The sequence below is a fragment of the Staphylococcus sp. OJ82 genome (assembly GCF_000294465.1).
GTDB lineage: Bacteria > Bacillota > Bacilli > Staphylococcales > Staphylococcaceae > Staphylococcus > Staphylococcus equorum.
In genome coordinates this window covers 519,045-576,715 of sequence record NZ_ALPU01000010.1, presented here as the reverse complement: position 1 = coordinate 576,715, position 57,671 = coordinate 519,045, and the positions used below count along the sequence as shown (strand labels likewise).

Sequence of the window (57,671 nt, the reverse complement as noted above, 5' to 3'; positions counted from 1 at the left end):
ATTCAGCTTGCTCCACATTGAAGTGATCTGATTGTTTTTCATATTCTAAATGTGCGCCCTCTAATTTAGTAATAAATTCAATGTTAAAATTACGATCTTTTAAATATCTTCTTACTTGTTCTTCTGTTTGTCCTTCAACGTAAATTGTTTGTGTGTGTTCACGTACAATTACTTCTTCTTTGGTTTTTTGAAAAAACACTTTAAATACTGCCATTTTATATATTTCCTCCTAAAATCATGTTTGATTTTTAATTTTTTATATTAAAACCCTAGTAATATAAAAGTTTGAAGTACCCAATGGTTATTTGAAATTAACTGCACTTCTAATTATGCATGGACACTAATACTGTATATAAATAGAACATACTAGTTTTTTGCTTAGTATGTTTCTAGGGAGATCTTCAGTTCGTTCGTTTAGAAAACTACAAACACTATGATTCATATGTTTTCAGTTATTTCTCATTTTACATGATGTAGTAGAATAAATAAAGCGGTTTTATCTTTAGTACCTCTTTTAATAAGTACAAATAATTTCATTTTTATTATAATTAATATTTAATCTGCAAAATCAAATCTTTAGTTATGTAAAAAAGCTGCAAAAAATCATCATAAAACTTGAGTGCACGTTGAAAGTTAATTATGATGAAAGGGAGTTATTATTAATTATAGAAATGATAGATGGGTAAGGGTGATAGAAATGGATCGAGTAAAAAGAATTATAGAAGATGTTAAAAGAGAAAAAAATCGACACGATAAAATATTTCAAGATATCACTTTTGAAATCCGTACAGAACAAGTAATCATGTTTTTTAATTATAATGAAATAATTGATACTGTAAATGGTGATCAAAATTACGTCAAACATAATCATGATCCAGAATTTATAGACATTAAAGAATTAAACGACTTAAAGACAGAACTTAAAAAATTAGATATACCATTTACTGAACGTAGAGATGACTTTATGTAAAAAATGCCGTTAGCTAATGAGAAATTCTCAATGTGCTAACGGCATTATATTTTTAATAGATTAAACTTCTACTGCATCTTCATGTGGTGTAAGTAGATTATTTGGATCAATATGATCATAAAACATTACACCATTAATATGGTCTATCTCATGTTGAACGACAACAGCGGGATAACCTTTTAAACGTAATTTTACGTCATTACCATCTAAATCTGTTGCTTTTACTGTGATTCGATATTTACGGTGAACGAGTCCTGGAATGTTTTCATCTACACTTAGACAACCTTCGCCAGTTGGTAAATATGCTTCTTGAACACTGTGGCTCATGATTTTAGGGTTAACTAATGCTAAATCATAACTTTTGCCATCACCGTCATCTGGTAAATAAACTGCTATCATTTTTTTTGCAATATTAATTTGTGGAGCAGCAAGACCCACTCCTGAGCGAAGTCCATACTTATTAGCTGTTTCTTCATCTTGGCTATTAATTAGAAATTCGCGCATAGATTTTAAAGTTTCACGATCTTCGTCAGAAAGCGGTATTGTTACATCTTTTGCTTTTTCACGAAGTGTTGGGTGACCATCTCGGATAATATCTTTCATTGTTATCATTTTGTTCATACACCTTCCTTAATATAAAATATACCAAAGTTTAACGCTTAAAATACAGTGATACATTTGATTTCTTATAAAATATTATATAATATAACACACAAATAAAGGAGGATTTCTCAAAAAATGAAATTAAAGTATAGCATCGGTGCGATACTCGCTTCTACAATGTTAGTAGCGGGGTGTACAACAGACAAAGGTGAAATAGAAGATTATAACGAAAAAGTACAAAAAGCATTTGATGAAGAGAAACCTGTGTCTTCAGTAGGGAAGAAGTTAAATAGTCTTGAACAAGACAAGCAAAAATTAGTAGAGAAAATTAATGGTAAAGACCAAGCAGAAGTGAAGGATACTTCGAAAAAAGTCGTGGACAATGTTGAAGAAAGAGAAAAAACATTTAAAAAAGAAGAAGAAGCTATAGATAACTCAGAAAAAGAATTTGAAAAAGCTGAAAAGCATGTCGATAATATAAGTGATGATGATAAGAAAAAAGAAGTGACACAATTGAATCAAGCGCTTAAAGATAAATACAAAGCACATGATGAATATGCCAAAGCATATAAAAATATTTTGAATAAGGAAAAAGATATGTTTGGCTATACTTCAGGTGATCAAGTGAATCAAGAACAAATAGACAAAAAAGCAGAAGCAGTTTCGAAAGCATATAAAAACATGAATAAAGCATTTGAAAAATACTCGGATGCAATGAATAAAGTGAACAAAGAAAAAGAAGATATAGATAACCTTTCTTAAATTATAAAGCGGTAAATTTGAATTTTAAATTGCTACGTTATAGCATAAGTTATGAGGGCGCTTACAATTTTAAGGGAATAACTTTATAGCGACTTAGTTTTTAAATAGTACAGCGCCATGAAAAACAGTGGTACAGATTAAAAACTGTACTTGTCGTAAGTATTACAGAACTTTTTCAAATTATTTAACAGTGTAACAGTTTTGTGGTACAATATTGAAGGATAAAATAAGTTTCTATTATACGGGAAAGGTATGGTGAATTGAATGGCTCCGAAATTGAAAGCCCAATTCGATGCAGAGAAAGTATTGAAAGATACTGAATCTCAATTTGAAATGATCCAAATCTTGGATGAAGATGGTAACATCGTTAATGAAGATCTAGTACCAGATTTATCAGACGAGCAATTAGTTGAATTAATGGAGAGAATGGTTTGGACACGTATTCTTGATCAACGTTCTATTTCATTAAACAGACAAGGGAGATTAGGTTTCTACGCTCCGACAGCAGGACAAGAAGCTTCACAATTAGCTTCACAATATGCTTTAGAACAAGAAGATTTTATATTACCAGGTTACCGTGATGTTCCACAATTAATCTGGCAAGGTTTACCTTTAACTGAAGCCTTCTTATTCTCAAGAGGTCACTTTAAAGGAAACCAAATGCCTGAAGGCGTTAATGCATTAAGCCCACAAATTATTATCGGTGCTCAGTATGTTCAAACTGCTGGTGTAGCGCTTGGTATTAAAAAACGTGGCAAAAGTGCTGTAGCAATTACTTATACTGGTGATGGTGGTTCTTCACAAGGTGATTTCTATGAAGGTATTAACTTTGCTTCTGCATATAAAGCACCTGCAATTTTCGTTATACAAAACAACAACTATGCGATTTCAACACCACGTAGTAAGCAAACTGCTGCTATTACATTAGCTCAAAAAGCTATTGCAGTTGGTATCCCAGGTATTCAAGTTGATGGTATGGATGCTTTAGCAGTATACCAAGCAACTAAAGAAGCGCGTGATCGTGCTGTTAATGGTGAAGGTCCAACTTTAATTGAAACAATCACTTATCGTTATGGTCCACATACTATGGCTGGAGATGACCCAACGAAATACAGAACATCTGATGAAGATTCTGAATGGGAGAAAAAGGATCCATTAGTTCGTTTCAGAAAATATCTTGAAAATAAAGGTCTATGGACTGGCGATAAAGAAAATGAAGTTATCGACCGTGCAAAATCTGAAATTAAAGTTGCTATTAAAGAAGCAGACAATACTGAAAAACAAAAAGTTACTGACTTGATGGAAAATATGTATGAAGAAATGCCTCAACATTTAGCAGAGCAATATGAAATCTATAAAGAGAAGGAGTCGAAGTAACCGATGGCACAAATGACAATGGTTCAAGCGATTAACAACGCGCTTAAAACCGAATTACAAAACGATGAGAATGTTTTACTTTTCGGTGAAGACGTCGGTGTTAACGGTGGTGTTTTCCGTGTAACTGAAGGTTTACAAAAAGAATTCGGTGAAGACCGTGTATTTGATACACCTTTAGCAGAATCTGGTATTGGTGGTTTAGCTTTAGGTTTATCTACTCAAGGATACCGTCCAGTAATGGAAGTACAATTCTTTGGATTTGTATTTGAAGTATTCGACTCTATAGCAGGACAAATTGCACGTACGCGTTTCCGTTCTGGTAACTCTAAACAATCACCTGTTACTATTCGTGCACCATTTGGTGGCGGCGTTCATACACCAGAATTACATGCTGACAACTTAGAAGGTCTTTTAGCTCAATCACCAGGTTTACACGTTGTAATCCCGTCAAACCCATATGATGCTAAAGGATTATTAATCTCAGCAATCAGAAGTAATGACCCGGTTGTATATTTAGAACATATGAAATTATACCGCTCTTTCCGTGATGAAGTACCTGAAGAAGAGTACACAATTGAAATTGGTAAAGCAAGCGTGAAACAAGAAGGTAATGACATTACACTTATTGCATATGGTGCAATGGTACAAGAGTCATTAAAAGCAGCAGAAGAGTTAGAAAAAGATGGTTATTCAGTAGAAGTCATTGACTTACGTACTGTTCAACCAATCGATATCGAAACACTTGTTGCTTCAGTAGAAAAAACAGGACGTGCTGTAGTAGTACAAGAAGCGCAACGTCAAGCGGGTGTTGGAGCAACAGTTGTTTCTGAATTAGCAGAACGCTCTATCCTTTCATTAGAAGCACCAATCGCTCGTGTTGCAGCGGCAGATACAGTTTATCCGTTTACACAAGCTGAAAATGTTTGGTTACCAAACAAAAATGACATCATTGAAAAAGCGAAAGAAACTTTAGAATTTTAATATATATTTAATGAAGTAGGATGCTATCAGTTTAATTGATGCACCTACTTCATCCAAATTTATATTTATAGCATGAGATAGTGACTTAATTGTCCATCGCTCAATTTCTAATTTTTGACTTAATATGAATTTTTAGGAGGATAATAACGTGGCATTTGAATTTAAATTACCCGACATTGGTGAAGGTATCCACGAAGGTGAAATTGTAAAATGGTTTATTAAATCTGGAGATACAATTGAAGAGGACGATATTTTAGCTGAGGTACAAAACGATAAATCAGTTGTTGAAATCCCATCACCTGTTTCAGGTACTATTGAAGAAGTACTAGTAGATGAAGGTACTGTTGCAGTTGTTGGTGACACAATCGTAAAAATCGATTCACCAGATGCAGAAGATATGCAATTCAAAGGTAGTGAAAGTGACGATTCAGCAAGTGAAGAAACAGAAGCACCTGCAGAAGAAAGCACTAAAGAAGAAGCACCTGCACAAGCATCTAAAGACGAAGAAGTAGATGAAAGTAAACGCGTTAAAGCGATGCCTTCAGTTCGTAAATATGCTCGCGATAATGGTGTTAACATTAAAGCTGTTTCAGGTTCAGGTAAAAATGGCCGTACAACTAAAGAAGATGTGGACGCCTACTTAAATGGTGGCGGAGAAGCAGCTTCAAATGAAAGCGCAGCTACAGCAACTGAAGAAACTTCAAGTGCAGCACAATCAGCACCAGTTTCTACAGAAGGTGAATTCCCAGAATCAACTGAGAAAATACCTGCAATGCGTAAAGCAATTGCTAAAGCAATGGTTAATTCAAAACAAACTGCACCTCACGTAACATTAATGGATGAAATTGATGTTCAAGAATTATGGGATCACCGTAAAAAATTCAAAGAAGTTGCAGCTGAACAAGGTACTAAATTAACTTTCTTACCTTATGTTGTTAAAGCACTTGTTTCTGCACTTAAAAAATATCCAGCGCTTAACACTTCATTTAACGAAGATGCTGGCGAAATCGTACACAAACATTATTGGAACATTGGTATTGCTGCTGACACAGACAGAGGACTATTAGTGCCTGTTGTTAAACATGCAGACCGTAAATCAATGTTTAGCATCTCAGACGAAATTAACGAACTTGCTGTTAAAGCACGTGACGGAAAATTAGCGGCAGATGAAATGAAACATGCTACATGTACAATTAGTAATATCGGTTCAGCTGGTGGACAATGGTTCACTCCAGTAATCAACCACCCAGAAGTAGCTATCTTAGGTATTGGCCGTATTGCACAAAAACCAATTGTTAAAGATGGTGAAATAGTAGCTGCGCCAGTATTATCATTATCATTAAGCTTTGACCACAGACAAATTGATGGTGCTACTGGACAAAATGCTATGAATCATATCAAACGTTTATTGAATAATCCAGAATTATTATTAATGGAGGGGTAAAATATGGTAGTTGGAGATTTCCCAATTGAAACAGACACTATTGTAATCGGAGCAGGACCAGGAGGCTATGTTGCAGCAATTCGTGCAGCACAGTTAGGTCAAAAAGTAACAATCGTTGAAAAAGGAACATTAGGTGGCGTATGTCTTAATGTTGGTTGTATTCCTTCTAAAGCATTGTTACACGCTTCACACCGTTATGATGAAACTAAGAACTCAGAAAATTTAGGTGTTATTGCTGAAAGTGTTTCACTTAATTTTAATAAAGTTCAAGAATTCAAACAATCAGTAGTTGAAAAATTAACTGGTGGCGTTGAAGGATTGTTAAAAGGTAATAAAGTAGAAATCGTTAAAGGCGAAGCTTACTTTGTTGATAACAATAGCTTACGTGTTATGGATGAGAAAAGTGCTCAAACATATAACTTTAAAAACGCGATCATTGCAACTGGTTCAAGACCAATTGAAATCCCTAACTTTGAGTTTGGAAATCGTGTAATTGATTCATCTGGCGCTCTAAATTTACAAGAAGTTCCTGGTAAATTAGTAGTTGTTGGTGGCGGTTATATTGGTTCTGAACTCGGAACTGCTTTTGCAAACTTTGGTTCTGAAGTTACTATTTTAGAAGGCGCTAAAGATATCTTAGGCGGTTTTGAAAAACAAATGACTCAACCTGTTAAAAAAGGTATGAAAGAAAAAGGCGTTGATATTGTAACTGAAGCTATGGCTAAATCTGCTGAAGAAACTGAAAACGGTGTTAAAGTAACTTACGAAGTAAAAGGCGAAGAACAAACAATTGATGCTGATTACGTATTAGTTACTGTAGGTCGTCGTCCTAACACTGACGAATTAGGCTTAGAAGAATTAGGTCTTAAATTTGCAGAACGTGGATTAATCGAGGTAGACAAACAAAGCCGTACTTCAATTGAAAACATTTTTGCAATCGGTGATATTGTTCCTGGTTTACCACTTGCACATAAAGCAAGCTATGAAGCTAAAGTTGCAGCTGAAGTAATCTCTGGTGAAGCATCAGAAGTAGATTACATCGGTATGCCTGCTGTATGTTTCACTGAGCCAGAACTTGCTCAAGTAGGTTATACAGAAGCTCAAGCTAAAGAAGAAGGATTAAAAATTACTGCTTCTAAATTCCCTTATGCAGCTAATGGCCGTGCGTTATCATTAGATGACACTACTGGCTTTGTTAAACTTATTACGCTTAAAGAAGATAATACTTTAGTAGGTGCTCAAGTAGTTGGTACTGGCGCATCTGATATTATTTCTGAACTAGGTTTAGCAATCGAAGCTGGTATGAATGCTGAAGATTTAGCATTAACTGTACATGCTCACCCAACATTAGGTGAAATGTCTATGGAAGCAGCTGAAAAAGCTATAGGTTTACCAGTACACACAATGTAATTTCATTGTTGTAACAGATATAACGATAGCCTTGTGGGGCGGGAATATGAAATCAAATTTTGATTTCTGTCCCGCTCCTTTTTCATTTTAAAATGTAATATCTAAAATAAACTTTAACTATAAATATTCAATGGAAAAGTAGGAGGCATGCTTATATGGAGTATCAATATCCAATAGATTTTGATTGGTCAAATGACGAAATGATGCAAGTTGTGTCATTTTTCAATGCTGTGGAATCTTTTTATGAATCTGAAGTAGAAGGAAAATTATTAATTGATCGCTACAAGCAATTTAAAACAATCGTTCCTGGGAAAGCAGAAGAAAAACAGATTTTTAAAGAATTCGAAAAAAGTAGTGGATATAATAGTTACCAAGCTGTTAAAACAGTTCAAACTGACAACAGTCAAACGTTTTTTAGCGCAACGAAAAAATAACTATTGTCGTGTAAGCTATATTCTGATATTTTTATTAAGCATTAAACAAAATGTTTGATAAAAGTAAACAGTATATAGCTTTTTTTTCGAAATTTTATTATAGTGCACGTCATAAAAATACATAATCCTACACCAAATGAAACTCAAGTTATGATTGTTACAACCACGTCATATTTATAGGAGGAAGCACAAATGAATCCGTTATTATCTTTCAACGCAGTAAGTAAAGCTTATGATGATATACCAGTATTAAATAAAATCAATATAGATATTGAGTCAGGTCATTTCTATACATTACTTGGGCCTTCTGGTTGTGGTAAAACAACAATTTTAAAACTTATCGCAGGATTTGAACAAGCCCATGAAGGGGATATTATATATCGAAATCAGACAATTAATCATATACCATCAAACAGACGCAAAGTGAATACAGTATTTCAAGACTATGCTTTATTTCCTCATTTAAATGTCTATGATAATATTGCTTTTGGATTAAAACTAAAGAAAATGAACAAAAGCGACATAAATAAAAAAGTGCAAGAAGCATTAAAACTTGTAAAACTTACTGGTCATGAAGATAGAACAATTGAAAGTATGAGTGGGGGGCAAAAACAGCGTATTGCAATTGCACGTGCGATTGTGAATGAACCAGAAATATTATTATTAGATGAATCTTTATCAGCACTGGATTTAAAATTAAGAACCCAAATGCAATATGAATTAAGAGAAATACAGTCTAGATTAGGTATAACATTTATTTTTGTTACACATGATCAGGAAGAAGCTTTAGCGCTGAGTGATTATATATTTGTAATGAAAAATGGTGAAATTCAACAATTTGGCATACCTACTGATATATACGACGAACCTGTAAATCGCTTTGTTGCAGATTTTATTGGAGAATCAAATATTATTGTGGGTACTATGATTGAGGATTATGTGGTAAACATCTATGGTCAAGATTTAGAATGTGTAGATATGGGTATTTCACCACAAGAGCAAGTAGAAGTAGTGATTAGGCCAGAAGATATATCCTTGGTACAATCAGAGCAAGGTTTATTCGAAGTGACAGTTGTTTCTATGCTTTTCAGAGGCGTACATTATGAAATCAATTGTACTGATAGTAAAGGTTATAAATGGTTAGTTCATTCTACTAAAAAAGCAGAAGTTAATAGTAAAGTGGGTTTATACTTTGAACCAGAAACAATTCATATTATGGTGCCAGGTGAAAGTGAAGCTGAATTTGATAAGCGTATTCAAAGTTACGAGGAAATAAATCATGCGCAAGATTAATACATATCTATTTATACCCTATATACTGTGGATGGTTTTATTTATCGTTGTTCCAGTAATCCTTCTTGTTTATTTCTCATTCATTGATATACAAGGACATTTTGGATTGGAAAATTATAAAAAGTTGATTTCACTGAAATATTTCAAAATGATTTGGGACTCGGTATGTTTTGCGGCAGCGATTACGTGTATGACGCTACTTATAAGCTATCCAGCTGCGTATTTTATAAGTTCATCTAAATATCAAAATGTATGGTTACTTATACTGATTGTACCAACTTGGATTAATTTACTACTGAAGACCTATGCATTTATAGGCATATTCAGTCATGATGGTATTATCAATCAAATATTGAATGTTTTATCTTTGCCTAAAATGGAATTGTTATTTACTGTTCCTGCGTTTTTAATAGTAGCAAGTTATATTTACATTCCATTTATGATTTTACCTATTTTCAATAGTATGAAGGATATTCCTAATAATATTTTGCAAGCTTCAAGTGATTTAGGTGCGAGCAGGCTAACAACATTTAGAAAAATTATTATACCACTCACGAAGCAAGGCGTATTGACAGGAATTCAAGTCACATTTATACCAGCATTATCGCTTTTTATGATTACAAGACTAATTGCAGGAAATAAAGTGATTAATATTGGGACGGCGATAGAAGAACAATTTCTAGTGATACAAAACTATGGAATGGGTTCTACGATTGCGTTGTTTTTAATTGTATTTATGGCGCTAGTCTTAATTATTACAAATACTAAAGCTACGAATGGGAAAAGGTGAATCATATGAAATGGTATGGAAAAATATATATCGGCATATTAATCGCTGTTTTATATGCTCCAATTTTATTTTTAATGGTTTATTCATTTAATGCTGCTGGTAATATGGTTCATTTTGATGGGCTTACTTTAGAACATTATCAATCATTATTTAGTAATGACCGATTAATGTCTGTTATTTTTAATACGATAGGTGTAGCATTGTTAGCCGCTGCATTTGCTACTGTGATAGGAACACTAGGTGCGATTGGTTTATATCATTTAAAAAATAAAAAAATAAAGATTTCATTACTTACATTAAATAATGTTTTATTAGTGTCTTCTGATGTTGTTATAGGCGCTTCATTTTTGATTATGTTTACAGCAATCGGACATTTTACTGGTATGGGTCTCGGATTGATAACGGTACTTATTTCACATGTTGCTTTTTGTATTCCTATTGTGGTAATCATTGTGTTACCTAAACTGTATGAAATGAATAACCATACGTTAAATGCGGCACGTGATTTAGGTGCAACGGAGTTTCAAGTTTTGAATAAGGTCATGTTACCTCAGTTAATGCCAGCAATTATAGGTGGCTTTTTTATGGCATTGACCTATTCATTAGATGATTTCACTGTCAGTTTCTTTGTTACCGGTAATGGATTTAGTGTGCTTTCTGTGGAAGTTTATGCAATGGCAAGAAAAGGTATTAGCATGGAAATAAATGCAATATCTACACTTTTATTTGTCGGGATTATGTTCGGTATACTTGGTTATTATTTAATTAAAAATGTGCTTAAGCATAAAAAACAAGTGAAACGGGGTATATTATAATGAAACGTTTTTTACAGTTAATTATAATTTCTATCATCGTTGGTTTGATATGTTTATTTATCAGTCAAAAATTCACTTCAAAACATCATTGTGACTATACAGTGCAAAAATTAAAAAGACAACAATTGTTATTACCTCTAAATCATGAGAAACTGCCTAATATGAAAAATCTTGATTCAGATTATCTCGATATGCCATTTGATGAAGATAATACATATTCAATACCTTATTTTTTTGGTACTGTGGGTATTCTTTACAATAAAAATGTATATCCAAATGATAACTTTGAATCGTGGGATCAGCTTTATAAAGTGAAATATAAAAATGATATATTATTAGTAGATGGTGCGAGAGAAATTATAGGTGTAGCTTTAAATAAATTAGGTTATAGTTTAAATGAGACACATTCATCATATTTAGCAGAAGCTGAGAGAAATTTAACACATTTAGGTCCTAATGTAAAAGGCGTAGTAGGTGATGAAATTTCAATGATGTTAGAACAGCATGAAGCAAATGTTGCAGTAGTATGGAGCGGTGTAGCAGCTCCAATTGTACAACAAAATGAAGAATTTGATTATGTAGTTCCTAAAGAAGGTTCAAATCTCTGGTTTGATAATATGGTTATACCTAAAACAACACAAAATAAAGCAGGTGCCTATAAGTTTATGAACTTTTTATTAGATGCAGAGCATAGTAAACAAAATACAGAATGGGTGGGCTACGCGACGCCTAATAAATCAGCAAGAGCACAATTGCCTGCAAGCATAAAAAATGATGAGCGGTTTTATCCTACAAAGGAAGAACAAGTTAATTTAGAAGTTTATAAAGATTTAGGAAAAGAGACATTAAGTGAATATAATGAAAGATTTTTAAATTTTAAAATGTCACTAAAATAAGTCATAGTTAGTAGTTATTTTATCGTTAATTCGATATAATAGTTTGACAAGCAATATAAGGAGTTGTAAAGACATGTCAGGAGAGCAATATACTCAAGTTAGACGTCCGGTGAGTCGACTAGCAGAAAAAGTATTAGGTTGGTTGAGTTGGATATTCTTATTATTACTAACCATTATTACGATGTTTATTGCACTAGTATCGTTTAGTAGTGAAGCATCAATACAAAATTTGGAGACTTCATTGAATGGCAATGATTTTATTCAACAAATATTAGCGAATAATGGATTAAACACAATCCAATTTGTAATATGGCTACAAAATGGCGTGTGGGCGATTATAGTATATTTCATCGTTTGTTTGCTTTTATCATTTTTAGCCTTAATTTCAATGAATATAAGAATTTTATCAGGATTCTTATTTTTAGTCGCAACGATAGTGACGTTACCATTAGTGTTGCTATTTGTACCGCTAATTATCCCAATTCTATTTTTAATCGTGGCAATCATGATGTTTGCACGAAAAGAAAAGGTAGAAACGGTGCCTGCATATTATGCAGAAGGATACCAAGAACGTTATTCAGATTATGAGCAACAATCAGAACCGAACTCACCTCAATACATTGAAAAGCAACAAACTTCTGACGTAGAACAACAACAAAGTAATGATAACCAATTAAGAAGAGTCGGTTATAGCTCTGAAGTTGCAGAAAAAGTAAACTCTGAAAATAATGCATCTGATGAAGAACCACAAGTACTTTCTAGACAAGCAAAATATAATTATAAGCAAAGAAAACATAATAATGTTAAAGATGACAGTCAAAGTACTGAAGATGAATTCGGTCAAGTTAGCAATGTATATAATGAAGATGGTGAAGCAGTTGCTAACGAAGACCAAAATAGCAAAGATGAAGTAACGAATGAGCAAGAAGAACAACAAGATAATGAAACAGAATTAGAAAATCAACGTATGGCGGAAGAAGAAGCACGCCGTAAACAAGAAGCATACGAAGCGCAACAAAGAAAACAAGCTGAGCAAGAAGAACAACAACGCCGTAAACAAGAAAAAGCAGAAGAAAAAGCACGTATTAAACAAGAGAAAAAAGAACGCAGAAAACGTGAAAAAGAAAAACGTAAACAACAACCAAGTGCAGCCAATCAGCGTAGAAAGAATTTCGAAGAACGTAAGAAAATCACTTCGCAAGATGCCGAAGAATCACAAGATGCAAAGTCTAAAGAACAAAATGATTCTGAAACAAAAGACAAATCATAATAAAAGTTGTGTTATTTTTAAAACAATTCCATTTGTTATTCGATTAATAAACTCGATTGCTCACATGATGTGCGGCAATCGGGTTTTTATTTATATTGCTCTAACATAATATCATTTAGCGATAGGTCGTGGTAATTTTTAATTATTCATAAATTTGCTATGATATAATTAATGAATTTATAGGAGGAAGAGTATGAGTAGGAAAACAGAACGTATTCTAGCTTGGATAGCAAATAGTCTTAGTTTAATTTTCTTAATATTTTCGATAATTGTCTATGCGTTCATCAACGTGCCAGAATTTAAAGAAGTGTTTAATGAAATGAATCAACAACAAGGTGTAGAAATGTCGCCAGAAGCATTTAAAGCTTCTATCATATTCCAAGGTGTCTTTACACTTATTTCAACGATTTTAGCTTTTATTGCAGTATTTACGATTAAAGGCAATCGTATATTAGCAGGATGTTTATTTATCGTTTCTGCTATTATTGGTATGTTTGGTGGCAACTTTATTGCGATGATTTTATGGTTTATTGTTGGTATTATGCTATTTGTTAAAAAAGACGACAATAATCAAGCTAATCACATTAATCAGATGCCAAATTATAATATTTATAATAACGAAAAAGAAAAACAAAAGCCCCAGCAGCAAGATATGAATCCTGAGGCAGAAATGAAACGAAAAAAAGATGATGACCCGTATATTTACTAAATGTATCTGACAATCATTTATAAAGATAAATTGGTAAAAATAGAAAAGCACGTTACTTAAATTCATTTTAAGTAACGTGCTTTTTAGATATATCAGATGAATTATTTATAGAATTTGAGTAATTGTTCGAAGGTTTCTTCGAGGAAGTTTAAAAAGACTTTATCGCTTTGTAATTGTTCAGCATTTGGTGACAATGTACGAGCTACAAAGAACTCACCTTTTTTAACTTCTTTAACACGATTGAGCGCTTTTGTTAGGTCTTCATCTGACATTTCATGGATGTAAAATTTTTCTTGGCTCATATGATCAGGACTAATGCTATAGTCATTTGGTAAATTTTTAAGTGTTTCAAATTGGTCCTCGAAAGCTTTTATTTGTTGTGCTTTGTCTTTTGTTTCATGCATGATACCATACATGACAAATAATTGATTTTCAAACAGACCTATTTGAAAATGAGGTTGCATTTTATAACCGCGTTTATTTGTAGCGAATGCGACCCATGTATCTTTTGGTGGGTTAACTTTTCGACGCGCATGTTTAGCTACGTGTGGATAAAATTTTTCACCGGTTACTGTTTCTAAATATTGTGCAAAATAATCACCTAATTCATTAAGTTGTGGGCGGATACGTTCATTTAACGCTTCCATTCTTGCATCAAGACCATCAACTGAGAATGCTTTGAAATCTTTAGGTTTAAATATGTATTTAGTCATTGGGGCCTCCTGTAAACATTATTTACGTTTGTATTGTAGCATAATATAATTGGTTTAACATTGTCTTTGCCCATTTTGCGCACCTTAAAACATAACTTTATGGTGCACGTGTAGAAAAGACTAAATAGGGTATACATGTAAGAAATCATAAAATATACAAAAAATATTTTTATACATATTATTATTAGAAATTAGAAAAGTTAAGTATTAACTTTTTAAGTATTAATTACTGTATAATGAGAAGTCCATAAGGAGCTGATACAATGACTGTTTACGAGTTTGCTAAAGGTCTCATATTAGAGGCAGGGAATAATGTAAAAAAAATAATGAAAGAAGATATAGAGATAGAAACAAAATCAAATCCTAATGATTTAGTGACTAATGTAGATAAAGCTACAGAAAACTATATTTTTGAAAATATTTTAAAAACATATCCTAACCACCATGTCATTGGTGAAGAGGGGCATGGTCATGACCTTAACAACGTGACGGGTGTTGTGTGGGTAGTTGATCCAATTGATGGCACATTGAATTTTGTTCATCAAAAAGAAAATTTTGCAATTTCTATCGGTATTTATAATGATGGGCAGCCATATGCAGGATTTGTATATGATGTGATGAACGATGCACTATATCACGCTAAGGTTGGAGAAGGAGCATTCGAGAATGAAAATCGACTTCCTGAAATAAAATCGACAACTTTAAGTACAAGTATTATTGGCATTAATCCTAATTGGCTAACCAAGCCTCGTTTAGGAGAATTATTTAAACCTATAGTAGAAGAATCCAGGAGTGCCAGAGCTTATGGATCAGCTGCTTTAGAAATTATTTATGTCGCAACCGGAAAATTAGCTGGATATATTACACCTCGATTACAACCCTGGGATTTTGCTGGTGGTCACATCATCTTAAATGAAGTAGGTGGAAAAGGTACAGATTTAATGGGAGACGCATTATCAATTTATGAACCTAGTTCTATTATAATGGCGAATAAACAATTACACGCTGAACTCATTGAACAACATTTTCAAAAAAATAATGAAATCATTGGATTATTGCAACAACGTTTAAAAAATAAATAATAAAAGATCATTTTAGAAGAAAAAACAGCCTATGAAAAGCGCCTCAATCCTATTTTTTAGAATTGAGACGCTTTTATAGATTGTATATAAAATTTGACTCGATTATAGCCAATCGTTTTCGCGATATTTCTTTTTTAAAGTGAAACCGTAACCAAATGTTGCAATGAATAATATAAGTGTTAAAATCATCAATGGAACATTTGTTGCAGCTAAACTAAAGCTAAATAAAAGCAAGAATACTACAGCTACTACAGCAAGTACCCAGAATATTGCTTTCGATTTTTTTTGTTGCATACTACCACACCTTTATAGTTTTCTTTAACCAATTATATGATATAATAAAAAAGTTGCAAAGAAAAGTGGGAATTTACTCGAGAAAGGAATTTGTATAAATGACTAATAGAAGAGAAGACGTTCGTAATATAGCTATCATCGCTCACGTTGACCATGGTAAAACAACACTAGTAGATGAGTTATTAAAACAATCAGGAATATTCCGTGAAAATGAACAAGTAGACGAAAGAGCAATGGATTCTAATGATATTGAGAGAGAACGTGGTATCACAATCCTTGCTAAAAATACAGCAGTTAACTATAAAGACAATCGAATTAATATTTTAGATACACCAGGACATGCTGACTTCGGTGGCGAAGTTGAGCGTATCATGAAAATGGTTGATGGTGTTGTACTTGTAGTAGATGCTTATGAAGGAACGATGCCACAAACACGTTTCGTATTGAAAAAAGCATTAGAGCAAAACTTAAAACCAGTTGTAGTTGTAAATAAAATTGATAAACCAGAAGCACGTGCTGAAGGTGTAGTAGATGAAGTATTAGACCTATTTATCGAGTTAGAAGCTTCTGATGAACAATTAGATTTCCCAGTCGTTTACGCATCAGCTGTAAATGGTACTGCAAGTTTAGATGCAGAAAAACAAGATGAAAATATGCAATCTTTATACGAAACAATTATCGATTATGTACCAGCACCAGTTGATAATAGAGAAGAGCCGCTACAATTCCAAATTGCACTATTAGACTATAGTGACTATTTAGGACGTATTGGTGTAGGACGTGTGTTCCGAGGAACAATGCGTGTAGGAGACAGTGTATCTTTAATTAAATTAGATGGTACTGTTAAAAACTTCCGTGTAACAAAAATCTTTGGTTTCTTCGGATTAAAACGTGAAGAAGTTAACGAAGCATATGCTGGTGATTTAATTGCCGTATCGGGCATGGAAGATATTAACGTTGGTGAAACAGTAACGCCAAGTGATCACCAAGATGCGTTACCTGTATTAAGAATTGATGAACCAACACTTGAAATGACATTTAGAGTTAACAATTCACCATTTGCAGGTCGTGAAGGCGATTATGTAACATCTCGTCAAATTCAAGAACGTCTTGATCAACAATTAGAAACAGACGTTTCATTAAAAGTTACACCAACTGAGTCACCAGATAAATGGATTGTTGCAGGTCGTGGAGAATTACATTTATCAATCTTAATAGAAAACATGAGACGTGAAGGCTTTGAATTACAAGTGTCTAAACCTCAAGTTATTTTAAAAGAGATTGATGGTGTGAAATGTGAACCGTTTGAACGTGTACAATGTGAAGTACCACAAGAATATACAGGTCCTGTAATCGAGTCATTAGGCCAACGTAAAGGTGAAATGCTTGATATGGTTACAACAGATAATGGCTTAACTCGTATTATCTTTATGGTTCCTGCTCGTGGTTTAATTGGTTATACTACAGAATTTATGTCTCAAACTCGTGGTTACGGTATCATTAACCATACATTTGACGAATTTAGACCACGTGTTAAAGGTCGTATCGGTGGCAGAAGAAATGGTGCACTTGTATCTCTTGATCAAGGTAAAGCTAGTGCTTATGCAATTATGGGCTTAGAAGACCGTGGTACAAACTTCATGGAACCTGGTACTGAAGTATATGAAGGTATGGTTGTTGGTGAACATAACCGTGATAATGACTTAACAGTTAATGTTACGAAAGAAAAGAACCAAACAAACGTACGTTCTGCTAATAAAGACCAAACTGTAAGTATGAAACGCCCAAGAATTTTAACATTAGAAGAAGCATTACAATTTATCAATGACGATGAACTTGTAGAAGTTACACCAGAAAATATTCGTATTAGAAAAACAGTGCTAGAAAAATCAGCACGTGAAAAAGAATCTAAACGTATCAAACAATTGATGCAAGAAGATGATTAATTAAAAAAGATTTGATATGAGAACCAAACTAGTTAATATTATCTAGTTTGGTTCTTTTCTTTTAAAATTGTCATTTAAAATAATGTGGTTAATAAAATTAAAAGTATATTGCTATTAACATTATATGTACTTGATGATTTATAACATATAAAAATAGCTAAGCATTTAACAATTTGAACTGCATTTTAGTTACGGCTCGTAATTATTGAACAATTAGCTATTATAATTATAAAGTTTGTTTATTAAATTATTGTGTAATAAAATTTTGTGTTAGAGATGATTGTAAGTTGTTACTTGATTGCGCTGTTTAGGTGTATCAAGTCTACTTTTACACTCATCACACATAAATGTGTGCATCGGATCATTTCTAAGTCTTTTCGCTTCTAATGTATTTTGATCGATAAATACTTCTGTATCACAAATAATACATTGAACTTTTTTCATACTTAGATCACCTCAATATGAGTAACGTATGCAAATTGGTAAGAATAACCTTCATTTGGAATGTAAACAAAGCTATCTACACTATAGTCATCATATAATCTTTTACCATCTTTAGCGAATTGGAAAAAGAGGTAAGGTAATAAATCAATCGGAACCTCAATGGCATCATTCTCATTATATAAACGGATGATCTTTGCAGAATCATATGGTTCAGCATTCTTGAAAAAAGGTGTCATATTGATAACAAATGATTGTTCCAATACTGCACGTCTTTTATATTTAATTTCAGAATTTAATGTTGGCGGATTAGTTTGACCTTCCAAAATTGCACGATTCCATTCACGGTTATCGTCAAAATTGATTGGTTTTGTACCGTCGAATACACCTTTTTCTAAATCTTCAATTTGTACTTTTCTATCATCAAAAATCCAAGTTGTACTATCTAATGATATTGGAAATTTAACTGCGCCCTTAATTTGAATCATAGTCCCACTCCTATTTGTATATCTTATCTATCTTTATAACAAAAATATGTAAAAATGAACTTTTTGTGAATGTTTCTCACTTGTTAGTGAACACTTCTATACTCATTGTACATTAAAAACTGTGTTGAAATAAAACGTTTTCACAACGGATGTCAGTAGTCTGACGATTCTGTAAAAAATATATTTGAGATAAAGATTTCTTTAATATCAATATTATCACAAATAACACGGTTTAGTATATTAAGGAATTCACTTGCTTTTTATGAATCAGTAAGATACACTTCTACATATAAAGTTACAATTGATAGGGGGAGTATGTCTTGGTAAAAAATCAAAAAATGAACAATGCGGCATATGACCAGTTGAATAAAGATGCTGATAGGATTCTCCAACTTATAAAAGTACAAATGGATAATCTGACGTTACCTCAATGCCCGTTATATGAAGAAGTACTCGATACACAAATGTTTGGATTGCAAAAAGAAGTAGATTTTGCTGTTCAACTTGGTTTAGTCGATATAGAAGTGGGCAAAGATTTAATGCTACGATTAGAAAAAGAACTTTCTAAATTGCATGACGCATTTACTAATGTTTAATATGGTTAAATAAATAGATTTTTTGGCTGGAAAGATTTTAACCAGCTTTGAAAATACACACAACTTGAATAAGTAGTATCTTCAAAACTACATAACATATTTCAGAGTGGCTGGGACATCAATATATTGTTGATTGCATCGCAGCCATTTTCTTTTGCTCAAAATAGACAAATGATGAAATTAATGGTTAAAATAATGGTATTTAGTGTTATATTTGTTCGAAATATCATAGTGATGTTTGATATAATGTTAAAAGTGTAATTTATTTTTTATGAAACAGACCCAATATCTTAAGACGATTTACAACAATAAATATCGTTTTAATGTTACGAATTTGAGCTAGTAATGATAAATGATATTAATAATTAGAATTGGATGATATGTCAAATGAATAACATAAAACAATTTTTTCGATATATTGGTAGAAATGCCAAATATATTGATTATCCGTTAGTAATTACATATATTTTATTATGTCTTATAGGCTTAGTAATGGTATATAGTGCAAGTATGGTTGCAGCTACAAAAGGTTCATTGACAGGTGGCGTTCCAGTGACTGGGACTTACTTTTATACAAGACAATTAATGTATGTAATCATGAGTTTAATTCTTGTCTTTTTCATGGCCTTCTTTATGAATGTCAAATTCCTTGAATCCATCAGATTTCAGAAATGGATGATGATGATAATGGTTGCTTTACTTGTAGCAACTTTACTTGTAGGAAGTAATATTAATGGTTCGAAAAGTTGGCTCAATTTAGGGTTTATGAATCTACAAGCTTCGGAACTATTGAAAATTGCAATAATTGTATATATACCTTATATGATAGAAAAGAAACGACCAAAAGTTTTTAAAAATCCTAAACTATTAACATCACCAATTATTTTGGCTTCATTTTGTATAGCACTTGTGCTTTTACAAAGAGATGTAGGCCAAACACTATTAATTTTAATAATCTTCTTTTCAATCATATTTTATGCAGGCATTGGTGTTCAAAAATCACTTAAATATGGTTTGATGATTTTATTCGGTGTAGTTATTATAGGTGGGTTGTTCCTGCTGTTAGGATTAGTTCCAGATTACTTGACTGCGCGTTTTAGTACATTAACTAATCCATTTAGTAATGAAGAAGGTACTGGGTATCATATTTCTAACTCCTTGATTGCAATCGGAAATGGCGGATTGTTTGGACGAGGGTTAGGTAATAGTATTATGAAATTAGGATACTTACCAGAGCCACATACTGATTTTATATTTTCAATTATTGCTGAAGAGTTAGGCTTGATAGGCTGCGTCGTGGTTATAGGCTTATTATTCTTTATAGTTTACAGAGCATTTGAACTTGCAAATAAAACCAATTCTTACTTTTACAAGTTGGTCTGTGTAGGTATTGCAAGCTATATCGGCAGTCAAACGTTTGTTAACTTAGGCGGCATTTCAGGTACAATACCATTAACAGGTGTACCATTACCATTCATAAGCTTTGGTGGTTCTTCAATGATAAGTTTAAGTATCGCCATGGGTCTATTGCTAATTACAGCGAAACAAATTAAAATCGAAGAATTAAGAAAGAAAAAAGCAAATAAAATTAACGATAATGTAGGAATTTCTAGAAGATCATAAGTTACTTAATTATGGTAGTTATGATATAAATATGTAATTTGTAAAAGCAAACGTTACAACAGTAAAATGTTGAAAACGTTTGCTTATTTTTATAATCAGACATCTTAATTTTGAAAAACTTAGTGTTTTTAAAGTTAATGATAATAAAAAGTTATCGATTTTAATAATTTTTTATTATACTTAAGCTATGATATAATTCCATAGAAATGCGAGTATACTACAGTGTTTAGAGACTATCACATACAGATAAAATTTTATCATTCAGTGATCATAATTCAACAGTTTAAGAAGTGTTTCTAGAATAAACGAACAAACTTTTATTTGTATACATTGTTCGCATTTTGCTATAATGGTTTCTATATCAAACTTTTTAGAAAATTCAAATTTTAAGGGGGACCATGTTGTGAAAAAAATAAATAAACTTATGGTAGCCAATCGTGGAGAAATAGCAATAAGGATTTTTAGAGCAGCAACTGAGTTAAATGTACAAACAGTTGCGATTTATTCAAATGAAGATAAAGGGTCTTTACATAGATATAAAGCGGATGAATCATACTTAGTAGGCGAAGATTTAGGTCCTGCAGAATCATATTTAGATATTGAACGCATTTTAGAAGTGGCGAAACGTGCCGATGTAGATGCAATTCATCCTGGTTATGGTTTTTTAAGTGAAAATGAAACATTTGCACGCAGATGTCAGGAAGAAGGCATCAAATTTATTGGACCACGTGTAGAGCATTTAGATATGTTTGGGGACAAAGTTAAAGCAAGATCAACAGCAATTAAAGCAGATTTAAGAGTTATCCCAGGTACTGATGGACCAATTGATAATCAAGAAGATGCTATAGCTTTTGCAAATGAAGCGGGCTATCCACTTATGATTAAAGCTACAAGCGGTGGCGGTGGTAAAGGCATGCGTATCGTCTATGCAGAAGATGAATTAGAGGACGCATTCCACCGTGCTAAGTCTGAAGCTGAAAAATCATTTGGTAATAGTGAAGTATATATTGAAAAATATATCGATAATCCAAAACATATAGAAGTTCAAATTATCGGTGATGAACATGGGAATATCGTTCACTTATATGAACGTGATTGCTCAGTGCAACGACGTCATCAAAAGGTAGTAGAAGTAGCACCTTCTGTTGCTTTGTCTGATGATATAAGAGAACGTATTTCTGATGCTGCAATCCAACTCATGGAAAATATAAAATACGTTAACGCTGGTACTGTAGAATTTTTAGTATCAGGAGATGATTTCTATTTCATAGAAGTGAACCCACGTGTACAAGTTGAACATACAATTACTGAAATGATAACAGGCGTGGATATTGTAAAAACACAAATACTTGTAGCAGACGGTGAAGTATTATTTGATGATGAAATAAACATGCCAAAACAAGAAGATATTCGAACGTTAGGGTACGCTATACAATGTCGTATTACTACTGAAGATCCTACAAATGATTTCATGCCTGATTCGGGTAGAATCATAGCTTATCGTTCAAGTGGTGGCTTTGGTGTTAGATTAGACGCTGGTGATGGTTTCCAAGGTGCAGAAATTTCACCTTATTATGATTCATTACTTGTGAAACTATCTACTCATGCGATGTCATTTAAACAAGCAAATGAAAAAATGGATCGTTCGTTACAAGAAATGAGAATACGTGGTGTTAAAACCAATGTGCCATTCTTGATTAATGTGATGAGACATGAACAATTTAAAACCGGCGATTATACAACAAAATTCATCGAGAAAACGCCAGAGCTTTTTGATATAGCACCAACACTTGATCGTGGTACGAAAACACTAGAATATATAGGTAATGTTTCAATTAACGGTTTCCCGAATGTTGAAAAACGACCAAAACCGATTTATGAAGCATCTCCAATTCCAAAGATTGCTAAAAAAGAGGTTGAACAATTAGAAGGTACTAAGCAACTTTTAGACGCACAAGGCCCTAAAGCAGTTGCAGATTGGTTAAAACAACAAGAAGATGTATTAATAACAGACACAACATTTAGAGACGCACATCAATCATTACTTGCTACTCGTGTACGTACGAAAGATATGATGAACATCGCTTCTAAAACTGCAGATGTAATGAAAGATAGTTTTTCATTAGAAATGTGGGGTGGTGCAACATTTGATGTCGCATTTAACTTCTTAAAAGAAAACCCGTGGGAAAGATTAGAAAGATTAAGAAAAGCTGTTCCAAATGTACTATTCCAAATGTTACTACGTGCTTCTAATGCAGTCGGTTATAAAAATTACCCTGACAACGTAATTAAAAAGTTTGTCAAAGAGAGTGCAGATGCTGGAATTGATGTATTCCGTATATTTGATTCATTAAACTGGGTAGATCAAATGAAAGTAGCAAACGAAGCAGTACAAGAAGCAGGTAAAATTTCAGAAGGCGCAATTTGTTATACAGGCGATATTTTGAATCCGAATCGTTCTGACCTGTATACAATAGAATATTATGTGAATATGGCGAAAGAACTTGAAAGAGAAGGCTTCCATATTTTAGCTATTAAAGATATGGCGGGCTTATTGAAACCTAAAGCTGCGAACGAGTTAATTGGAGAATTAAAAGCTGCAGTAGATTTACCTATCCATCTGCATACGCATGATACAAGTGGTAATGGCATACTTGTATACAAACAAGCGATAGATGCTGGTGTAGATGTCATTGATACTGCTGTAGCGTCAATGAGTGGCCTAACAAGTCAACCAAGTTCTAATTCGTTATACTATGCATTAAACGGTTTTGGTAGAAATGTACGTGCGGATATTGATGGTATGGAAGAACTATCTCATTATTGGGGTACAGTGCGTCAGTATTACAGTGATTTTGAAAGTGATATTAAATCACCTAATACTGAAATTTACCAACACGAAATGCCAGGGGGACAATATTCAAACCTAAGTCAACAAGCTAAAAGTTTAGGTCTAGGCAATAGATTTAATGAAGTAAAAGAAATGTACAAACGTGTTAATTTCTTATTTGGCGATATTGTAAAAGTAACACCTTCTTCTAAAGTGGTAGGTGATATGGCTTTATACATGGTGCAAAATGATTTAGATGAGCAAACTATCATTGATGATGGCTATAAATTAGACTTCCCGGAATCTGTTGTATCATTCTTTAAAGGGGAAATTGGCCAACCAGTAAGTGGATTTAATAAACAATTGCAAAAAGTCATCCTAAAAGGTCAAACAGCTTTAACAGATAGACCAGGTGAATATTTAGAACCTGTAGATTTTGAAGCTGTAAGAAAAGAATTAGAAGAGAAACAAGAAAGAGAAGTTACAGAACAAGATATAATCAGTTATGTGTTATATCCTAAAGTTTATGAACAGTTTATCTCAACGCGAGAACAATTCGGTAATGTGTCATTATTAGATACGCCAACATTCTTCTTCGGTATGAGATCTAACGAGACTGTAGAAATCGAAATTGATACAGGTAAGAGACTCATTATTACACTTAAGACAATTACAGAACCTGATGAAAAAGGTATTCGCACAATTTTCTATGATATGAATGGTCAAGCACGTCGTATCTTCATTCAAGATGAAAACGTCAAGGCAAGTGAAAGTGTGAAACCTAAAGCAGATAAATTAAATCCAAATCATATCGGCGCTCAAATGCCAGGTTCAGTTACTGAAGTCAAAATTTCAGAAGGTGAATCTGTTACGAGTGGTCAAGCTTTATTAATTACAGAAGCAATGAAAATGGAAACTACAATCCAATCACCATTTGATGGTGTGGTTAAGAAGGTTACAGTTCAAAGTGGAGAAGCAATCCAAACAGGTGACTTATTAATTGAAATTGAGAAAGAGCCAGTAGATTAAATTTTTTATTCTACAATCAAACAGCCGTCAGATTTCTTAAATGGGAATTTGACGGCTGTTTTATATGTCAAAAACTTTAATAGAAAAGGGTAGTTCTAAGAGTCAACAAAGTCTCTGAATTTTTTTATGTGTTGTACACTTTCCGCGGGACACTCTCAGTCTGTAGTCTTCAACTAGTGCTTCCTCAACAACTCAGGAGTCCGCTCAAAGCATTGTCATTTTTAATAATTAATTAGTTGAATTATTAAAAATGCAACGCAAATAACTATGAATATATAACCCACTTAATGAAAATAGCTTTAATGAATATTATCAATAAAAAAACCAAATGCTTTTTTAGCATTTGGTTTATCTACGTACTTATATTGTTTATGAACCAATAAATTCTAATTTATCCGCCACTTCGAATTGTTCGAAGCATTAGTACTATAAAGTAAGCTATTAAGCCAAACAATATAGTAATAAATAGCGCATGTAACAAAGCAATGAATAGATTAACATTTGTCATCATAGATAAAGCACCTGTAATAACTTGTAAAACTACTAAGACAAAGGCAGATGTATAACCAAAACGTATTGTACGATTATGGCTATAATTTTTTACTGCATGAATAAATGTTAATAATATCCAAATGAAAGCAATTAAAGCCATACCTCTATGGGTAAAGTTTACCCAGTCTTGTACATTATGCGGTATGATATCGTCAAATGGCAGTGGCCATTTACCATATGCTAAGCTGGCTTCTTTGTGTCTTACTAGTGCTCCCGTGTATATAGTTAAATATACTACAATTGCCATAATCCATGTATAAATTCTTAATGGTTTTCTGATAAATAGTTCATCAGCTTCATATTTTCGATCAATTTCAAAAATAATTAAAGTTAAGACAAACACTGATGAGAATGAAATCAATGAAATACCAAAGTGTAAAGCTAACGTATAAGAATTTTGTTGCCACATTACTGCTGCTGCACCAACAAGCGCTTGGATGACTAAGAATCCAACACTTATAATACTTAAAGGTTTTACTTCTTTAATATAACCAATATGTTTCCAAGCAACTATCGCTAACCATAAGACAACAAGCATGGATATGCCTGAAACTGCACGGTGACTTAATTCAATCAACGTTTGAATTGGTAAATTTTGAGGTAAAAATGCACCATGACATAATGGCCAGTCAGAGCCACATCCATCTGCTGAACCAGTCTTGGTAACTAAGGCACCACCCAATTGAACAAAAGCCATAATGAGTGTTGCTAAAACAGATAACCATTTTAGGTTTTTTTTGCTAAACAAGAATTAACCCCCCACTTATATGTAAAATTCTTGAGACATTAAATTACATTCAGTTGTACCATTATTTGTTGTAATTATTGTAATTATTAATCTCGAAAAAACATACTTATAAAATTTAAATAAATCTTAACTAACATTATAACAAGAAATATAGATTAAATTGTGTCACAAAAATGACTATTTGTGAAAGTCGCTAAAGTGTCACAAATAACTTTACATAAATGTAGTCAATAACACAAATTTAATATATCATTGTATTATATGAAAAAAATAGGAGGGAAATTATGAACAAAGAACAAACTTTGTCACATAATTCTAGTCGTGTAACTTTTAAAGAGTTACAGCAAATCATCAAAACAGGACTTGTACAAGGAAACTTACTGCCTGCATTTGCTGGTTCATGGCTTGCAATTGTGTTGGCGAATCATTCCTTCCTCTCGTCAATACCACAAATCTTAATGATGTTGGTGGGCTCTACGTTAATTATGGGGGGCGCATGTGCTTTAAATAATTACTATGATCAAGATATTGACAGTATCATGCCAAGTAAACAACAGAGACCAACAGTTAATGAGAGAATCTCAGACAGAAATCTATTGATTCTCAGTTTTGGAATGATGCTTATAGGGGAGGCATTTCTATTTGCGTTAAACATACCTTCGGGAGTAATTGGCTTGATAGGAATCGTTGGGTATGTTTCGTTTTATTCTATTTGGTCTAAACGTCATACGGTTTGGAATACAGTAATTGGTAGTTTTCCAGGTGCAGTGCCACCATTAATTGGTTGGACTGCAATAGAAGGAAACATCAGTTTGGTAGCAGTAGCACTATTCTTAGTAGTATTCTGTTGGCAACCGGTTCATTTTTATGCGTTAGCAATTAAGCGTAAAGATGAATATTCATTAGCAAATATTCCAATGCTACCATCCGTTAAAGGGTTTAGTCGTACGAGAGTAAGCATGTTAATATGGCTTGTTTTCTTATTACCACTACCATTTTTACTTAGCACTTTAGGCACAACGTTTATTGTAATCGCAACATTGTTGAATTTAGGTTGGGTGTACATGTGGTTAACAAGCTTTAAGAAAGATTTAGATGAAACGAAATGGGCAACAAAAATGTTTATTTATTCATTGAATTATTTAGTAGTATTCTTTGTGCTCGTTGTCGTCGTGTCATTAATTCAAATGTTCTAATAATTAATAATGAGGATGTATTATATGAATTTACCAATTTTACCTACTTTAAGTACAAGTTTTATTATTATTAGTGCGATCTTAGTTGCAATAGGTTGGCGCAAAATTTGGAAGAGAGAAATTGAAAGTCATAAAAAAGTAATGCTAAGCGCAGCGTTTTTTGCACTCGCATTCTTTATCATTTATGCTTCAAGAACGATTTTCGTTGGTAATACTGCTTTCGGCGGTCCAGATTCAGTGAAAATTTATTACACAATATTCTTAGTATTCCATATCAATTTAGCAACAATTGGTGCAATTTTAGGTGTATCACAAATCATCACGGCCTTTAAAGAGAAATTTAAAGTGCATAGATTTGTCGGCCCGATTGCATCGATTATATGGTTCTTTACTGCAATTACTGGTGTAGCAGTTTATGCTTTACTCTATGTAATTTATCCTGGCGGAGAGACTACATCGCTAATTAAAGCAACATTTGGATTGTAACTAATATTTTTGACTTACTGTTAGTCATTTTACGGAAAGATTATCGGCATATAATAAAAATGGTAAGCAATCAAATTTTGATTGCTTACCATTTTTTAATTACAGCGATATCGTTAATAAACAACAATACCGAAGGTTCAATCTAGTTACCTAAATATCTTAGTAAATGTTTGGCAGTTACAGAAGCTTTAATGTCTAATAACCCTTTTGGTTTTCCTTCATATAGCAATTGACCACCTTGTCCACCAGCATAAGGGCCTATATCAATGATCCAGTCTGCATGAGTCATCATGGTTAAGTTATGTTCTATTACTACTACTGTGTTGTTGTCATCAATGAGTTGATTAAAACAGTCTAATAAGATAGGTATGTCATCTTCATGCAATCCTGTTGTAGGTTCATCGAAGACAAAAGTTTGGTGATTTACAGTACGTGTTAAATATTTACTTAGTTTCACACGTTGAATTTCGCCGCCTGATAATGTATTTAATGTTTGACCTAATGTCATATAATTAAGTCCCGTGGATTTTAAAGCATTTAAAGGTGTTGAAATATTATGTTTTGAATGGAAGAATTCGATTGCTTCATCTACAGTTAGCGCAAGAATATCTGCGATTGAATAACCAGCTATTTTTGCATCAAGAACTTCTGGTTTATATCTTAAGCCGTCACAAACATCACATGTTTGAGTAAAATCTGGCATAAATGCAAGCTCAGTTTTTAAAATTCCTTTACCATGACACTCTGGACAGGCGCCTTCTGAATTATAACTAAACATAGATTTTTTTAATCCAGTTTCTTCACTGAAATAGCTTCGTACTTCATCAAATATATTTATATAAGTGAGTAAGTTAGAACGACTTGATGCATGTACAGGTTTTTGATCAATAAAAATAGTGTCTTGTAACTGACCTAATCCTTCATGAATTAATGAACTTTTGCCGGAACCTGCGACACCAGTCACTACAGTCATAGCTTGTTTAGGTATTTTAGTTGAAACATTTTTTAAATTATTACGAGAAATATTAGAAAGTTTAATATAATCTTGGATTTCTCTAGGTTGTGATTTAAGATTATGCATTCTTCGTAAAGCAACGCCTGTACTCGTAGTTGATTTTAATAAAGCATTGTAAGACCCAGTAAATGTAATTTCTCCACCGTTTTTTCCAGCAAGTGGACCTAAATCTACAACGTGATCAGCAATACGTATAACATCAGGGTCATGTTCAACGACCAACACAGTATTTCCTTTGTCTTTTAAAGATTGTATGATTTCATTTATACGTTGTATATCATCAGGATGCAAACCAACACTAGGCTCATCTATAATGTAAACTAGATCGCTTAGAGGGCTATTAAGGTGTCTTATTAATTTAATACGTTGTGATTCACCACCAGAAAGCGTGGTAGTTTCTCTAGATAAAGTTAAGTAATTAAGCCCGATATAACTTAAAGATTGTAATTGTTGCTGTAGCGGTTCAATGATGACGCGGGCTTTATCTGAGTGAATGTTTTTAATGAAATCTAATGCATCATCTATGGATAATTGAGTGAAATCTGAGATGTCAAAACCATTAATTTTACATTTTAAAATATCTGGATGTAATCTTTTTCCATGACATTTCGGACATTCTTTTGAAGTTACGACACGATCTATGGCATCTCTAAATTTATTTTTTTCAAAATTATCATTGAGTAAAAAAGAACGTCTAAACCGATGAATTAAACCTTCGAATTTGGCTGTTTTAGGCCAATTATCAGGTGGGTTTTTCAGTTTAGTAGGCTTTGTATATAGCAATGTATTAAGTTCTTCTTGTGTATAATCTTTTAATTTTTTATCATTATCAAATAACCCTGTATACAAATAACGCTTTCCTCTCCAACTATCCGGTCTAAAAGAGGGGAATCGTATCGCATCTTCATTTAATGATTTATTGAAATCTAACAGCTCATTTAAGTCTATATCTTCCACATAGCCTAGACCTGAGCATGTATCGCACATCCCTTTAGGATTGTTAAATGAGAATATGTCAGAGTAACCCACAAAAGGTTCTCCGATTCGAGACCATAATAATCTCACTGAAGCATATATATCAGATATTGTACCTACTGTAGAGCGCGAATTACCACCCAATCGTTTTTGGTTGATAATCATAGCAACTGGTAGGTGTTCAATCAAATCTACTTTTGGTTTTGAATATTGAGTTAATTGATGTTGTATATATGTAGAATATGTTTCATTTAAAAGACGTTCTGACTCGGCAGCAATGGTATTAAATACTAATGAAGATTTTCCTGAACCTGAGCGACCAGTAAAAACCGTTATTTGATGCTTGGGTATATCGACAGAAACATCTTTCAAATTATTTTGTTTTGCACCGTGAATACGAATTGTTGTCATGACTTTCACCTCTCAATTATCACTATACCCAAAAAAAGGTGATGTATCACTTGTATCGCTGAATCGTAAAAATGTGTATTTTAAATGATCTGTGCTAATCTTAACAAAGAATTTACAACGTCATACCTTGCTTGTGACATAATGAAACATGTACAATAAATGAAAGTAATATATAGGTGGGTGAGCGATGAAAAAACTAATAATTAAAATTATTGGTGTATTATTATTAATTTGTTTTTTAATTTATCTATTTTACTCACCGCGTTTAAAGTTTGACGTACTCGAAAATCCTAATAAAGATTCAACAAAAACGACTCAAAATAAGGATGCTCAAAAAACTGAGACAAACGCTGAAAACCCTAAACCTGAAAAGGGCGTAAGTACGTGGGTTGGTCAAAGCTTAGATGAATTAACTGATAAATATGGTCAAGCTGATCGAGTTTATCCATATAAAAATAATTTTAAAAATTATGTATTTAAGCAAAAAGATAAATATTATTTGATTACTACTAAAAAAGGGATTGTTAAGTCTGTTTATGCGACAGGTAAAGATGCTAATGTAAATCCAATAAAGATACAGGATGATGCGTCACACGTTTTTGAAAAATATAGTATCAATCCAGAACCAATGATTTCTGTAAATGGTAAGCAATATCAATTAGAATTATCTGATTCAGATATGAAAACACAAGCATTAATTAAATTCAAAGATATCTATGCTCAAGTCTACATAGATCAGCAATCTAATGAGGTAGTCGCGGTTAGATATTTAGATAGTGAAGCTTTGGCAGCATTTAAGCCGTATCAAATGTTATCTACCAAAGAAGATAAAGAAGTTAAAAGTAAATATAGTAATATTACTTATGAGCAAAACTCAAATCAGCTGACTACACTTTATGAAATTACAAATGAAATGAGAAAGTTAAAGGATGCTGAGCCATTGAAGGTTAATAATCAATTGACGCATATTGCCTCATTTAACTTGTATGAAGCAATTGGTACTGATAGTGTTGAATTTACTGAAGATGCTTTAAAACAACAGTTAAATGAGCAAGAAGTGCCATTTGTATCTGCTAGTCAAAATGTGGGCTATGATTTTAACGAAGTTCCAACTTTAATACATAGTTGGCTCAACTCAGATATTCATAGATCTAGGATGTTAAACTCTAAATATAATGAAATGGGTGGCGAAGTAACGAATGGTTACTACACAATTATTTTTGTTGAAGATAAATAGAAAGGAGATTTGTAACGATGATTACTGAAGAAACATTAACAGTGCTTGATGAAATTGAAGCACTTAGTGATAAAATACTTGAATCAAGATTATATAAAGAATATAAAGAGGCTGAACAACAATTAGCGGATAATGATGAGGCACACTTACTATACCAAGCATTTTTGAAATCAAAAGATAAATATGATGAAATTATGCGTTTTGGTAAATACCACCCTGATTACCAAACAGTGATGTTGGACACGCGTAAACGTAAACGTGCGTATGAAATGTTGCCAGTTGTAATGGATTTTAAACAAAAAGAAGTTTTACTACAGGATTTAATAGATGAAGTGATTGTTAAAATTGCATACGCTGTTTCTGAAAATGTGAAAATTGAAACAGGCAATCCATTTTTCCAAAAAGATGCAAGTGGTTGTGCTACAGGTGGATCATGTAGCTGTTCACTTTAAGCTGAATTTTAAGGGTTATCAATAAGAAATATTGAAAAAAGCTGGGACGCCTCATTGAGGTTTCCCAGCTTTATTGTGAAGCATGCGTTGCTAGTGATAAGTATGTTTAAAGCGTTCTGCTAAATCGGGTCTATCAGTAACAAGGGTATGCGCACCATTAAAAATCAAATCATTCATTAAGTCGAGATTATTCACATCATAATAACCTGGAATGATATCACGTGTGTTTAGCCATTGAATGAATCTTGGTGAAGTTAGTTTAATACCTTTGAATGAAACAGGCATTTGGAAAGTGTGCGCACGTGGTTGAAAGCTATTGCCTAGCCCTAAATAGAACTTTAAGAAACCTTCTGCAACTTCACTTTGACCTGCGCCAATGGCTACTGTACCATTACTTATTATATTAAAACGTTCAATTTGTTTACTATGGAAACTTGTTACTAATACGCGATCTTGAGCATTATTAGCAACAATATCCTCAAATATAATTTCTGGTACAAGATGGCCATGTTCACTTTCAGGGTCATCTTTTAAATCAACATTAATCAATTGATTTGGATATAATTTAAGTAATTCATCAAAAGATAAAATATAAGCATCTTTGTGACCTCTATAAGGTTTATGACCGTTTATATCTACAAAATGATATCCTGAATCTAACTGTTTTATCTCTGCTAAAGTATGTTCGGATACTTTACCTGACCCGTTAGTCGTACGATCCACGTCTACATCATGGAAAACGATGAGTTTTCGATCTTTTGTAAGTCTCACATCTGTTTCAAATCCATCAATACCATGTGCTGCTGCATTATCAAAAGCAAGTTTAGTTTGCTCTGGTCTTACAGCCATGCCACCACGATGGGCAAATATATATGGTGCAGGTTTAGAAAAGAAAGATGGTATACTTTGATTATTCGGTTTAGCTTTATATTTAGTAAGTAAAAATACACTAACGACTAAACCAAGTGTACTTAAAAATCCGCCCTTAATTAATTTATTGATTTTTGTCACGAGCAATCCTCCTCAGTTTTGAGTATATAAAGTAATATAGCAAATGTTTGTGATACATCAAAATAATTGTTATTTCTAAAAATAAAAAGACATGATATTATATAAAGGCTAATAATTGGAGTGAAAAATATGAACACTATAGCTAGAACAAGTTTGATAATTTATTTAAAACATATGAAACACGAAAGACAAGTAAGAAAGTTTGGCCATATTGTAAGTGTAAATAGACAACAACGCTATGTTGTAATGTATATAAATGAAGAAGAAGCTGATCAAATTGTTGAAAAATTAATGAAGCTCAAATATGTAAAGGATATTGAAGGCTCACCTTATAAATATTTAAAAAAGGTTTATGAAAAAGAACAGCATGAAATATCTTGATTTTTTGTATCTGATTAAAAGAAATGTAGCTAAAGAGTTAATATGAATGAGTTAAAAAGCCACAATAGTACAGTGATTGTCTACAGTGGCTTATTTTATTCAATTATTGCAATGGTGGAATCCATCTCTGTAGTCTTAAAACACTGATTAAGTAGTTAAAATATAAATCGATGTCGTGGAAGGTTTCACTAGGTTGTACATCTACCTCTTTGATATCTATATTATATAGTTTTGCTTGCTCATTGATCATTTCAAACTTTTTATTGGAATTAGGATAGGGGTAATTTAAAGCATTAACCATGATATACATAGCTTGGAAGTGATTTTCACTTGTAGGATGCATAACGATTGCTACTGAAGAAGGTTTTTTCTCGAAAGTAGCAGCGTGAAAATAAACAATATGGTCGATACGTTTGAAATTATATTCTATTAAAGTGTTAAATTCGAATAAGTCTGTGAGGCCTTCGCCTAATTTTATAAATGATTGTTTCATTATTGTATCCTCCTTATCATGCAGTATGCATTATATAAAATTTGATTTAAGAATGGAAGTGTTAATAATATGAGAGTGATTTCAGGAATACATAAAAGTAAAGCGCTAGAGAGCATAGAAGGGCGCAATACCAGACCTACAATGGATAAAGTGAAAGAGGGCATTTTTAATAGTCTTCATGAAGTTTCAGGAATAGGCTTAGATTTATATGCAGGTAGCGGGTCTTTAGGTATCGAAGCTTTGTCTCGTGGTATTGATAAAATGATTTTTGTAGATCAAAATTTTAAAGCCGTTAAAGTGATTAAAGCAAATTTAAAGAGTTTGAATATAGAATCGCAAACTGAAGTATATAAAAACAATGCAGACCGTGCGTTGAAAGCACTTTCGAAACGAGATATTCAATTTGATGTAATCTTTTTGGACCCCCCATATGAAAAAGGACTAATAGATGAAGCGTTGAAAGAAATCGCAAAGTTTAATTTATTAAAAGAAAGTGGTATTATCGTTTGTGAGTTCAATCATCACGAAAAAATTAATACTGATCCTTTCCATGTGATAAAGCGTTATCATTATGGACTGACAGACACTTTGTTATTAGAAGAAGGAGATTAAAATGTCTACAACTAAAGCAGTTATTCCCGGAAGTTTTGATCCAATTACCTATGGGCATATAGATATTATAGATAGAAGTGCTGATCGCTTTGATGAGCTTCACATTTGTGTCTTGAAAAACAGTAGTAAAGCAGGAACATTTTCAATTGAAGAACGCATAGAATTGATTAAAGAATCAGTGAAACATTTGGATAACGTTACAGTACATCATTTTAATGGTTTACTTGTTGATTTTTGTGACGATATTGGTGCCCAGACAATAATCAGAGGTTTGAGAGCTGTAAGTGACTTTGAATATGAATTGAGACTGACTTCAATGAATAAAAAGCTAAATAGTGATGTAGAAACAATGTATATGATGACTAGTACGAATTACTCGTTTATTAGTTCAAGTGTTGTTAAAGAAGTTGCTGCATATAAGGCGAATGTTTCAGATTTTGTTCCAGTACATGTGGAAAAAGCATTGAATAAAAAATTTAGAAAATAACTATAAAGAACCAAATGCTAAATAACAAATTGAAAAATGGCTCTAGACTTTGTATGAAATCGCTGAACTGTAGCTATTCAAGTAGGCAACTGGATAATTAAAAATGGCTGACTTCATACTTTTAGGTATGCGGTCAGCCATTTTTAATTTATGATTATTACACTTTTTAAACACGTATCACAGGTGTATTGAAGTCGGTAGCGGTATTATTAGAAAGGAAATTATAAATTTGAGTGGCGTGTATTTCGTTCGTAAAATAATGCGCGTTTTGTTTGTTGACTTGTGTTATATAATTACGCTCTGGAAAAGTGTTCTTTAAATATTTTAAATACTGTTGTCCTTTTTGTGTCATGCCCAATACTCTAACTGCTTCAATTGTTGAAGGTTTATCTTGTTGTTTGAAATTCAGTAAAATGTTCATAAGTAAACGTTGGATATGCGTATATGTATAACGCTTTGACTTAATTAATTTCATTAAATGTTCAAAAGAAGTAGCTTCATTGATTAAATGCACTAAACGATGTTCTAATCCTTCACTCATTAAGTGGATTTGTTCCAAAGTTTGCACATCTTGGCTTAAAATTGCGTATTTGATATAAGTGAAGGTATCTTCAATTGAAACTTGGGGCGCTTCATAAAGTGTTTGAGCCGATTCAGGAACAACTTTTTTCCATTGGTCATCACCTGTTTGAATTGATTTACGAATCGAAGTACCACTTGCAAAAGCAAAGTTTGAAATCAAATCATCATGATGAGCGCTTTGTTCTCGGGTTATCGTCCAGGGTTGGATGGTTGGTGCCCATTTTTGAATCGCACGCACATATGATATCCCTAAAGTGTTATTAGGTGATGAAAGTAATGAATGGTCAGAGATAAGTTCACTAATGATTCGTGGATAGCTTTTACCTTCTTTAGATTTCTCTGAAAATTGTGGTGAATCTTCTACTTTATTCATTTCTTGTGCAAGTGATAAAAATGCATTTATATCACCAGATTCACTTCCGAATGATAAATGATTAACATTTAAATAATCTGCGACTTGAACTGCAGTCTCTGCAAAATATTGTCCTGCAGAAATTGCAGAGTAGGCAGGTAATTCAATAACTAGGTCGACAGCGGTTAACGCCATTTGTGTTCGCGTAAATTTATTATAAATTGCTGGTTGGCCTCTCATTACAAAGTTTCCACTCATAATTGCGACAGAAACTTCAGCTTCAGTAATTGACTTTGATTTCTGTGCATGGTATAAGTGACCATTGTGGAAAGGATTATATTCTGTGACTAGTGCAACGCTTTTCATTTGCAATTCTTCCTTTCAGAATTCATTATATATATTGTAACAGATGTAAATGTGTTAAGAAAAAATCTTGACAACTTATGTCTATAAAGTTAAAATAAATTTTGTGCTTGTTAGAGGTGAAGCCCTATGAAATGGTCAATAACACAATTAAGAAAATTCCAAGATAAACCATTTGAATTCCATCAAACGGTTAATTTTGATCATTTAGTAAAATCATTAGATTTAATAGATCTATCTGATATTGATGTTGAAGGTGAATTAACCGTCAGATCAAATGAAGTCATTGCAGATATGCATATAACTGGAACGTATACGATGCCGTGTGCACGTACTTTAGTTCCTGTAGAAACTCCTATAGATATTAAATCTCAAGAGATTTTTGATTTAGAAGGATATGATGAATATAGTAATGGCGAAGATAAAGATGAACATTACCATGATGCAACAAACGGTATGATAAATCTAAAAGATATTACTGAAGAACTAGTTATCATTGGAAAACCAATGCGTGTTTTTTCAAACGAAAGCGATCAGATGTTAAGTGAAGGCAATGGTTGGGAAGTTATTGACGAAGAAGAAGCGGTTGAGCTTGCAAAAGATAAGGAAGAATCTGAATCTAAGCAAATTGATCCTAGGCTTCAAAAACTACAACAATTATATGACGAAGAGTAATAGCGGATTTTAATAATCTATAGTATAATGGATTATTGAATCTGAAAATTTCTATTTAGTGTTTGAATATAAGGAGGATATATCATGGCAGTACCAAAAAGAAGAACGTCAAAAACAAGAAAAAATAAACGTCGTACGCATTTCAAAATTTCAGTACCTGGTATGACAGAGTGCCCAAGTTGTGGAGAATATAAATTATCTCACCGCGTGTGTAAGAACTGTGGTTCATACAATGGCGAAGACGTTGTATCAAAATAATTTCATTTAATTAAATGGCTTAATAATAGCCTATACTAATCGTTCACTAATTATTCACTTGATAATTTTTGAGCGATTTTTTATGTTAGTGATAGGTAGTATTTATATTCAGCTGATAGGTTGTGTAAAATTATGGAAACAATTAATGCACAAATAATTATAAATAAAATAGAAAATAGTGATGCCATTTGGCTTTATGAGCATTTTAGTGATTATTTTCAAGAAATTTCTTCTTATAAAGAATTTAAGAAGTTATTAAGTGCGTATAACAGTATTAGAGGAACAAACAGGTTGTATAAGCATTTACATATAAATCGTCAAGATGAGTATATTTGGTTTGATACTAATATGGAATCAGGTGCAAGTGTTATTTTAAATAAATATCAAGAAATTATTGGTATGGCACTAATACCGATTAAGCAATCACATTCAATTAAATTCTCGAAATGTAGTTATACAATCCCTTTACAAGAAGATTGGCTAGTTCATACTGGTGGCGCAAATGAGTTGTTAAATCATCACTATAGATATAAAAATCAACGTAATGCTTTTGATTTTGTAAAAGTAATAGAAGGTTTCACATATAAAGGTGACCCCACAGAGTGCGAGAATTATTTTAGTTATAATGCACCTATTTTAGCTCCGGCAAATGGTGTAGTAGAAGAAGTTGTAGACGGGATTCCTGATTGCACATCTGGAGAATATAATACAATGCATCCCGAAGGTAATTACATAGTTATTAAGCACGGTCGTAATGAATATAGTATGATAGCACATATTAAACCGTATTCGTTCAAAATTGAGAAAGGTGATACATTATTACGTGGACAACATATCGCAAATGTAGGTAATTCAGGAAACGCTTCTGAGCCACATGTACACTTTCAAGTGATGAATCATAAAGATATCCAAACTACTCAAACGTTGAAAATTAAATTTCTCAATAACGCTTCACCAGTTAAAGGTGATATAGTAACATATACAGGAGATAATATTTTAGTGGAAAGTGAAAGCCAGTTTTCTACATTTTTTAAAAATATTAGTACAAATATTAAGCATAAATTTAAGAGTTAAAAATACTAAAATAAAGAGGCTATGCTATGGAAATGATTACTTCGGCTCAAAATAGTAAAGTTAAAAATGCAATTAAATTAAAAAAGAAACGTGAAAGAGATAAGACAGGACGCGCACTTATCGAGGGTTATCATTTAATTGAAGAAGCTTATAAAAGTAATTTGAAAATTGAACAATTGTATGTCGTAGATATTGAAAGACTTGATGATGGCATGATTAATCATGCTGATGAAGTATTTGAAATTAATTTAAAAGTTGCTGAAGCATTATCAGGTACAGTTACACCCCAAGGCTTCTTTGCGGTGATTGAAAAACCTGTTCATGAAACAGCGAATGCACAACAAGTGCTACTAATAGACTGTATCCAAGATCCAGGTAACTTAGGAACATTAATTCGTACCGCAGATGCTGCCGGATTAGATTTAATTGTGCTTGAAAAAGGTACAGCAGACCCTTATCAAGATAAAGTTATGCGTGCGAGTCAAGGCAGCGTCTTTCATATTCCAATTGTGACACAAGATTTAAGTGAATTTATTGATGGATTTGAAGGGGGAGTGTATGGTACTGCATTGGACAATGCAGTACCATATAATCAAATACAAAGTGAAGAAAAGTTCGCGCTACTTTTAGGTAATGAAGGTGAAGGTGTAAACCCTGAATTATTGAGTAAAACGTCTCAAAATTTAACAATACCTATCTATGGCAAGGCAGAAAGTTTAAATGTAGCAATAGCTGGTAGTATCGTGATGTATCACTTGAAAGGTTGACCCTTTAATCAATTATCGTATATAATATAGTTAATGATATTTCAAAATAAATATTAACCTTTAAAAAGACGTAGACTATTTTCATACAGTTGCTTAAGGGAGATTATCCGAAGACTGCAAGATAATCCACTGTATTTAGTTTTTTTCACCTTTTTGGTTACTTAAAGAAATTTAAGTCGGACTTCATTTCCGTTATCAATGACAACAAGTGTATGCTTAGGCATAAATTTGGGTGGTACCACGGAAGGCTTTCGTCCCAGTTTCAAGGGATGAAAGTCTTTTTTGCGTTTTTACAAAAAATCACTACACATTAAGATTTTAAATAGGAGGACTATGTATGGCACAGACAGAAGCGATGACTGAGATTAAGCAGCAAGCATTAGTTGATATTAATGAAGCTCAAAATGAAAAAGAATTACAAGATGTAAAAGTTAAATATTTAGGTAAAAAAGGGTCAGTTACTGGTTTGATGAAACATATGAAAGATTTATCTAATGAAGAAAAACCAGCCTATGGTCAACAAGTGAATGAAGTGAGACAAGCTATTGAAGATGAAATTGAATCACGTCATGAACTTTTAGCGCATGAACAATTAGAACAACAATTAAAAGAAGAACAAATTGATGTTACATTACCTGGCCGTAAAATTTCAATAGGCTCTAAACATCCTTTAACAAGAACGATTGAAGAGATTGAAGATTTATTCTTAGGTTTAGGTTACGAAATTGTTGATGGTTTTGAAGTAGAGAAAGATTATTATAACTTTGAAGCGCTAAACTTACCTAAATCACATCCTGCAAGAGACATGCAAGATAGCTTTTATATTACAGATGAAATATTAATGCGTACACACACGTCTCCTGTTCAAGCAAGAACGATGGAGGAACGCAATGGCCAAGGTCCTGTAAAAATTTTATGTCCTGGTAAAGTTTATCGACGCGATTCTGATGATGCAACGCACAGTCATCAATTTACTCAAATTGAAGGTTTAGTTGTAGATGAAAATATTAAAATGAGTGATTTGAAAGGTACGTTAGAATTATTAGCTAAACAATTATTTGGTGAAGAGAGAGAAATTAGACTACGTCCAAGTTACTTCCCATTCACTGAACCTTCTGTAGAAGTAGACGTTTCATGTTTCAAATGTAAAGGTGAAGGCTGTAATGTTTGTAAGGAAACTGGTTGGATAGAAATTCTAGGAGCTGGTATGGTGCATCCTAATGTATTAGAGATGGCAGGTTTTGATTCAAATAAATATACTGGCTTTGCATTTGGTATGGGTCCTGATCGAATCGCAATGTTGAAATATGGTATTGAGGATATACGTCATTTCTATACAAATGATGTACGTTTCTTAGATCAATTTAAAGCTGTAGAAGATAGAGGTGAAAAGTAATGTTTATTTCAAAAGAATGGTTAGAAAGTTATGTAGATATTAATGAACCAGTTAATGTACTTGCAGAAAGAATTACACGTACTGGTATTGAAGTAGATGATATTGTAGATTATACAAAAGAAATCAAGAGCTTAGTTGTCGGATACGTACAATCTAAAGCACCTCATCCAGATGCTGACAAGTTAAATATATGTTTAGTAGACATTGGTGAAGCAGAACCGGTTCAAATCGTGTGTGGTGCTCCTAATGTTGATGCTGGTCAGACAGTCATTGTAGCAACAGTAGGAGGCAGATTACCTGGCGGCATAAAAATTAAACGTGCTAAATTACGTGGAGAACGTTCAGAGGGTATGATTTGTTCCCTTCAAGAAATTGGTGTGCCAAGCAATCTTGTACCTAAAAAATTTGAAGATGGTATTTATGTCTTTTCGTCTGAAGTGACTCCAGGTACAGACGCTATGACTGCGCTATATTTAAATGACCAAGTGATGGAATTTGATTTAACACCAAACAGAGCTGACGCATTAAGTATGATAGGTACAGCTTATGAAACAGCAGCGTTATACAATGTGTCAATGAAGAAACCAGAAACAAATAGTAATGAGATTTCTGAACAAACGTCAGATGAAATCAGCGTGAACATTCAAAATAAAGATAAGGTAGCATATTACAGTGCAAGAGTAGTGAATGGTCTAACCATCGCACCATCTCCAGAGTGGATGCAAATGCGTTTAATCAAAGCAGGGATTCGTCCAATCAATAACGTCGTAGATATATCAAACTATGTGCTTTTAGAATACGGGCAACCACTACACATGTTTGATAAAGATCAAATAGGTTCAAGTCAAATAGAAGTACGTCAAGCTCATACTGATGAAAAAATGACTACACTAGATGATCAAGAAAGAACATTGAAAGACAGTGATATTGTTATTACAAACGGCACAAATCCAATAGCAATAGCTGGTGTAATGGGTGGCGATTTCTCAGAAGTGACTGAATCAACAACGAATGTTGTGATTGAAGGCGCGATTTTTGACCCTGTTTCTATTAGACATACTTCAAGAAGATTAAACTTAAGAAGTGAAGCCTCTAGTCGTTTTGAAAAAGGTATTGCGACAGAATTTGTAGATGAAGCGGTAGATAGAGCCTGTTATTTACTACAAACTTATGCGGGCGGTTCAGTAACTCAAGGTCGCGTGGCAGAAGGCGATTTAGGTCAATTTGTTACCCCAATTGAAATTTCTATTGATAAAGTAAATACAACAGTAGGTTTTGAACTATCAGCGGAAGAAATTGAAGCGATTTTTGTACAATTAGGATTTGGAACAACTAGAAATGAAGATATCTTAACTGTTATGGTACCGTCTCGTCGTAAAGACATTACAATAAAAGAAGACTTAATTGAAGAAATTGCACGTATGTATGGTTATGATGAAATCCCATCAACACTACCTGTGTTTGAGGAAGTAACACATGGTGCTTTAACTGATAGACAAGGTAAGTCTCGTGTCGTGAAAGCAACACTAGAAGGCGCTGGTTTAAGTCAAGCAATAAATTATTCATTGGTAGACAAACAAAGAGCAAAAGATTTCGCACTACAAGAACGCGCTACAATTGATTTATTAATGCCGATGAGTGAGGCGCATGCTACTTTGCGACAAAGTTTGATACCTCATTTAATCGATGCAGTTTCTTATAACGTCGCTCGTAAAAATAATAATGTGCGCTTGTATGAACTAGGGCGTGTATTCTTTAGTAATGGCGAAAGTGAATTACCAGATGAAGTTGAATATTTAAGTGGTATCTTAACAGGCGATTACACAGTTAATGCTTGGCAAGGTAAGAAAGAAGAAGTTGATTTCTTTGTTGTCAAAGGTATCGTAGATCGCATTGCCGAAAAACTGGATATCCAATTTGACTATGAATCTGGAGAAATTGATGGCTTACATCCTGGTAGAACAGCTATGGTTAAATTAAACGATGAAATCATTGGTTTTGTTGGTGAATTACATCCTCAAGTTGAAAAAGAAAATGACTTAAAACGCACATACGTTTTTGAATTAAATTATGAGAAATTGATGGCTGTCTCAGTTGGATATATTAATTATCAACCAATCCCTAGATTTCCAGGTGTATCAAGAGATATTGCTTTAGTTATCAACCGTACAATACCTTCAGCAAAATTAGTGAAAGTCATTGAAAATCATGGTGGAGAAATTTTACAAAAAGCCGAAGTATTTGATGTTTATGAAGGCGAACACATTGCTGAAGATGAGAAATCAATTGCAATTCGTTTAGCTTATTTAGATACACAACAAACACTTACAGATGACAAAGTAAATGCAGTACATGAAGACATCTTAGCTGCTTTACAAGCAGAAGGTGCAACAATTAGATAAAATAGTGTAATTTAAAAACCTTGGTAGACCATTATTATGGGATGCCAAGGTTTTTATGCTAAAGTTATAATATTAATAGTGAATTTAGTTGCTAACGATGTTTCTTTTGTACTAATTTTTCTGCTTTTGAACGGTTAGCAAAATGCTTTTTAGTAATAGAGTCTAGATAGTCAATGCCTTTACGATCAATGATTTTAGCTGCTGCAAGGTCGACTTTATTGCTAGCTCCTTTAGGAATCTCTGTTTTAGCAGAACGCGAGAGACTATCCATATTTTTAACAAAGGCATAACGTGAAATAATACTGGCTGCCGCAATTGCTATAGATTTAGATTCACCTTTTGTTTCGAATTTTGTTTTAGTACTGAAGGGTAAATCGGTTAGAGCATAGCGTTTATATACACCAGCCTCAGCAAATTGATCAATGACAATATAGTCTAATGCATCAGTATCTATCTTTTGTGTTACATTTTTGATTGCTTCGTTATGTAACACTGCTTTCATTTTAACTTGTGACCAGCCAGATTTTTGTTTTTCGTTATATTTTTCATTGTGCATAGTTAACAAAGAATGAGGGATAAAAGTTACAAGTTGTTCAGCTAATTCAACGATTTTTGCATCAGTCAATTTCTTAGAATCATCAACGCCGAGCGTTTTTAATACTTGTACATTCTTTTTGGAAACATAAGCAGCACATACAGTAAGTGGACCGAAATAATCGCCACTGCCTGCTTCATCACTACCAATACATTGATAATTGTTATATCGAATAGTCTTATTAGTGCTAGAAGTTTTTTTAACTGAATTCGTTTTAGATTGTGCAGGTTTAGCTGTATTAGGTAAGAGTTGAGATGCTATATTATCTGCATCTTTACCTTGAAACATGACTTTATTTGAATTGTAAATTGAAATTGAAGTGCTTTTATATTTGGTTTTGCCTTTCATTCCTTGAGAAACATTCGATGTATCAAATTGAATTTTAGACATTAATTGCTGGATTTCTTGATTTGTTAATTTAAGTACAACATTTGTCATGTTTTTTGGCCTCACTTTATATGGATTACTAATATTTATATTTCAACAATGAATATCATATCACAAGTATAAATAACCGAGCTACTAGTGAAAGCACCATCTATTAAAAGTTTATGTAGAGGCGTTTTCATTTACATTGTCAAAAATGTTATAAATAACAAATATTTCAAATATTACAAATCACACCTCTTACAAAATAATATTTTGTCGTGTATAATGGTTCGTAATAAATAGTATAAATTACTAAATTAAACACTTAAAAGAATCAATTAGAGAATGAATTCGGAAATATAAACAAAAGTCAGGAGTTATTATATGGGAGAGTTTAAAAATCGGATTAACGTCACTATAAATGATCAGCGTTATACAATTGTCGGAGAGGACAACCCTGAACATATCCGTTATGTAGCACATCTCGTCGATGAAAGGATTAAAGAACTGGGTAGTAAGAGTGCAGGCTTAGACACGACAAGAAAAGCAATATTAACAGCAGTAAACATTATGCATGAAAAAGTACAATTAGAAGAGGAAAATCATCGTCTGCAACAAGAAATAAAACAACTGAAAAACAGTGATGAATAATGATTTTTGATATATTAATTGTAATTGTTTTTATTTACATAGGAATGATTGGATTTAGAAGAGGTGTATGGTTTAGTGCATTACATCTAGGTGCTACGTTGTTTTCATTATGGGTAGCGCAACGATTTTATTTGCAAATATCTCAACGATTGGAATTATTTATACCTTTTCCTAAAACACAAGCTTACGATTTGAATTATGCTTTTCAATTTGATAACCTACAACAGCGATTCGACCACATTATTGCATTTTTAATCGTAGCGACAATTACCAAGATAATTTGTTATGGGGTTATTGTTGTCTTTGATAAGGTTATTCAATACCGAGGGCTCAATTTAATAAGTCGATTTATTGGTATGTTAATGGGAATAATATCTTCAATTATTATCTGCACAACATTATTGTATAGTGCAGCACTTTATCCATTAGAATTCATACAACAGCAACTTTCAAGCTCGATTATTGCAGAATATATGTTATTACATACACCTTATGTATCGACGTTTGTATTAAACATATAGCTAGCATAATTTTCGTAAAATATATAGATTTTTAAAATACAGGAGGTCAGGGCATAACCAATTTACTGATGAACGCATAACAGTAATCTGTCTTGACCTTTTTTTATGGAGTGAAAGTAATGACAAAAAAAGATATTATTCAATTATTAGAAAAAATAGCTACTTATATGGAATTAAAAGGTGAAAACACATTTAAAGTTTCAGCTTATAGAAAAGCAGCTCAAAGTCTTGAAATAGATGAACGTCCACTTGATCAAATAGAGGATGTCACAGAGTTAAAGGGCATTGGTAAAGGTGTAGGAGACGTAATTAAAGAATATCAACAAGAAGGAAATTCTTCGACATTAGAGTCACTACAAGAAGAAGTACCAGAAGGGCTAATCCCTTTACTGAAAATACAAGGATTAGGTAGCAAGAAAATAGCGAAACTTTATAAAGAATTAAATATAGACGGTAAAGAAGCATTACAAAAAGCTTGTGAAGCTGGTGAAGTGAGTGAATTAAGCGGCTTTGCTAAAAAAACGGAACAAAATATCTTAGAGGCAGTTAAAGCGCTTGGTGCGAAAAAAGATAAATACCCTATTGATCAAATGCGAGGCTTAAACATTGAAATTAATGAACATTTATCCTCAATTGAAGGTATCGAACAATACGAAGTTGCTGGTAGTTATAGAAGATTTAAAGAAATGAGTAAAGATTTAGACTATATTATAAGTACAAATGAACCAACTAAAGTACAACAGTCATTACTTGATATACCTAATAAAGTTAAAGAAGTAGCTGTTGGACAAACAAAAGTATCATTAGAAGTAACTTATGATGATGAAACAATAAGTGTAGATTTCAGGTTAATCGAACCTTCAGCTTTCTATCACACACTACAGCATTTCACTGGTTCTAAAGATCATAATATTCGTATTCGTCAGTTAGCTAAAGAAAAAGATGAAAAAGTGAGTGAATATGGCATTGAACAAGCAAATGGCGAATTGCTGCAATATCAAAGTGAAAAAGAAATTTATGATCATTTCGGTGTGAAATGGATTGACCCAGCAATGCGTGAAGATGGAAGCGAGTTTGATAAAGACCTGTCAGAAATTATAAAATTAGATGACATTAATGGTGATATTCATATGCATACGACGTATAGTGATGGTGCATTCAGTATAGAAGAGATGATAGAAGCAAATATTGCTAAAGGCCATCAATTCATGGTGATTACAGATCACTCTCAAAGCTTAAAAGTTGCCAATGGTTTGTCAGTTGAGCGCCTATTACGCCAAAATGAAGAGATCAAAGCCTTGAATAATAAATATGAAGAAATTGATATTTACTCAGGTATTGAAATGGACATACTTCCTGATGGCCGTTTAGACTATGACGATGAAGTATTGGCGCAATTAGATTATGTTATTGCAGCAATACATCAAAGTTTTAACCAATCGCAGGAAGACATTATGAAACGCTTAGAAAACGCATGTCGCAATCCATATGTTAGACATATTGCACATCCAACTGGTCGTATTATTGGTAAACGCCCAGGTTATGAACCAGATATTGATAGATTATGTGAGATTGCCGAAGAGACAAACACGATTTTAGAAATTAATGCAAACCCTAAACGGTTAGATCTAAATGCCGAAACAGTTAAAAAACATCCGAATGTTAAATTAACTATTAATACGGATGCCCATCACGTAGATCATCTTGAATTCATGAAGTACGGTGTGGCGACTGCACAAAAAGGGTTTGTTAAAAAAGACAGAGTAATCAATACGATGTCACGAGAGGCGTTTAAATCGCTTATAGAAAATAACATTAAATTGAAGAAATAGAGGGATTATATGAGACAGAAATCATTAAATGTCCTGGAATTCGACAAAATAAAAGCACTTGTAGAGAATGAAACAATAAGTGATTTAGGTAAAGAAAAAGTTGTAGCGATGACTCCAGCAACTGATTTCAATACTGTCGAATTTCAAATGAATGAAACAGATGAAATAGCTCAAATCTATAATAAGCATCGCATGCCAAGTTTAAGTGGTTTAGCAAAAATATCTTCATTTATTCATAGAGCGACAATTGGTGGCGTACTCAATGTTAGCGAATTAAATGTAATTAAACGCTTAATACAAATACAAAATCAATATAAAACATTTTATAATAGTTTGTTGAACGAAGAAGAAGAAATTAATTACCCAATTCTAAACGATAGAATGGAACAACTCCCTGTTTTATCAAACTTGTATCAAAATATACATCAAAAATGTGATGCTTATGATTTATTTGATGATGCTAGTTACGAATTACAAGGTATTAGAAGTAAGATTTCTAAAACAACGCAACGCATAAAACAAAATTTAGATAAAATTGTAAAGCATCAAGGCAACCAGAAAAAACTTTCTGATGCAATTGTGACAGTACGTAACGATCGTAATGTTATACCAGTAAAAGCTGAGTATCGTCAAGATTTTAACGGGATTGTGCATGATCAATCAGCTTCTGGTCAAACATTGTATATAGAACCTTCCTCAATTGTAGAAATGAGTAATCAAATTAGTAGTTTCCGTAACGATGAAGCGGTAGAGCGTGAACGTATATTGACTGAACTAACTGTACAGGTTGCTGAAGAAGCAGACGCTTGTTTGATTTCAGAATCTATTATGGGTCAAATTGATTTTTTAACAGCTAAAGCACGTTATGCAAGATCAATTAAAGGTACGAAACCAGAATTTACTACGGATAGAACTGTTTATCTACCAAAAGCATTTCATCCTTTGCTAGATAGAACCTCTGTTGTGGCGAATACGATTGAATTTGCTCAAGATATAGAAACTGTGATTATAACGGGACCAAATACGGGTGGTAAAACGGTAACGCTCAAGACACTGGGATTAATTATTGCTATGGCTCAATCAGGCATGCTAATTCCTACACTTGATGGTAGTAAATTAAGTATTTTTGAAAATGTGTATTGTGACATTGGTGACGAACAATCTATTGAGCAGTCTTTATCAACGTTTTCTTCTCATATGAAAAATATTGTAGAAATACTTCAAGACGCTACTAAAAATAGTTTGATTTTATTTGATGAATTAGGTGCAGGGACAGACCCAAGTGAAGGGGCTGCATTAGCAATGAGCATATTAGATCATGTACATGAAATTGGTTCACTTGTAATGGCTACGACACACTATCCTGAATTAAAAGCATATAGCTATAATAGGGAAGGCGTAATGAATGCCAGTGTCGAATTTGATGTTAATACATTAAGTCCAACTTATAAATTATTAATGGGTGTTCCTGGACGGTCAAACGCGTTTGATATTTCTAAAAAATTAGGACTTAATATGCAAGTGATTCAAAAAGCCAAATCAATGATTGGGCAAGATGAACAAGAAATTAATGAAATGATTGCCTCATTAGAACATAATTCTAAACGTGTTGACGAACAACGTATTGAATTAGATCAGCTAGTAAGAGAAGCACAAGAAGCGCGTGATGCACTTGCTAAACAGTATGCGCAATATCAAAATTATGAAAAACAACTTTTAAGTGAAGCGAAAGAAAAAGCGAATCAACGTGTGAAATCGGCTACGAGAGAAGCAGATGACATTCTTAAAGAGTTACGTGATCTTAGAGATAAAAAAGGTGCTGATGTTAAAGAGCATGAGTTAATTGATAAGAAGAAACAGCTTGAAGACCAGTACGAAGCTAAATCATTGAAACAAAATGTTCAAAAGCAAAAATGGGACGAGATTAAAGCTGGAGATGAAGTGAAAGTACTGACGTATGGCCAAAAAGGTGAAGTGTTAGAGCTAATAGGTGATAAAGAAGCGGTAGTACAGATGGGTATCATAAAAATGAAATTACCATTAGAAGATTTAGAGAAAACGAAGAAAACCAAAGAAACACCTGCCAAGATGATTAAACGAGAAAGCCGACAAAGTATTAAAATGGAACTTGATTTACGTGGTTATCGATATGATGAAGCAATGGTAGCTGTTGATCAATATTTAGACCAAGCAGTGTTGAGTAATTATGAACAAGTTTATATTATTCATGGTAAAGGTACGGGTGCTTTGCAAAAAGGTGTGCAAAAACATTTAAAACGACATAAAAGTGTGTCATCATATAGAAACGGAATGCCAAGCGAAGGTGGATTTGGTGTTACCGTGGCAGAATTAAAATAAGCGTGAGCAAGAAATATGCAGAATGCTATAAAGTCTGTTATAATTTCTTCATCATTTGAAATTTAAGGAGGATTGGCAGTTATGGCAATCGTAAAAGCAACAGATTCAAACTTTGATGAAAACATCAAATCAGGTGTAAATTTAGTGGATTTTTGGGCAACATGGTGTGGCCCTTGTAAGATGATTGCTCCAGTATTAGAAGAATTAGCTGGTGACTATGATGGCAAAGCTAATATTTTAAAACTTGATGTAGATGAAAATCCATCAACAGCTGCTAAATTTGAAGTTATGAGTATCCCAACTTTAATCGTATTTAAAGATGGCGAACCAGTAGATAAAGTAGTAGGTTTCCAACCTAAAGAAAACTTAGCAGAAGTAATCGAGAAACATTTATAGTAAATCACTAGCAAAGCTGGGACATTAATTTATTTAATGTCCCAGTTTTCAATTTATTAGCGTTTCAATAGATTGTTTAATGCGTTGGTACTATTTATAATAGATTGTAGGTAATATTTAACAACTCAAATAATGAGATGTATATATGATTAAAAATTATTAACTAAAGCATGATGTATATTTATTTTCATGTCGTTGTATTATATAGATTTAAAGGAAATATGAAGTGAAAGGAGGAGACATTAACGTGGAGACGTATCAAGAACAAATCAAACAGAAACTAACAGTTGTACCAACTGAACCAGGTTGTTATTTGATGAAAGATCGTAATGATCAAATTATTTATGTCGGTAAAGCAAAGAAATTAAGAAACAGATTAAGGTCTTATTTTACTGGAGCTCACGATGCAAAGACAACACGTTTAGTTGGAGAGATTCGAAATTTTGAATTTATTGTCACGTCTAGTGAGACAGAATCACTGTTATTGGAGCTTAACCTTATCAAACAATATCAACCAAGATATAATATTTTATTAAAAGACGATAAAAGTTATCCTTTTATTAAAATTACTAAAGAAAAATATCCGCGGTTAATTGTTACAAGAACAGTTAAAAAGGGTACCGGCAAGTATTTTGGCCCTTATCCTAATGCCTATTCTGCGCAAGAGACAAAAAAATTACTTGATCGTATTTATCCATTTAGAAAATGTGATAAAATGCCTGACAAATTGTGTTTATATTATCATATTGGTCAATGCCTCGGTCCATGTGTCTATCCAGTTGAATTAGAAAAATATGCAGAAATGACCAAAGAGGTTTCAGATTTCTTAAATGGTGAAGATAAAACGATTTTGCATAATTTAGAACAAAATATGAAAGATGCGAGTGAAACGTTAGATTTTGAAAGAGCAAAAGAGTATAGAGATTTAATTCAGCATATTCATAATTTAACTAAAAAACAAAAAATCACAACATCAGACTATACAATAAGAGATGTTTTTGGTTATAGCGTATCTAAAGGTTGGATGTGTATTCAAGTGTTTTTCGTTCGCCAAGGTAATATGATTAAACGTGATGCAACGATGATACCGATACAACAAACAGAAGAAGAAGAATTCTATACTTTTATCGGTCAATTTTATGATTTGAATCAACACTTGTTACCTAAAGAAGTGCACATTCCGCAACATTTAGATAAAGCAATGGTTAGTTCAGTCGTAGATACAAAAATTGTCCAACCTATGAAAGGAAAAAAGAAAGAATTGGTAGATTTAGCGAATCATAATGCTGAAGTAACGCTTGAAAATAAATTCGAGTTAATCGCAAAAGACGAGTCCCGAACAGTTAAAGCAATTGAAGAGCTTGGTGACCGTATGGGCATTCAAACACCAATTAGAATTGAAGCGTTTGATAATTCTAATATACAAGGTGTCAATCCAGTTTCCGCTATGGTTTCGTTTATTGATGGTAAACCAAATAAAAAAGGATATCGAAAATATAAAATTAAAACAGTAGATGGGCCAGATGATTATAAATCAATGCGTGAAGTGGTACGTAGGCGCTATACGCGCGTCCTAAATGAAGGCGCACCATTGCCAGATTTAATTATTGTAGATGGTGGTAAAGGGCATATGAGTGGTGTAATAGATGTGCTTGAGAATGAATTAGGATTAGATATCCCTGTTTCTGGCCTTCGTAAAAATGATAAGCATCAAACGTCAGAGATATTATATGGAGAAAGTGCTGAAATCGTTCCGCTCAAAAAAAACAGCCAAGCATTTTATCTGTTACAAAGGATACAAGATGAAGTGCATAGATTTGCTATTACTTTTCATAGACAAACACGCCAAAAAACAGGTTTGCAATCAGTATTAGATACAGTAGATGGTATTGGTGCCAAGCGTAAAACGAAATTGTTGCGAACGTTTGGTTCAATTAAAAAAATGAAAGAAGCAAGTATTGATGATTTGAAAGCATCAGGTTTACCACAAAATGTAGCCCAAAATTTACATCAAGCCTTATACAATAAAAAATAAAATGTTTATGGCATGAGAATCATTCTCATGCCCAAATTGTTTTTAATTAGTGTTACAATAGCAAATAAGAGGAATTCTTTTTTTAAAAGTATGTGGAAGCGTTTTCTAATTGAGAAAAATTATCATTTGAAATCAAACCTTTTAAACATTGAGTAATATTCAATTAAGGATTCGCTTAAATGTTTAGAATCATACGGCATAATATTATATTGCAACAAACATATAATATTATAATTTAGTGTTGTACGTTTGTTTTTGAAAGAAATTATGTAATCGCTTTATATATTTCTAAGAAAGAATTTCAAAAAAATCAACTGTTTCACAGGGGGGAACTTCCTTTTGGCATACTCGAAAAATCAATTCTATTTAAGACGTTTACATTCTTTACTTGGTGTCATACCTATAGGTGGATTTTTAATTTTCCATTTACTCGTAAACCACCAAGCAACGAAAGGTGCAGAAGCATTTAACCAAGCGGCTGGATTCATTGAATCCTTACCTTTCTTAATTGTATTGGAATTTGTATTGATTTACATTCCGATTCTGTATCACGCAGTTTACGGTGTACATATTGCCTTTACGGCAAAAGAGAACGTAGGGCATTACTCAGCTTTTAGAAACTGGATGTTCCTACTACAACGTATAACAGGTGTTATCACTTTTGTGTTTGTTGCTATTCATGTATGGCAAACACGTATTCAACGTGCGTTAGGCCATGAAGTCAACTTCGATATGGTACATGACATTGTAACTAACCCATTTTGGTTGGTTTTCTATATTGTCTGTTTATTAGCTGTTACATTCCACTTTGCGAATGGTTTATGGTCATTCTTAGTAACATGGGGTGTATTACAATCACAAAAATCACAACAAATTTTCACATGGGTTTCATTAGTGGTATTTATCGTAGTTTCATACATTGGTATAAGTGCTATTCTTGCGTTTTTATAAGATAAAAAATAAGTTTCAGATTTATATTTAGGGGAGTGACAATTTATGGCAGAGAAGAAAGTTATTGTTGTCGGTGGAGGACTTGCCGGTCTAATGTCAACAATTAAAGCAGCAGAACAAGGAGCGCATGTCGACTTGTTCTCACTTGTTCCTGTTAAACGTTCACACTCTGTGTGCGCACAAGGTGGAATCAACGGAGCAGTAAATACAAAAGGTGAAGGCGACTCGCCTGCAGTTCACTTAGACGATACAATATATGGTGGAGATTTCTTAGCAAACCAACCACCAGTTCAAGCAATGACAGATGCAGCACCTAAGATCATTCATTTACTAGATCGTATGGGTGTAATGTTCAATAGAACGAATGAAGGTTTATTAGACTTTAGACGTTTTGGTGGAACAATGCATCACAGAACAGCATACGCTGGTGCAACAACTGGTCAACAGCTACTATACGCTTTAGATGAACAAGTTCGTAGTTTTGAAGTAGATGGTTTAGTTACTAAATACGAAGGCTGGGAATTCTTAGGTATAGTTAAAGATGATGACAACATGGCAAGAGGTATAGTTGCTCAAAACGTGACGACATCTGGCATTGAATCATTTGGTTCTGATGCAGTTATCATGGCTACAGGCGGTCCAGGTATTATCTTTGGTAAGACAACGAACTCAATGATTAACACAGGTTCAGCAGCATCAATTGTTTATCAACAAGGTGCAATGTATGCAAATGGTGAATTTATTCAAATCCATCCAACAGCAATTCCTGGTGATGATAAACTTAGATTAATGAGTGAATCTGCGCGTGGTGAAGGTGGACGTATTTGGACTTATAAAGATGGTAAACCTTGGTACTTCTTAGAAGAGAAATACCCAGACTACGGTAACCTTGTACCACGTGACGTTGCTACCCGTGAAATCTTTGACGTCTGCGTAAACCAAAAATTAGGTATCAACGGTGAAAACATGGTTTACCTTGATTTATCACATAAAGATCCACATGAATTAGATGTAAAATTAGGTGGTATCATTGAGATTTATGAGAAATTCACAGGTGATGATCCTCGTAAAGTACCAATGAAAATCTTCCCTGCAGTGCATTACTCAATGGGCGGGCTATATGTAGATTACGATCAAATGACAAATATCAAAGGCTTGTTCGCAGCTGGAGAATGTGATTATTCACAACATGGTGGTAACCGTTTAGGTGCCAACTCACTATTGTCAGCAATTTATGGTGGTACAGTTGCAGGTCCAAATGCTATTGAATATATTTCTAACATTGAAACTTCTTACGCTGACTTAGATGATAGTATCTTTGAAAAACGTGTAAAAGAAGAACAAGAGAAATTTGATAAATTACTCAATATGCAAGGTTCAGAAAATGCGTACAAATTGCATAGAGAGCTCGGAGAAGTTATGACAGCTAACGTAACTGTTGTTCGTGAAAATAAAACTTTATTAGAAACTGATAAAAAGATTTTAGAATTAATGGAGCGTTATAACAATATTGATATTGAAGATACTCAAACTTGGAGTAACCAAGCAGTATTCTTCACTCGTCAATTATGGAACATGCTTGTACTTGCCCGTGTAATTACAATCGGTGCATACAACCGAAATGAATCTCGTGGTGCACATTACAAACCAGAATTCCCTGATAGAAATGATGAAGAATGGTTAAAAACTACTTTAGCAACATATCAAGGAAAAACAGAAGCGCCTAAATTCACTTACGAAGATGTTGATATAAGCTTAATTCCACCTCGTAAACGAGACTACTCTACGACGTCTAAAGGAGGTAAATAATTATGGCAGATACAAAAGAAGTAAATGAAACGGCAGCGCAAGAAGAACAAAACCAACAACCAAGCCAAAAATCAATCAAATTAATTATTAAACGTCAAGATACAGAAGAATCAAAACCTTATGAGGAAGAGTTTGAAATTCCTTATAGAGAAAACTTAAACGTTATAGCATGTTTAATGGAAATCAGACGTAATCCAATTAACAGTAAAGGTGAAAAAACAACACCTGTAATCTGGGATATGAACTGTTTAGAAGAAGTATGTGGTGCTTGTTCAATGGTGATTAACGGACAAGCAAGACAATCATGTTCTGCAATTGTTGATCAATTAGAACAACCAATTAAATTAGAACCAATGAGTACTTTCCCAGTTATTCGTGACTTACAAGTTGACCGTACTAGAATGTTCGATAACTTGAAACGTATGAAAGCTTGGGTTCCAATTGATGGTACTTACGATTTAGGTCCTGGACCTCGTATGCCTGAGAAAAAACGTCAAACAGCTTATGAATTATCAAAATGTATGACATGTGGTGTATGTTTAGAAGTTTGTCCTAACGTTACAAGTAGTAATGATTTCGTTGGTGCACAAGCAATCTCACAAGTTAGATTATTTAATTTACACCCAACAGGCTCAATGACAAAAGATGAGCGTCTTGAAGCCTTAATGGGTGGCGGTGGACTACAAGCATGTGGTAACTCTCAAAACTGTGTCAATGCATGTCCTAAAGGTATTCCTTTAACAACATCCATTGCAGCATTAAATAGAGAAACATCATTCCATATGTTTAAATCATTCTTTGGTTCAGATCACCAAGTCAATTAATAGCGTATAATATAAACAAAAGACTTAACATCTATTTAAAACAGATGTTAAGTTTTTTTATTTTGAAAATCTTCAGATTTTAAAGAAACATGAGATATGGCTAGAGTCTTTTATCGCTCATTTATATTGTTTTACTAGGTGTCATAATTTGCTAATTGGTATAATTATATATGTATAGCAAAAAATAATATTGTATTTCAGTCTTGATAAATGATTTTGAAAACAAGGCTGTGCTACAATAAAGGACAAGCAAATGAATAAGGATGTAATTGAATATGGAGAAACCAATTGGTGTAATAGACTCGGGTGTCGGTGGGTTAACAGTAGCAAAAGAAATCATGCGCCAACTACCTCACGAAACAATTTATTATTTGGGTGATATTAAACGTTGCCCTTATGGCCCGAGAGAAGGCGCAGAAGTTAGGAAATTCACAACAGAATTAGCTGAAAAGCTGATGGAATTTGATATAAAAATGCTTGTTATTGCTTGTAATACTGCGACGGCAGTTGCTTTAAAATATTTACAAAAATTATTAGCTATACCAGTCATTGGTGTCATTGAGCCTGGTGCGAGAACAGCAATTATGACAACGAAAAATAATGATGTTTTAATCTTAGGTACAGAAGGTACAATTAAATCTGAGGCTTATAGATATCACATTAAAAACATTAATCCTAATGTAGAAGTTTCTGGTATCGCATGTCCTGGCTTTGTTCCTTTAGTTGAAGAAATGCGTTATAAAGATCCTACAATAACTAGTATTATCGTGCATCAAACATTGAAACATTGGAGAAATAGTAATGCAGATACTGTTATATTAGGTTGTACGCATTATCCTTTACTTTATCAGCCAATAAACGATTATTTTGGTGGCGAAAAAGTGGTGATTTCTTCTGGTTTAGAGACAGCACGTGAAGTAAGCGCATTATTAACGTTTAGTAATGAACATGCTGCTTATACAGCTCACCCAGAACATAGGTTTTTTGCTACGGGTGAAACAGAGCATATCGAACGTATAATAGAAGAATGGTTAAATATGGAAACGAAAGTAGAAAAAATAGAAGTATAGAAAGAGGGAACATAATAGTGGAGGATATTGTAATTGCATCAAATAATAAAGGTAAGATAAATGATTTTAAAGTTATTTTTCCAGATTTTAATGTCATTAGCATTTCTGAAATTATTGAAGATTTTGATGTGGAAGAAACTGGTGATACTTTTGAAGCCAATGCAAAATTAAAATCAGAAGCAGCGGCAAAAGCATTAAACAAACGTGTGATTGCAGACGATAGTGGACTCGAAGTATTTGCTTTAAATGGAGAGCCGGGTGTTTATTCAGCTCGATATGCTGGCACGGCTAAAGATGATGATGCTAATATTGAAAAAGTCCTTTCCAAATTAGGTGGGTCAACAAATCGTAGTGCGCAGTTCGTATGTGTAATTAGCATGAGTGCGCCTAATGAAGAAACAGTTCAATTTAAAGGCACAGTCCAAGGAGAAATTACATTAAATAAAATCGGTGAAAATGGGTTTGGTTACGATCCGATATTTTATATAGATGACAAAAATAAAACAATGGCTCAACTTACTGTTGAAGAAAAAAGCGAAATAAGTCATAGGGGTAGAGCAATAGAGAAGTTACAACATTATTTAGAAGGTGATGCTTAATGACAAAATGGATTATAGTCAGTGATAATCACACTGAACAAGGCGTGCTTTTTGATGTTATCAATCATCATGAAGATGCAGATGTTGCATTGCATTTAGGTGATTCTGAATTTGCTTATGATGATAGTGAACTCAGTCATTTTCATAGAGTAAAAGGAAATACAGATTTTTCTCCAGAATTTCCAAATGAAGAAAAAATAGAAAAAAATGGCATTCATGCTTTCTCCACGCATGGTCATTTATATAGCGTTAATCGTACAAGAATGAAATTAGCTGAAAAAGCTACAGCGTTAGGTTGTGAATTTGCTTTTTATGGTCATACACACGTGGCAAAATATGAAAATATTGGTGGCGTTCATGTTATTAATCCTGGTAGTATTTCACAATCACGAAGCCGAGTTGAAGAAACTTATGCAGAATTATTGATCAATGAAGAAGACCAAAGCGCAAAATTAAATTTTCGTAATCGAAATCACGATATAATTGATAGTGAAACATTTAGTATATAATTTGATTAGTGCATATTCGAGTCATTATGGGTATGCGCTTCTATATATTATTAAAATGGATAAATAATTAATATGGCAGTTTCAGCGGTTGTTTTAAATTAAATTTCAAAAATAGTATGAAAATAAGATAAAAGGTTTATTATAGTGAAAAATCATATTTATTTTTAATGCTCGGAGTATTGCTTTATTAGGCTAAGTTAGATATAATTATTCTTGTGTTCAAAAAGATTATGTCCTGGTAGCTCAGTTGGATAGAGCAATGGCCTTCTAAGCCATCGGTCGGGGGTTCGAATCCCTCCCAGGACACTAAGAGAATAAATTACATATTATTCAAAAAAGAACCCCGTTGCGACGGGGTTCTTTTTTTGAATCTTATACTTATCAACTTGAAATATTTTGATTATAACGTAGTGAAAAAAGATCATTAAAAG

55 protein-coding genes and 1 tRNA gene (1 of these 56 only partly in view) are annotated in these 57,671 nt (G+C 33.1%); 44 read left to right on the top strand and 12 right to left on the bottom strand.

Going from position 1 to position 57,671, the window contains the following annotated elements; all coding sequences use genetic code 11:
- Positions 1-214 carry the 5' portion of a DNA-dependent RNA polymerase subunit epsilon gene (locus SOJ_RS10170; protein ID WP_002508008.1) on the bottom strand. 2 nt of this gene lie to the left of the window's left edge, so only the first 214 of its 216 coding nucleotides appear in the window; its start codon is at positions 212-214; only part of the stop codon is in view: it crosses the left edge, with 1 base visible at position 1.
- 483 nt (positions 215-697) lie between these two features.
- On the opposite strand from SOJ_RS10170, the gene SOJ_RS10165 reads away from it, so the two are divergent.
- Positions 698-970: a hypothetical protein gene (locus SOJ_RS10165; protein WP_002508007.1), complete on the top strand. Its 273-nt coding sequence runs from the start codon at positions 698-700 to the stop codon at positions 968-970.
- 60 nt (positions 971-1,030) lie between these two features.
- On the opposite strand, the gene def is transcribed toward SOJ_RS10165, so the two are convergent.
- A complete protein-coding gene (gene def, locus SOJ_RS10160; RefSeq protein ID WP_002508006.1) occupies positions 1,031-1,582 on the bottom strand; it encodes a peptide deformylase in 552 nt (183 codons plus the stop codon).
- A gap of 126 nt (positions 1,583-1,708) precedes the next feature.
- On the opposite strand from def, the gene SOJ_RS10155 reads away from it, so the two are divergent.
- The 12 genes from SOJ_RS10155 (at position 1,709) to SOJ_RS10100 (ending at position 13,754) form a co-directional block, all read left to right on the top strand.
- On the top strand, positions 1,709-2,335 hold the full coding sequence (locus tag SOJ_RS10155) for a YkyA family protein (RefSeq protein ID WP_002508005.1): 627 nt from the start codon (positions 1,709-1,711) through the stop codon (positions 2,333-2,335).
- Between the two features lie 264 nt (positions 2,336-2,599).
- Positions 2,600-3,712, top strand: a complete 1,113-nt coding sequence (gene pdhA / locus SOJ_RS10150) for a pyruvate dehydrogenase (acetyl-transferring) E1 component subunit alpha (protein WP_002508004.1) — start codon at positions 2,600-2,602, stop codon at positions 3,710-3,712.
- A 3-nt stretch (positions 3,713-3,715) separates the two neighbouring features.
- Complete coding sequence (locus SOJ_RS10145) at positions 3,716-4,693, top strand: alpha-ketoacid dehydrogenase subunit beta (protein WP_002508003.1); 978 nt, start codon at positions 3,716-3,718, stop codon at positions 4,691-4,693.
- A gap of 148 nt (positions 4,694-4,841) precedes the next feature.
- Positions 4,842-6,137: a dihydrolipoamide acetyltransferase family protein gene (locus tag SOJ_RS10140; protein ID WP_002508002.1), complete on the top strand. Its 1,296-nt coding sequence runs from the start codon at positions 4,842-4,844 to the stop codon at positions 6,135-6,137.
- Between the two features lie 3 nt (positions 6,138-6,140).
- Positions 6,141-7,547, top strand: a complete 1,407-nt coding sequence (lpdA, locus tag SOJ_RS10135; protein ID WP_002508001.1) for a dihydrolipoyl dehydrogenase — start codon at positions 6,141-6,143, stop codon at positions 7,545-7,547.
- A gap of 155 nt (positions 7,548-7,702) precedes the next feature.
- Entirely contained in the window at positions 7,703-7,981 is a 279-nt protein-coding gene (locus tag SOJ_RS10130) for a UPF0223 family protein (RefSeq protein ID WP_002508000.1), read from the top strand.
- A gap of 192 nt (positions 7,982-8,173) precedes the next feature.
- A complete protein-coding gene (locus SOJ_RS10125; RefSeq protein ID WP_002507999.1) occupies positions 8,174-9,274 on the top strand; it encodes an ABC transporter ATP-binding protein in 1,101 nt (366 codons plus the stop codon).
- Complete coding sequence (locus SOJ_RS10120; protein WP_037539559.1) at positions 9,261-10,064, top strand: ABC transporter permease; 804 nt, start codon at positions 9,261-9,263, stop codon at positions 10,062-10,064. The genes SOJ_RS10125 and SOJ_RS10120 overlap by 14 nt, the downstream gene beginning before the upstream one ends.
- A 5-nt stretch (positions 10,065-10,069) precedes the next feature.
- Positions 10,070-10,879, top strand: coding sequence for an ABC transporter permease (locus tag SOJ_RS10115; RefSeq protein ID WP_002507997.1), 810 nt, complete (start codon positions 10,070-10,072; stop codon positions 10,877-10,879).
- The gene (locus tag SOJ_RS10110) at positions 10,879-11,775 is read left to right on the top strand and encodes an ABC transporter substrate-binding protein (protein ID WP_002507996.1); all 897 of its coding nucleotides are present in this window, start codon (positions 10,879-10,881) and stop codon (positions 11,773-11,775) included. The genes SOJ_RS10115 and SOJ_RS10110 overlap by 1 nt, the downstream gene beginning before the upstream one ends.
- A gap of 73 nt (positions 11,776-11,848) precedes the next feature.
- A complete protein-coding gene (auxB, locus tag SOJ_RS10105) occupies positions 11,849-13,045 on the top strand; it encodes a lipoteichoic acid stability factor AuxB (RefSeq protein WP_002507995.1) in 1,197 nt (398 codons plus the stop codon).
- A gap of 193 nt (positions 13,046-13,238) precedes the next feature.
- On the top strand, positions 13,239-13,754 hold the full coding sequence (locus SOJ_RS10100; RefSeq protein WP_002507994.1) for a DUF4064 domain-containing protein: 516 nt from the start codon (positions 13,239-13,241) through the stop codon (positions 13,752-13,754).
- Positions 13,755-13,855: 101 nt separating this feature from the next.
- On the opposite strand, the gene SOJ_RS10095 is transcribed toward SOJ_RS10100, so the two are convergent.
- On the bottom strand, positions 13,856-14,467 hold the full coding sequence (locus SOJ_RS10095) for a YktB family protein (protein WP_002507993.1): 612 nt from the start codon (positions 14,465-14,467) through the stop codon (positions 13,856-13,858).
- 263 nt (positions 14,468-14,730) lie between these two features.
- Here SOJ_RS10095 and SOJ_RS10090 point away from each other — a divergent pair, with 263 nt between their 5' ends.
- The gene (locus tag SOJ_RS10090) at positions 14,731-15,549 is read left to right on the top strand and encodes an inositol monophosphatase family protein (RefSeq protein WP_002507992.1); all 819 of its coding nucleotides are present in this window, start codon (positions 14,731-14,733) and stop codon (positions 15,547-15,549) included.
- A gap of 102 nt (positions 15,550-15,651) precedes the next feature.
- Here SOJ_RS10090 and SOJ_RS10085 read toward each other — a convergent pair whose 3' ends face one another.
- The gene (locus tag SOJ_RS10085) at positions 15,652-15,843 is read right to left on the bottom strand and encodes a DUF5325 family protein (RefSeq protein ID WP_002507991.1); all 192 of its coding nucleotides are present in this window, start codon (positions 15,841-15,843) and stop codon (positions 15,652-15,654) included.
- A 98-nt stretch (positions 15,844-15,941) separates the two neighbouring features.
- Here SOJ_RS10085 and typA point away from each other — a divergent pair, with 98 nt between their 5' ends.
- The gene (gene typA, locus SOJ_RS10080; protein WP_002507990.1) at positions 15,942-17,789 is read left to right on the top strand and encodes a translational GTPase TypA; all 1,848 of its coding nucleotides are present in this window, start codon (positions 15,942-15,944) and stop codon (positions 17,787-17,789) included.
- Positions 17,790-18,059: 270 nt separating this feature from the next.
- Here the strand turns inward: typA and SOJ_RS14220 are convergent, their stop codons facing one another.
- The gene (locus tag SOJ_RS14220; protein WP_002507989.1) at positions 18,060-18,233 is read right to left on the bottom strand and encodes a DUF2197 domain-containing protein; all 174 of its coding nucleotides are present in this window, start codon (positions 18,231-18,233) and stop codon (positions 18,060-18,062) included.
- A gap of 2 nt (positions 18,234-18,235) precedes the next feature.
- Positions 18,236-18,718 carry a hypothetical protein gene (locus tag SOJ_RS10075; protein WP_002507988.1) on the bottom strand — a complete coding sequence of 161 codons (483 nt, stop codon included), beginning with the start codon at positions 18,716-18,718 and terminating at the stop codon, positions 18,236-18,238.
- 338 nt (positions 18,719-19,056) lie between these two features.
- Between SOJ_RS10075 and SOJ_RS10070 the strand changes: the two genes are divergently transcribed.
- From SOJ_RS10070 to SOJ_RS10060, 3 genes are all read left to right on the top strand, one after another.
- Positions 19,057-19,314 (top strand): YlaN family protein, encoded by a 258-nt coding sequence (locus SOJ_RS10070; RefSeq protein WP_031265880.1) that lies wholly within the window; start codon positions 19,057-19,059, stop codon positions 19,312-19,314.
- A gap of 387 nt (positions 19,315-19,701) precedes the next feature.
- Complete coding sequence (ftsW, locus tag SOJ_RS10065; protein ID WP_002507986.1) at positions 19,702-20,937, top strand: cell division peptidoglycan polymerase FtsW; 1,236 nt, start codon at positions 19,702-19,704, stop codon at positions 20,935-20,937.
- Positions 20,938-21,340: 403 nt separating this feature from the next.
- Positions 21,341-24,796, top strand: coding sequence for a pyruvate carboxylase (locus SOJ_RS10060; RefSeq protein ID WP_002507985.1), 3,456 nt, complete (start codon positions 21,341-21,343; stop codon positions 24,794-24,796).
- Between the two features lie 391 nt (positions 24,797-25,187).
- Here SOJ_RS10060 and SOJ_RS10055 read toward each other — a convergent pair whose 3' ends face one another.
- Positions 25,188-26,096: a COX15/CtaA family protein gene (locus tag SOJ_RS10055; protein ID WP_002507984.1), complete on the bottom strand. Its 909-nt coding sequence runs from the start codon at positions 26,094-26,096 to the stop codon at positions 25,188-25,190.
- 284 nt (positions 26,097-26,380) lie between these two features.
- Between SOJ_RS10055 and cyoE the strand changes: the two genes are divergently transcribed.
- Both cyoE and SOJ_RS10045 read left to right on the top strand, forming a co-directional pair.
- Positions 26,381-27,292 carry a heme o synthase gene (gene cyoE, locus SOJ_RS10050; protein WP_002507983.1) on the top strand — a complete coding sequence of 304 codons (912 nt, stop codon included), beginning with the start codon at positions 26,381-26,383 and terminating at the stop codon, positions 27,290-27,292.
- Between the two features lie 24 nt (positions 27,293-27,316).
- Positions 27,317-27,778: a DUF420 domain-containing protein gene (locus SOJ_RS10045; protein ID WP_002507982.1), complete on the top strand. Its 462-nt coding sequence runs from the start codon at positions 27,317-27,319 to the stop codon at positions 27,776-27,778.
- 142 nt (positions 27,779-27,920) lie between these two features.
- Here the strand turns inward: SOJ_RS10045 and SOJ_RS10040 are convergent, their stop codons facing one another.
- Positions 27,921-30,179: an ATP-binding cassette domain-containing protein gene (locus tag SOJ_RS10040; protein WP_002507981.1), complete on the bottom strand. Its 2,259-nt coding sequence runs from the start codon at positions 30,177-30,179 to the stop codon at positions 27,921-27,923.
- 187 nt (positions 30,180-30,366) lie between these two features.
- On the opposite strand from SOJ_RS10040, the gene SOJ_RS10035 reads away from it, so the two are divergent.
- Both SOJ_RS10035 and SOJ_RS10030 read left to right on the top strand, forming a co-directional pair.
- Complete coding sequence (locus SOJ_RS10035) at positions 30,367-31,416, top strand: CAP-associated domain-containing protein (protein WP_002507980.1); 1,050 nt, start codon at positions 30,367-30,369, stop codon at positions 31,414-31,416.
- A 17-nt stretch (positions 31,417-31,433) separates the two neighbouring features.
- Positions 31,434-31,868: a YlbF family regulator gene (locus SOJ_RS10030; protein WP_002507979.1), complete on the top strand. Its 435-nt coding sequence runs from the start codon at positions 31,434-31,436 to the stop codon at positions 31,866-31,868.
- 90 nt (positions 31,869-31,958) lie between these two features.
- Here the strand turns inward: SOJ_RS10030 and SOJ_RS10025 are convergent, their stop codons facing one another.
- Positions 31,959-32,879: a glycerophosphodiester phosphodiesterase gene (locus SOJ_RS10025; protein WP_002507978.1), complete on the bottom strand. Its 921-nt coding sequence runs from the start codon at positions 32,877-32,879 to the stop codon at positions 31,959-31,961.
- 129 nt (positions 32,880-33,008) lie between these two features.
- Between SOJ_RS10025 and SOJ_RS10020 the strand changes: the two genes are divergently transcribed.
- Positions 33,009-33,260 (top strand): YlbG family protein, encoded by a 252-nt coding sequence (locus tag SOJ_RS10020; RefSeq protein ID WP_002507977.1) that lies wholly within the window; start codon positions 33,009-33,011, stop codon positions 33,258-33,260.
- Between the two features lie 103 nt (positions 33,261-33,363).
- Here SOJ_RS10020 and SOJ_RS10015 read toward each other — a convergent pair whose 3' ends face one another.
- Complete coding sequence (locus SOJ_RS10015; RefSeq protein WP_002507976.1) at positions 33,364-33,753, bottom strand: DUF7147 family protein; 390 nt, start codon at positions 33,751-33,753, stop codon at positions 33,364-33,366.
- A gap of 69 nt (positions 33,754-33,822) precedes the next feature.
- On the opposite strand from SOJ_RS10015, the gene rsmD reads away from it, so the two are divergent.
- Together rsmD and coaD are read left to right on the top strand one after the other, a co-directional pair.
- Entirely contained in the window at positions 33,823-34,365 is a 543-nt protein-coding gene (gene rsmD, locus SOJ_RS10010; protein WP_002507975.1) for a 16S rRNA (guanine(966)-N(2))-methyltransferase RsmD, read from the top strand.
- A 1-nt stretch (position 34,366) separates the two neighbouring features.
- Entirely contained in the window at positions 34,367-34,852 is a 486-nt protein-coding gene (gene coaD, locus SOJ_RS10005) for a pantetheine-phosphate adenylyltransferase (RefSeq protein ID WP_002507974.1), read from the top strand.
- 166 nt (positions 34,853-35,018) lie between these two features.
- On the opposite strand, the gene SOJ_RS10000 is transcribed toward coaD, so the two are convergent.
- The gene (locus SOJ_RS10000) at positions 35,019-36,152 is read right to left on the bottom strand and encodes a nucleotidyltransferase (protein ID WP_002507973.1); all 1,134 of its coding nucleotides are present in this window, start codon (positions 36,150-36,152) and stop codon (positions 35,019-35,021) included.
- A 126-nt stretch (positions 36,153-36,278) separates the two neighbouring features.
- Here SOJ_RS10000 and SOJ_RS09995 point away from each other — a divergent pair, with 126 nt between their 5' ends.
- The 6 genes from SOJ_RS09995 to pheT all read left to right on the top strand — a co-directional run bounded on the left by SOJ_RS09995 (position 36,279) and on the right by pheT (position 42,721).
- On the top strand, positions 36,279-36,824 hold the full coding sequence (locus SOJ_RS09995; protein ID WP_002507972.1) for a YceD family protein: 546 nt from the start codon (positions 36,279-36,281) through the stop codon (positions 36,822-36,824).
- Between the two features lie 84 nt (positions 36,825-36,908).
- Positions 36,909-37,082, top strand: coding sequence for a 50S ribosomal protein L32 (gene rpmF, locus SOJ_RS09990; protein WP_002507971.1), 174 nt, complete (start codon positions 36,909-36,911; stop codon positions 37,080-37,082).
- A gap of 132 nt (positions 37,083-37,214) precedes the next feature.
- Positions 37,215-38,156: a M23 family metallopeptidase gene (locus SOJ_RS09985; protein WP_002507970.1), complete on the top strand. Its 942-nt coding sequence runs from the start codon at positions 37,215-37,217 to the stop codon at positions 38,154-38,156.
- Between the two features lie 26 nt (positions 38,157-38,182).
- Positions 38,183-38,923 (top strand): TrmH family RNA methyltransferase, encoded by a 741-nt coding sequence (locus SOJ_RS09980; protein ID WP_002507969.1) that lies wholly within the window; start codon positions 38,183-38,185, stop codon positions 38,921-38,923.
- A gap of 337 nt (positions 38,924-39,260) precedes the next feature.
- Positions 39,261-40,319 carry a phenylalanine--tRNA ligase subunit alpha gene (pheS, locus tag SOJ_RS09975; RefSeq protein ID WP_002507968.1) on the top strand — a complete coding sequence of 353 codons (1,059 nt, stop codon included), beginning with the start codon at positions 39,261-39,263 and terminating at the stop codon, positions 40,317-40,319.
- Positions 40,319-42,721, top strand: a complete 2,403-nt coding sequence (gene pheT / locus SOJ_RS09970; protein ID WP_002507967.1) for a phenylalanine--tRNA ligase subunit beta — start codon at positions 40,319-40,321, stop codon at positions 42,719-42,721. Before pheS ends, pheT begins: the two co-directional genes overlap by 1 nt.
- A 91-nt stretch (positions 42,722-42,812) precedes the next feature.
- On the opposite strand, the gene rnhC is transcribed toward pheT, so the two are convergent.
- Positions 42,813-43,754, bottom strand: a complete 942-nt coding sequence (gene rnhC / locus SOJ_RS09965) for a ribonuclease HIII (RefSeq protein ID WP_002507966.1) — start codon at positions 43,752-43,754, stop codon at positions 42,813-42,815.
- A gap of 315 nt (positions 43,755-44,069) precedes the next feature.
- On the opposite strand from rnhC, the gene zapA reads away from it, so the two are divergent.
- The 13 genes from zapA to SOJ_RS09900 all read left to right on the top strand — a co-directional run bounded on the left by zapA (position 44,070) and on the right by SOJ_RS09900 (position 57,546).
- Entirely contained in the window at positions 44,070-44,336 is a 267-nt protein-coding gene (zapA, locus tag SOJ_RS09960; RefSeq protein WP_002507965.1) for a cell division protein ZapA, read from the top strand.
- Positions 44,336-44,857: a CvpA family protein gene (locus tag SOJ_RS09955; RefSeq protein WP_002512279.1), complete on the top strand. Its 522-nt coding sequence runs from the start codon at positions 44,336-44,338 to the stop codon at positions 44,855-44,857. Before zapA ends, SOJ_RS09955 begins: the two co-directional genes overlap by 1 nt.
- A 119-nt stretch (positions 44,858-44,976) precedes the next feature.
- Complete coding sequence (polX, locus tag SOJ_RS09950; protein ID WP_002507963.1) at positions 44,977-46,689, top strand: DNA polymerase/3'-5' exonuclease PolX; 1,713 nt, start codon at positions 44,977-44,979, stop codon at positions 46,687-46,689.
- A gap of 9 nt (positions 46,690-46,698) precedes the next feature.
- On the top strand, positions 46,699-49,047 hold the full coding sequence (locus tag SOJ_RS09945; protein WP_002507962.1) for an endonuclease MutS2: 2,349 nt from the start codon (positions 46,699-46,701) through the stop codon (positions 49,045-49,047).
- Positions 49,048-49,128: 81 nt separating this feature from the next.
- Positions 49,129-49,443, top strand: a complete 315-nt coding sequence (trxA, locus tag SOJ_RS09940; protein WP_002507961.1) for a thioredoxin — start codon at positions 49,129-49,131, stop codon at positions 49,441-49,443.
- Between the two features lie 247 nt (positions 49,444-49,690).
- Positions 49,691-51,478, top strand: coding sequence for an excinuclease ABC subunit UvrC (uvrC, locus tag SOJ_RS09935; protein WP_002507960.1), 1,788 nt, complete (start codon positions 49,691-49,693; stop codon positions 51,476-51,478).
- Between the two features lie 339 nt (positions 51,479-51,817).
- Positions 51,818-52,429 (top strand): succinate dehydrogenase cytochrome b558 subunit, encoded by a 612-nt coding sequence (locus SOJ_RS09930; protein ID WP_002507959.1) that lies wholly within the window; start codon positions 51,818-51,820, stop codon positions 52,427-52,429.
- A gap of 45 nt (positions 52,430-52,474) precedes the next feature.
- The gene (sdhA, locus tag SOJ_RS09925; protein ID WP_002507958.1) at positions 52,475-54,238 is read left to right on the top strand and encodes a succinate dehydrogenase flavoprotein subunit; all 1,764 of its coding nucleotides are present in this window, start codon (positions 52,475-52,477) and stop codon (positions 54,236-54,238) included.
- 2 nt (positions 54,239-54,240) lie between these two features.
- A complete protein-coding gene (gene sdhB / locus SOJ_RS09920) occupies positions 54,241-55,062 on the top strand; it encodes a succinate dehydrogenase iron-sulfur subunit (protein WP_002507957.1) in 822 nt (273 codons plus the stop codon).
- Positions 55,063-55,337: 275 nt separating this feature from the next.
- Positions 55,338-56,132: a glutamate racemase gene (gene racE, locus SOJ_RS09915; RefSeq protein ID WP_002507956.1), complete on the top strand. Its 795-nt coding sequence runs from the start codon at positions 55,338-55,340 to the stop codon at positions 56,130-56,132.
- Between the two features lie 17 nt (positions 56,133-56,149).
- A complete protein-coding gene (locus SOJ_RS09910; RefSeq protein ID WP_002507955.1) occupies positions 56,150-56,731 on the top strand; it encodes an XTP/dITP diphosphatase in 582 nt (193 codons plus the stop codon).
- Positions 56,731-57,240, top strand: a complete 510-nt coding sequence (locus SOJ_RS09905) for a YfcE family phosphodiesterase (RefSeq protein WP_002507954.1) — start codon at positions 56,731-56,733, stop codon at positions 57,238-57,240. The genes SOJ_RS09910 and SOJ_RS09905 overlap by 1 nt, the downstream gene beginning before the upstream one ends.
- Positions 57,241-57,472: 232 nt before the next feature.
- A tRNA-Arg gene (locus SOJ_RS09900) sits at positions 57,473-57,546 on the top strand.
- Positions 57,547-57,671: the final 125 nt, after the last annotated feature.

Bases quoted from the DNA above. Each gene is read 5' to 3' on its own strand.
- SOJ_RS10165 (WP_002508007.1), top strand. From the start codon at position 698: ATGGATCGAGTAAAAAGAATTATAGAAGATGTTAAAAGAGAAAAAAAT.
- def (WP_002508006.1), bottom strand. From the start codon at position 1,582: ATGATAACAATGAAAGATATTATCCGAGATGGTCACCCAACACTTCGT.
- SOJ_RS10155 (WP_002508005.1), top strand. From the start codon at position 1,709: ATGAAATTAAAGTATAGCATCGGTGCGATACTCGCTTCTACAATGTTA.
- pdhA (WP_002508004.1), top strand. From the start codon at position 2,600: ATGGCTCCGAAATTGAAAGCCCAATTCGATGCAGAGAAAGTATTGAAA.
- SOJ_RS10145 (WP_002508003.1), top strand. From the start codon at position 3,716: ATGGCACAAATGACAATGGTTCAAGCGATTAACAACGCGCTTAAAACC.
- lpdA (WP_002508001.1), top strand. From the start codon at position 6,141: ATGGTAGTTGGAGATTTCCCAATTGAAACAGACACTATTGTAATCGGA.
- SOJ_RS10130 (WP_002508000.1), top strand. From the start codon at position 7,703: ATGGAGTATCAATATCCAATAGATTTTGATTGGTCAAATGACGAAATG.
- SOJ_RS10125 (WP_002507999.1), top strand. From the start codon at position 8,174: ATGAATCCGTTATTATCTTTCAACGCAGTAAGTAAAGCTTATGATGAT.
- SOJ_RS10120 (WP_037539559.1), top strand. From the start codon at position 9,261: ATGCGCAAGATTAATACATATCTATTTATACCCTATATACTGTGGATG.
- SOJ_RS10115 (WP_002507997.1), top strand. From the start codon at position 10,070: ATGAAATGGTATGGAAAAATATATATCGGCATATTAATCGCTGTTTTA.
- SOJ_RS10110 (WP_002507996.1), top strand. From the start codon at position 10,879: ATGAAACGTTTTTTACAGTTAATTATAATTTCTATCATCGTTGGTTTG.
- auxB (WP_002507995.1), top strand. From the start codon at position 11,849: ATGTCAGGAGAGCAATATACTCAAGTTAGACGTCCGGTGAGTCGACTA.
- SOJ_RS10100 (WP_002507994.1), top strand. From the start codon at position 13,239: ATGAGTAGGAAAACAGAACGTATTCTAGCTTGGATAGCAAATAGTCTT.
- SOJ_RS10095 (WP_002507993.1), bottom strand. From the start codon at position 14,467: ATGACTAAATACATATTTAAACCTAAAGATTTCAAAGCATTCTCAGTT.
- SOJ_RS10090 (WP_002507992.1), top strand. From the start codon at position 14,731: ATGACTGTTTACGAGTTTGCTAAAGGTCTCATATTAGAGGCAGGGAAT.
- SOJ_RS10085 (WP_002507991.1), bottom strand. From the start codon at position 15,843: ATGCAACAAAAAAAATCGAAAGCAATATTCTGGGTACTTGCTGTAGTA.
- typA (WP_002507990.1), top strand. From the start codon at position 15,942: ATGACTAATAGAAGAGAAGACGTTCGTAATATAGCTATCATCGCTCAC.
- SOJ_RS14220 (WP_002507989.1), bottom strand. From the start codon at position 18,233: ATGAAAAAAGTTCAATGTATTATTTGTGATACAGAAGTATTTATCGAT.
- SOJ_RS10075 (WP_002507988.1), bottom strand. From the start codon at position 18,718: ATGATTCAAATTAAGGGCGCAGTTAAATTTCCAATATCATTAGATAGT.
- SOJ_RS10070 (WP_031265880.1), top strand. From the start codon at position 19,057: ATGAACAATGCGGCATATGACCAGTTGAATAAAGATGCTGATAGGATT.
- ftsW (WP_002507986.1), top strand. From the start codon at position 19,702: ATGAATAACATAAAACAATTTTTTCGATATATTGGTAGAAATGCCAAA.
- cyoE (WP_002507983.1), top strand. From the start codon at position 26,381: ATGAACAAAGAACAAACTTTGTCACATAATTCTAGTCGTGTAACTTTT.
- SOJ_RS10045 (WP_002507982.1), top strand. From the start codon at position 27,317: ATGAATTTACCAATTTTACCTACTTTAAGTACAAGTTTTATTATTATT.
- SOJ_RS10040 (WP_002507981.1), bottom strand. From the start codon at position 30,179: ATGACAACAATTCGTATTCACGGTGCAAAACAAAATAATTTGAAAGAT.
- SOJ_RS10035 (WP_002507980.1), top strand. From the start codon at position 30,367: ATGAAAAAACTAATAATTAAAATTATTGGTGTATTATTATTAATTTGT.
- SOJ_RS10030 (WP_002507979.1), top strand. From the start codon at position 31,434: ATGATTACTGAAGAAACATTAACAGTGCTTGATGAAATTGAAGCACTT.
- SOJ_RS10020 (WP_002507977.1), top strand. From the start codon at position 33,009: ATGAACACTATAGCTAGAACAAGTTTGATAATTTATTTAAAACATATG.
- SOJ_RS10015 (WP_002507976.1), bottom strand. From the start codon at position 33,753: ATGAAACAATCATTTATAAAATTAGGCGAAGGCCTCACAGACTTATTC.
- rsmD (WP_002507975.1), top strand. From the start codon at position 33,823: ATGAGAGTGATTTCAGGAATACATAAAAGTAAAGCGCTAGAGAGCATA.
- coaD (WP_002507974.1), top strand. From the start codon at position 34,367: ATGTCTACAACTAAAGCAGTTATTCCCGGAAGTTTTGATCCAATTACC.
- SOJ_RS10000 (WP_002507973.1), bottom strand. From the start codon at position 36,152: ATGAAAAGCGTTGCACTAGTCACAGAATATAATCCTTTCCACAATGGT.
- SOJ_RS09995 (WP_002507972.1), top strand. From the start codon at position 36,279: ATGAAATGGTCAATAACACAATTAAGAAAATTCCAAGATAAACCATTT.
- rpmF (WP_002507971.1), top strand. From the start codon at position 36,909: ATGGCAGTACCAAAAAGAAGAACGTCAAAAACAAGAAAAAATAAACGT.
- SOJ_RS09985 (WP_002507970.1), top strand. From the start codon at position 37,215: ATGGAAACAATTAATGCACAAATAATTATAAATAAAATAGAAAATAGT.
- SOJ_RS09980 (WP_002507969.1), top strand. From the start codon at position 38,183: ATGGAAATGATTACTTCGGCTCAAAATAGTAAAGTTAAAAATGCAATT.
- pheS (WP_002507968.1), top strand. From the start codon at position 39,261: ATGGCACAGACAGAAGCGATGACTGAGATTAAGCAGCAAGCATTAGTT.
- pheT (WP_002507967.1), top strand. From the start codon at position 40,319: ATGTTTATTTCAAAAGAATGGTTAGAAAGTTATGTAGATATTAATGAA.
- rnhC (WP_002507966.1), bottom strand. From the start codon at position 43,754: ATGACAAATGTTGTACTTAAATTAACAAATCAAGAAATCCAGCAATTA.
- zapA (WP_002507965.1), top strand. From the start codon at position 44,070: ATGGGAGAGTTTAAAAATCGGATTAACGTCACTATAAATGATCAGCGT.
- SOJ_RS09955 (WP_002512279.1), top strand. From the start codon at position 44,336: ATGATTTTTGATATATTAATTGTAATTGTTTTTATTTACATAGGAATG.
- polX (WP_002507963.1), top strand. From the start codon at position 44,977: ATGACAAAAAAAGATATTATTCAATTATTAGAAAAAATAGCTACTTAT.
- SOJ_RS09945 (WP_002507962.1), top strand. From the start codon at position 46,699: ATGAGACAGAAATCATTAAATGTCCTGGAATTCGACAAAATAAAAGCA.
- trxA (WP_002507961.1), top strand. From the start codon at position 49,129: ATGGCAATCGTAAAAGCAACAGATTCAAACTTTGATGAAAACATCAAA.
- sdhA (WP_002507958.1), top strand. From the start codon at position 52,475: ATGGCAGAGAAGAAAGTTATTGTTGTCGGTGGAGGACTTGCCGGTCTA.
- sdhB (WP_002507957.1), top strand. From the start codon at position 54,241: ATGGCAGATACAAAAGAAGTAAATGAAACGGCAGCGCAAGAAGAACAA.
- racE (WP_002507956.1), top strand. From the start codon at position 55,338: ATGGAGAAACCAATTGGTGTAATAGACTCGGGTGTCGGTGGGTTAACA.
- SOJ_RS09905 (WP_002507954.1), top strand. From the start codon at position 56,731: ATGACAAAATGGATTATAGTCAGTGATAATCACACTGAACAAGGCGTG.